60 protein-coding genes are annotated in these 55389 nt (G+C 69.2%); 41 read left to right on the forward strand and 19 right to left on the reverse strand.

Annotation, left to right across the window (positions count from 1 at the left end):
- From C8D81_RS16730 to C8D81_RS16770, 9 genes are all read left to right on the forward strand, one after another.
- The coding region (locus C8D81_RS16730; RefSeq protein WP_133626489.1) for an ABC transporter substrate-binding protein at positions 1-1103 on the forward strand (1103 nt) is incomplete at its 5' end.
- 195 nt (positions 1104-1298) lie between these two features.
- Positions 1299-2507, forward strand: coding sequence for an ABC transporter substrate-binding protein (locus C8D81_RS16735; protein ID WP_166646860.1), 1209 nt, complete (start codon positions 1299-1301; stop codon positions 2505-2507).
- Between the two features lie 4 nt (positions 2508-2511).
- The gene (locus C8D81_RS16740; protein WP_094429973.1) at positions 2512-3393 is read left to right on the forward strand and encodes a branched-chain amino acid ABC transporter permease; all 882 of its coding nucleotides are present in this window, start codon (positions 2512-2514) and stop codon (positions 3391-3393) included.
- Positions 3393-4451 carry a branched-chain amino acid ABC transporter permease gene (locus C8D81_RS16745; RefSeq protein WP_094427399.1) on the forward strand — a complete coding sequence of 353 codons (1059 nt, stop codon included), beginning with the start codon at positions 3393-3395 and terminating at the stop codon, positions 4449-4451. Before C8D81_RS16740 ends, C8D81_RS16745 begins: the two co-directional genes overlap by 1 nt.
- Complete coding sequence (locus C8D81_RS16750) at positions 4451-5221, forward strand: ABC transporter ATP-binding protein (protein WP_094429974.1); 771 nt, start codon at positions 4451-4453, stop codon at positions 5219-5221. Before C8D81_RS16745 ends, C8D81_RS16750 begins: the two co-directional genes overlap by 1 nt.
- 43 nt (positions 5222-5264) lie before the next feature.
- The gene (locus C8D81_RS16755) at positions 5265-5945 is read left to right on the forward strand and encodes an ABC transporter ATP-binding protein (protein ID WP_208109360.1); all 681 of its coding nucleotides are present in this window, start codon (positions 5265-5267) and stop codon (positions 5943-5945) included.
- 117 nt (positions 5946-6062) lie between these two features.
- A complete protein-coding gene (locus tag C8D81_RS16760) occupies positions 6063-6443 on the forward strand; it encodes a DUF1707 SHOCT-like domain-containing protein (protein WP_094359773.1) in 381 nt (126 codons plus the stop codon).
- Positions 6444-6491: 48 nt separating this feature from the next.
- Positions 6492-7367: a GTP-binding protein LepA gene (locus tag C8D81_RS16765; RefSeq protein ID WP_094400052.1), complete on the forward strand. Its 876-nt coding sequence runs from the start codon at positions 6492-6494 to the stop codon at positions 7365-7367.
- Positions 7368-7398: 31 nt separating this feature from the next.
- Positions 7399-8277 carry a hypothetical protein gene (locus C8D81_RS16770; RefSeq protein WP_094429975.1) on the forward strand — a complete coding sequence of 293 codons (879 nt, stop codon included), beginning with the start codon at positions 7399-7401 and terminating at the stop codon, positions 8275-8277.
- Between the two features lie 13 nt (positions 8278-8290).
- Here C8D81_RS16770 and C8D81_RS16775 read toward each other — a convergent pair whose 3' ends face one another.
- Both C8D81_RS16775 and C8D81_RS16780 read right to left on the reverse strand, forming a co-directional pair.
- On the reverse strand, positions 8291-8980 hold the full coding sequence (locus C8D81_RS16775; protein WP_166646861.1) for an HNH endonuclease: 690 nt from the start codon (positions 8978-8980) through the stop codon (positions 8291-8293).
- Positions 8973-9419, reverse strand: coding sequence for an SMI1/KNR4 family protein (locus tag C8D81_RS16780; protein ID WP_166646862.1), 447 nt, complete (start codon positions 9417-9419; stop codon positions 8973-8975). The genes C8D81_RS16775 and C8D81_RS16780 overlap by 8 nt, the downstream gene beginning before the upstream one ends.
- 194 nt (positions 9420-9613) lie before the next feature.
- Here C8D81_RS16780 and infA point away from each other — a divergent pair, with 194 nt between their 5' ends.
- The 9 genes from infA (at position 9614) to C8D81_RS16825 (ending at position 15644) form a co-directional block, all read left to right on the forward strand.
- Positions 9614-9835: a translation initiation factor IF-1 gene (infA, locus tag C8D81_RS16785; protein ID WP_094359779.1), complete on the forward strand. Its 222-nt coding sequence runs from the start codon at positions 9614-9616 to the stop codon at positions 9833-9835.
- Positions 9836-9941: 106 nt separating this feature from the next.
- A complete protein-coding gene (rpmJ, locus tag C8D81_RS16790; protein WP_013862061.1) occupies positions 9942-10055 on the forward strand; it encodes a 50S ribosomal protein L36 in 114 nt (37 codons plus the stop codon).
- Positions 10056-10355: 300 nt separating this feature from the next.
- Positions 10356-10727 carry a 30S ribosomal protein S13 gene (gene rpsM, locus C8D81_RS16795; RefSeq protein WP_094359781.1) on the forward strand — a complete coding sequence of 124 codons (372 nt, stop codon included), beginning with the start codon at positions 10356-10358 and terminating at the stop codon, positions 10725-10727.
- 28 nt (positions 10728-10755) lie between these two features.
- Positions 10756-11157: a 30S ribosomal protein S11 gene (gene rpsK, locus C8D81_RS16800; RefSeq protein WP_094359783.1), complete on the forward strand. Its 402-nt coding sequence runs from the start codon at positions 10756-10758 to the stop codon at positions 11155-11157.
- A 24-nt stretch (positions 11158-11181) separates the two neighbouring features.
- Entirely contained in the window at positions 11182-11787 is a 606-nt protein-coding gene (rpsD, locus tag C8D81_RS16805; protein ID WP_094359785.1) for a 30S ribosomal protein S4, read from the forward strand.
- A 109-nt stretch (positions 11788-11896) separates the two neighbouring features.
- Positions 11897-12922: a DNA-directed RNA polymerase subunit alpha gene (locus tag C8D81_RS16810; RefSeq protein WP_094359787.1), complete on the forward strand. Its 1026-nt coding sequence runs from the start codon at positions 11897-11899 to the stop codon at positions 12920-12922.
- Positions 12923-12956: 34 nt separating this feature from the next.
- Entirely contained in the window at positions 12957-13646 is a 690-nt protein-coding gene (gene rplQ, locus C8D81_RS16815; protein ID WP_094429976.1) for a 50S ribosomal protein L17, sunset domain variant, read from the forward strand.
- A gap of 250 nt (positions 13647-13896) precedes the next feature.
- On the forward strand, positions 13897-15015 hold the full coding sequence (locus C8D81_RS16820; protein ID WP_094429997.1) for a glycosyltransferase: 1119 nt from the start codon (positions 13897-13899) through the stop codon (positions 15013-15015).
- Positions 15012-15644 carry a hypothetical protein gene (locus C8D81_RS16825; protein WP_094429977.1) on the forward strand — a complete coding sequence of 211 codons (633 nt, stop codon included), beginning with the start codon at positions 15012-15014 and terminating at the stop codon, positions 15642-15644. The genes C8D81_RS16820 and C8D81_RS16825 overlap by 4 nt, the downstream gene beginning before the upstream one ends.
- A gap of 157 nt (positions 15645-15801) precedes the next feature.
- Here the strand turns inward: C8D81_RS16825 and C8D81_RS16830 are convergent, their stop codons facing one another.
- The 6 genes from C8D81_RS16830 to trmB all read right to left on the reverse strand — a co-directional run bounded on the left by C8D81_RS16830 (position 15802) and on the right by trmB (position 21745).
- Positions 15802-18480, reverse strand: coding sequence for a PEP/pyruvate-binding domain-containing protein (locus C8D81_RS16830; RefSeq protein WP_133626434.1), 2679 nt, complete (start codon positions 18478-18480; stop codon positions 15802-15804).
- 100 nt (positions 18481-18580) lie between these two features.
- Positions 18581-19195 (reverse strand): superoxide dismutase, encoded by a 615-nt coding sequence (locus tag C8D81_RS16835; RefSeq protein ID WP_094359795.1) that lies wholly within the window; start codon positions 19193-19195, stop codon positions 18581-18583.
- Between the two features lie 148 nt (positions 19196-19343).
- Complete coding sequence (locus C8D81_RS16840) at positions 19344-19526, reverse strand: CsbD family protein (RefSeq protein WP_094359797.1); 183 nt, start codon at positions 19524-19526, stop codon at positions 19344-19346.
- Positions 19527-19635: 109 nt separating this feature from the next.
- Positions 19636-20235 (reverse strand): class I SAM-dependent methyltransferase, encoded by a 600-nt coding sequence (locus C8D81_RS16845; protein ID WP_133626435.1) that lies wholly within the window; start codon positions 20233-20235, stop codon positions 19636-19638.
- Positions 20232-21035 (reverse strand): tRNA pseudouridine(38-40) synthase TruA, encoded by an 804-nt coding sequence (gene truA / locus C8D81_RS16850; protein ID WP_094359801.1) that lies wholly within the window; start codon positions 21033-21035, stop codon positions 20232-20234. The genes C8D81_RS16845 and truA overlap by 4 nt, the downstream gene beginning before the upstream one ends.
- Entirely contained in the window at positions 21032-21745 is a 714-nt protein-coding gene (gene trmB / locus C8D81_RS16855) for a tRNA (guanosine(46)-N7)-methyltransferase TrmB (protein ID WP_133626436.1), read from the reverse strand. Before trmB ends, truA begins: the two co-directional genes overlap by 4 nt.
- 63 nt (positions 21746-21808) lie before the next feature.
- Between trmB and C8D81_RS16860 the strand changes: the two genes are divergently transcribed.
- From C8D81_RS16860 to C8D81_RS16885, 6 genes are all read left to right on the forward strand, one after another.
- A complete protein-coding gene (locus C8D81_RS16860) occupies positions 21809-22219 on the forward strand; it encodes a YccF domain-containing protein (protein WP_133626437.1) in 411 nt (136 codons plus the stop codon).
- Between the two features lie 129 nt (positions 22220-22348).
- On the forward strand, positions 22349-23614 hold the full coding sequence (locus C8D81_RS16865; RefSeq protein WP_133626438.1) for a citrate synthase: 1266 nt from the start codon (positions 22349-22351) through the stop codon (positions 23612-23614).
- 278 nt (positions 23615-23892) lie between these two features.
- Positions 23893-24336, forward strand: coding sequence for a 50S ribosomal protein L13 (rplM, locus tag C8D81_RS16870; protein ID WP_094359809.1), 444 nt, complete (start codon positions 23893-23895; stop codon positions 24334-24336).
- A 17-nt stretch (positions 24337-24353) separates the two neighbouring features.
- Positions 24354-24875 carry a 30S ribosomal protein S9 gene (gene rpsI / locus C8D81_RS16875; protein WP_094359811.1) on the forward strand — a complete coding sequence of 174 codons (522 nt, stop codon included), beginning with the start codon at positions 24354-24356 and terminating at the stop codon, positions 24873-24875.
- Positions 24876-24891: 16 nt separating this feature from the next.
- Entirely contained in the window at positions 24892-26241 is a 1350-nt protein-coding gene (glmM, locus tag C8D81_RS16880; RefSeq protein WP_094359813.1) for a phosphoglucosamine mutase, read from the forward strand.
- Positions 26242-26337: 96 nt separating this feature from the next.
- Positions 26338-27222: a type IV toxin-antitoxin system AbiEi family antitoxin domain-containing protein gene (locus C8D81_RS16885; protein ID WP_094400035.1), complete on the forward strand. Its 885-nt coding sequence runs from the start codon at positions 26338-26340 to the stop codon at positions 27220-27222.
- Between the two features lie 129 nt (positions 27223-27351).
- On the opposite strand, the gene C8D81_RS16890 is transcribed toward C8D81_RS16885, so the two are convergent.
- The 4 genes from C8D81_RS16890 to coaA all read right to left on the reverse strand — a co-directional run bounded on the left by C8D81_RS16890 (position 27352) and on the right by coaA (position 30012).
- A complete protein-coding gene (locus C8D81_RS16890) occupies positions 27352-27801 on the reverse strand; it encodes a tetratricopeptide repeat protein (RefSeq protein WP_208109361.1) in 450 nt (149 codons plus the stop codon).
- Positions 27798-28223, reverse strand: coding sequence for a hypothetical protein (locus C8D81_RS16895; RefSeq protein ID WP_133626439.1), 426 nt, complete (start codon positions 28221-28223; stop codon positions 27798-27800). The genes C8D81_RS16890 and C8D81_RS16895 overlap by 4 nt, the downstream gene beginning before the upstream one ends.
- Positions 28224-28295: 72 nt before the next feature.
- Positions 28296-28883 carry a GH-E family nuclease gene (locus C8D81_RS16900; protein ID WP_133626440.1) on the reverse strand — a complete coding sequence of 196 codons (588 nt, stop codon included), beginning with the start codon at positions 28881-28883 and terminating at the stop codon, positions 28296-28298.
- 148 nt (positions 28884-29031) lie between these two features.
- A complete protein-coding gene (gene coaA / locus C8D81_RS16905) occupies positions 29032-30012 on the reverse strand; it encodes a type I pantothenate kinase (RefSeq protein ID WP_094360101.1) in 981 nt (326 codons plus the stop codon).
- A gap of 46 nt (positions 30013-30058) precedes the next feature.
- Here coaA and glmS point away from each other — a divergent pair, with 46 nt between their 5' ends.
- Complete coding sequence (gene glmS, locus C8D81_RS16910) at positions 30059-31903, forward strand: glutamine--fructose-6-phosphate transaminase (isomerizing) (RefSeq protein ID WP_094359823.1); 1845 nt, start codon at positions 30059-30061, stop codon at positions 31901-31903.
- 51 nt (positions 31904-31954) lie between these two features.
- Positions 31955-32593, forward strand: a complete 639-nt coding sequence (locus C8D81_RS16915; RefSeq protein WP_094429990.1) for an IMPACT family protein — start codon at positions 31955-31957, stop codon at positions 32591-32593.
- Here C8D81_RS16915 and C8D81_RS16920 read toward each other — a convergent pair.
- The 3 genes from C8D81_RS16920 to C8D81_RS16930 are packed head-to-tail and all read right to left on the reverse strand — an operon-like array spanning position 32583 to position 35382.
- Positions 32583-34118, reverse strand: a complete 1536-nt coding sequence (locus C8D81_RS16920; RefSeq protein WP_133626441.1) for a flavin-containing monooxygenase — start codon at positions 34116-34118, stop codon at positions 32583-32585. The two genes, C8D81_RS16915 and C8D81_RS16920, sit on opposite strands and share 11 nt — an antisense overlap.
- A gap of 6 nt (positions 34119-34124) precedes the next feature.
- A complete protein-coding gene (locus C8D81_RS16925; RefSeq protein ID WP_133626442.1) occupies positions 34125-34889 on the reverse strand; it encodes a 2-keto-4-pentenoate hydratase in 765 nt (254 codons plus the stop codon).
- Positions 34890-34899: 10 nt separating this feature from the next.
- Complete coding sequence (locus C8D81_RS16930; RefSeq protein ID WP_094432407.1) at positions 34900-35382, reverse strand: DUF4188 domain-containing protein; 483 nt, start codon at positions 35380-35382, stop codon at positions 34900-34902.
- 58 nt (positions 35383-35440) lie between these two features.
- Between C8D81_RS16930 and C8D81_RS16935 the strand changes: the two genes are divergently transcribed.
- Genes C8D81_RS16935 through C8D81_RS16960 form a run of 6 tightly spaced genes read left to right on the forward strand, consistent with a single transcriptional unit; the run spans position 35441 to position 40332 of the window.
- The gene (locus tag C8D81_RS16935) at positions 35441-36031 is read left to right on the forward strand and encodes a TetR/AcrR family transcriptional regulator (protein ID WP_133626443.1); all 591 of its coding nucleotides are present in this window, start codon (positions 35441-35443) and stop codon (positions 36029-36031) included.
- A gap of 9 nt (positions 36032-36040) precedes the next feature.
- Positions 36041-36391 (forward strand): holo-ACP synthase, encoded by a 351-nt coding sequence (locus C8D81_RS16940; RefSeq protein WP_094400022.1) that lies wholly within the window; start codon positions 36041-36043, stop codon positions 36389-36391.
- Positions 36392-36424: 33 nt separating this feature from the next.
- Positions 36425-36628, forward strand: coding sequence for a hypothetical protein (locus C8D81_RS16945; protein ID WP_094359844.1), 204 nt, complete (start codon positions 36425-36427; stop codon positions 36626-36628).
- A 31-nt stretch (positions 36629-36659) separates the two neighbouring features.
- Positions 36660-38096 (forward strand): NAD(P)H-hydrate epimerase, encoded by a 1437-nt coding sequence (locus C8D81_RS16950; RefSeq protein ID WP_133626444.1) that lies wholly within the window; start codon positions 36660-36662, stop codon positions 38094-38096.
- Positions 38093-39244 carry an alanine racemase gene (gene alr, locus C8D81_RS16955; protein ID WP_133626445.1) on the forward strand — a complete coding sequence of 384 codons (1152 nt, stop codon included), beginning with the start codon at positions 38093-38095 and terminating at the stop codon, positions 39242-39244. The genes C8D81_RS16950 and alr overlap by 4 nt, the downstream gene beginning before the upstream one ends.
- Before the next feature lie 5 nt (positions 39245-39249).
- Positions 39250-40332, forward strand: coding sequence for an alpha/beta fold hydrolase (locus C8D81_RS16960; protein ID WP_166646863.1), 1083 nt, complete (start codon positions 39250-39252; stop codon positions 40330-40332).
- Between the two features lie 132 nt (positions 40333-40464).
- Here C8D81_RS16960 and C8D81_RS16965 read toward each other — a convergent pair whose 3' ends face one another.
- Entirely contained in the window at positions 40465-41592 is a 1128-nt protein-coding gene (locus tag C8D81_RS16965; protein ID WP_094400016.1) for a glycosyltransferase family 4 protein, read from the reverse strand.
- Positions 41593-41935: 343 nt separating this feature from the next.
- On the opposite strand from C8D81_RS16965, the gene C8D81_RS16970 reads away from it, so the two are divergent.
- Genes C8D81_RS16970 through C8D81_RS17000 form a run of 7 tightly spaced genes read left to right on the forward strand, consistent with a single transcriptional unit; the run spans position 41936 to position 49561 of the window.
- Positions 41936-44143 carry a DEAD/DEAH box helicase gene (locus tag C8D81_RS16970; RefSeq protein ID WP_133626446.1) on the forward strand — a complete coding sequence of 736 codons (2208 nt, stop codon included), beginning with the start codon at positions 41936-41938 and terminating at the stop codon, positions 44141-44143.
- Positions 44144-44145: 2 nt separating this feature from the next.
- The gene (gene tsaE, locus C8D81_RS16975; protein ID WP_229237978.1) at positions 44146-45108 is read left to right on the forward strand and encodes a tRNA (adenosine(37)-N6)-threonylcarbamoyltransferase complex ATPase subunit type 1 TsaE; all 963 of its coding nucleotides are present in this window, start codon (positions 44146-44148) and stop codon (positions 45106-45108) included.
- A complete protein-coding gene (tsaB, locus tag C8D81_RS16980) occupies positions 45101-45847 on the forward strand; it encodes a tRNA (adenosine(37)-N6)-threonylcarbamoyltransferase complex dimerization subunit type 1 TsaB (protein WP_133626447.1) in 747 nt (248 codons plus the stop codon). Before tsaE ends, tsaB begins: the two co-directional genes overlap by 8 nt.
- A complete protein-coding gene (locus C8D81_RS16985) occupies positions 45844-46302 on the forward strand; it encodes a GNAT family N-acetyltransferase (protein ID WP_133626448.1) in 459 nt (152 codons plus the stop codon). Before tsaB ends, C8D81_RS16985 begins: the two co-directional genes overlap by 4 nt.
- Positions 46299-47339, forward strand: coding sequence for a tRNA (adenosine(37)-N6)-threonylcarbamoyltransferase complex transferase subunit TsaD (gene tsaD, locus C8D81_RS16990; RefSeq protein ID WP_094400010.1), 1041 nt, complete (start codon positions 46299-46301; stop codon positions 47337-47339). The genes C8D81_RS16985 and tsaD overlap by 4 nt, the downstream gene beginning before the upstream one ends.
- A 17-nt stretch (positions 47340-47356) precedes the next feature.
- On the forward strand, positions 47357-48508 hold the full coding sequence (locus C8D81_RS21040; RefSeq protein WP_166646864.1) for a class I SAM-dependent methyltransferase: 1152 nt from the start codon (positions 47357-47359) through the stop codon (positions 48506-48508).
- 24 nt (positions 48509-48532) lie between these two features.
- Positions 48533-49561 carry an NAD(P)-dependent alcohol dehydrogenase gene (locus C8D81_RS17000; protein WP_208109362.1) on the forward strand — a complete coding sequence of 343 codons (1029 nt, stop codon included), beginning with the start codon at positions 48533-48535 and terminating at the stop codon, positions 49559-49561.
- Positions 49562-49727: 166 nt separating this feature from the next.
- Here the strand turns inward: C8D81_RS17000 and C8D81_RS17005 are convergent, their stop codons facing one another.
- From C8D81_RS17005 to C8D81_RS17015, 3 genes are read right to left on the reverse strand one after another with little or no spacing between them, the layout of a single operon-like run.
- Complete coding sequence (locus C8D81_RS17005; RefSeq protein WP_094432437.1) at positions 49728-50750, reverse strand: glycine betaine ABC transporter substrate-binding protein; 1023 nt, start codon at positions 50748-50750, stop codon at positions 49728-49730.
- On the reverse strand, positions 50747-51715 hold the full coding sequence (locus C8D81_RS17010) for an ABC transporter permease (RefSeq protein ID WP_094432440.1): 969 nt from the start codon (positions 51713-51715) through the stop codon (positions 50747-50749). The genes C8D81_RS17005 and C8D81_RS17010 overlap by 4 nt, the downstream gene beginning before the upstream one ends.
- Positions 51712-53010, reverse strand: coding sequence for a quaternary amine ABC transporter ATP-binding protein (locus C8D81_RS17015; protein WP_229119674.1), 1299 nt, complete (start codon positions 53008-53010; stop codon positions 51712-51714). Before C8D81_RS17015 ends, C8D81_RS17010 begins: the two co-directional genes overlap by 4 nt.
- Before the next feature lie 416 nt (positions 53011-53426).
- Here C8D81_RS17015 and groES point away from each other — a divergent pair, with 416 nt between their 5' ends.
- Both groES and groL read left to right on the forward strand, forming a co-directional pair.
- Entirely contained in the window at positions 53427-53723 is a 297-nt protein-coding gene (groES, locus tag C8D81_RS17020; RefSeq protein ID WP_094359870.1) for a co-chaperone GroES, read from the forward strand.
- 14 nt (positions 53724-53737) lie between these two features.
- Entirely contained in the window at positions 53738-55339 is a 1602-nt protein-coding gene (gene groL / locus C8D81_RS17025; protein ID WP_094432442.1) for a chaperonin GroEL, read from the forward strand.
- The last annotated feature ends 50 nt before the right edge of the window (positions 55340-55389 follow it).

Genomic DNA, 55389 nt, shown 5'->3' on the forward strand with positions numbered 1-55389 from the left:
CCGGCGGCGGGGGAGGTGCCGCGTCGGGGCCGGTGAAGATCGGGCTGTCGGTGCCGAAGTCGGGGGTGTACGCCTCCCTGGGTCGGGACATGGAGCAGGGTTTCAAGCTCTATCTGAACCAGAAGGGCAACAAGCTCGGTGGCAAGGACATCACCCTGGTCGAGACCGATGAGGGTTCTGGTCCGCAGACCGGCGTACCCGCGACGGAGAAGCTGATCACCCAGGACCAGGTCTCCGCGGTCGCCGGGATCGTGAACTCCGCGACCGCGGCGGGGTTGAAGAAGACCTTCGTCGAATCCAAGGTGCCGCTGGTGGTCACCAACGCCGGCTCGGACGGGCTGACCACGCCGCCCTCGGACTACATCTGGCGCTCCAGCTTCACCAACGCCGACACCGCCCGCGCCTACGGCAAGCGGGCCAAGGAGCAGCTCGGCGACGGGTCGGTCTATCTGCTCGCCGCCGACTATGCGGCCGGCAAGGAGCACCTCGAGGGCTTCAAGAAGGAGTTCACCGCGGTCGGTGGCAAGATCGCCGGCGAGGAGTACACCCCGTTCGGCACCACCACCGACTGGCAGCCCTACCTGAACAAGGTCCGCACCTCCGGTGCCAAGGCGATCTTCGTCTTCTACGCCGGCGCCGAGGCGGTCAATTTCGTCAAGCAGTACAAGCAATTCCTGGCCAATGACGGGATCGCGCTCTACAGCTCCGGTGACCTCACCGAGGGGTCGGTGCTCGATGCCCAGGGTGCCGCCGCCGACGGGCTGGAGACCTCGCTGCACTACTCCGACCAGATCGACAGCCCGCGCAACAAGGAGTTCGTGCAGGCGTACAAGGACGCCTATGGCGGTGCCTCACCGACCTCCTACTCGGTGCAGGCCTACGATGCCGCGGCGGTGTTGGACAAGGCGCTCGCGGTCGCCGACGGCACCTCGGGCGAGGCGATCGGCAAGGCACTCGGTCAGGTCGGCGACATCGACAGCCCCCGCGGCACCTGGAAGTTCAACGCCAACCACGATCCCGACCAGACCTACTACCTGCGCAAGGTCGTGATGAAGGACGGGAAGTACGTCAACTCCGTCACCGGCAGCGTGAAGCTGAGCTGAGTGGGGAGGGATGCTCATCTCGACACGCGAGCCATTGCTCCGCTCCGCTGCGCATGGCTCGCTACTCGATGGGCGTCAGAACCGCGGAACAAGAACCGTTATGCAACGCCCATTGACGCCCGCTGAGTCACGACGATTCACTCAGTGGAGATGTCGCTCAAGGGTGAGCGGCCGGGACCGGGGAGATGTAGCAACATGAGTGCATCCAGGATGGCTTCGCTGCGCCGCAGGGCGTGGGTGATTCCGGTGCTGTCGGCCGTGCTGGCCCTCAGCGCCTGTGGCGGGGGAAGCCTCGGCGGCAGCGGCGGCGGGGGAGGTGCCGCGTCGGGGCCGGTGAAGATCGGGCTGTCGGTGCCGAAGTCGGGGGTGTACGCCTCCCTGGGTCGGGACATGGAGCAGGGTTTCAAGCTCTATCTGAACCAGAAGGGCAACAAGCTCGGTGGCAAGGACATCACCCTGGTCGAGACCGATGAGGGTTCTGGTCCGCAGACCGGCGTACCCGCCACCGAGAAGCTGATCACCCAGGACCAGGTCTCCGCGGTCGCCGGCATCGTCAACTCGGCCACCGCGGCGGGGTTGAAGAAGACCTTCGTCGAATCCAAGGTGCCGCTGGTCGTCGCGAACGCCGGGGCCGATGGGCTGACCACCCCGCCCTCGGACTACATCTGGCGGACCAGCTTCAAGAACAGCGATCCGGGCCGGGCGTACGGGAAGAAGGTGAAGGAGGAACTGGGTGACGGGTCGGTCTATCTGCTCGGCGCCGACTACGCCTCCGGCAAGGAGCACCTGGCCGGATTCAAGGAATCCTTCACCGCGGCGGGCGGGCAGATCGTCGGTGAGGACTACACGCCGTTCGGCACCACCACCGACTGGCAGCCCTATCTGAACAAGGTCCGCACCTCCGGGGCGAAGGCGGTGTTCGTCTTCTACGCCGGTGCCGAGGCGGTCAATTTCGTCAAGCAGTACAAGCAATTCCTGGCTGGTGACGGCATCCAGCTGCTCAGCTTCGGTGACCTCACCGAGGGCACCGCACTGGAGGCCGAGGGGGCGGCCGCGGACGGTCTGAAGACCGTGCTGCACTACTCCGACCAGCTGGACAACCCCGCCAACCAGGCCTTCGTGAAGGCGTACGCCGACGCCTATGGCGGGGCCACCCCGACGGCGTTCTCGGTGCAGGCCTACGATGCCGCCGCCGTGCTGGACAAGGCACTGGCCGCCGCCGACGGCACCTCGGGCGAGGCGATCGGCAAGGCGCTCGGCACCGTCAGCCAGGTCGACAGCCCGCGCGGAACCTGGAAGTTCACCGCCAACCACGACCCGGACCAGACGTTCTACGAGCGGCAGGTGGTCACCAGGAACGGCAAGTTCGTGAACACCGTCCTCGGCACCGTGTCAGCGAGTTGAGCCGATGGAACTCTTCTCCGCCTATGCCGTCACCGCGGTGAACGGCCTCGCCCTCGGGGCGGTGCTGTTCATCGTGGCCATCGGCCTCTCCCTGGTCTTCGGCACGATGGACGTGCTCAACCTGGCGCACGGGTCGGTGTCGTTGATCGGCGCCTATGTCGGGGTCGCCCTGCTCGGCGGCGGCGCCTCCAGTGCGATGTCGCTGGTGGCGGTGCTGGTGGCCGCGGTGATCGGCCTGCTGGCCGGCATCCTGCTCGCCGTGCTCACCCAGTCGGTGACCAACCATCTGCGCCAGGCGATGCTCACCCTGGGTGTCGCGATGATCGTCGCCGACCTGCTGCTGATCGTCTTCGGTGCCGACGTGAAATCGGTACCGCCGCCGCCCTTCCTGAGCGGCGAGGTGCCGGTGTTCGGCGCCCCGTACCCGATCTATCGGTTGGTGATGATCGCGATCGGTCTGGTCGTCGGGATCGGGCTCTGGCTGATCCTGGAGAAGACCCGGATCGGTGCGGTGGTCCGCGCCACCGTGGCCGACCGGGCGATGGTCGAGGCCACCGGGATCCGCACCCGGCTGGTGCTGGCCGGGATCTTCGGCGGCGGCGCCGCGCTGGCCGCCGTCGGCGGTCTGATCGCGGCCCCGTTGCTCGGTGCCCAGCCCGGCAACGACGACCTGGTGCTGCTCTACGCGCTGGTGATCGTCGTCATCGGCGGTCTCGGCTCCTTCAAGGGCGCCGCGGTCGGTGCGCTGCTGGTCGGCCAGGTGCAGACCGTCGGCGTCTCGGTGCTGGCCAGCTACGCGAGCTTCCTGATGTTCGCGGTGATGGCCCTGGTGCTGCTGCTCAAGCCGGCCGGGCTGCTGCCCGCCCGACATGGGGGAGGGCACTGATGTCGACCGTCACCCGCCCCGGTGATTCCGCCCCCGCGTCGTCTCCGACCACCACGGCACCGAAACCCCGGCGGCCGCGCTGGCTGGCGCTCCCGCTGATCGTCGTCGGCATCCTGCTGCTGGTCTCGGTGCCGTTCTGGGTGGCGCCCTATCCGGTGCTGCTGCTGTCGCGGATCCTGTCCTTCGCGCTGCTGGTGATCAGCGTCGACCTGCTCACCGGTTACACCGGGCTGCCGACGCTCGGCCAGGTCGCCTACTTCGGTGCGGGCGCCTACACCGCGGGGCTCGTCGGGATCCACCTGTCCACGAACGCTTTCCTGCAACTGCTGCTCGGCACCCTGGTCGCCGCCGCGCTCGCCCTGGTCACCGGCGCCGTCGCGGTCCGCACCAACGGATTCGTCTTCTTGATGGTCACCCTGGCGATCACCGAGCTGGCCAACCGGCAGGCCGATTCGATGACCGCGGTGACCGGCGGCTCCAACGGCCTGTCCGGGATCCCGGCGGTCACCCTGACCCCCGGCGGCGAACCGCTGCGGCTGGCCGGACTGGTCTACTTCTGGGTGCTGTTCGTCTTCCTGATCGGCCTGGCGCTGGCCATCGTGCTGGTCCGTTCCCCGCTCGGCCGCTCGATGCGCGGGGTCCGCGATGCCGAATCCCGGCTGCACGCGCTCGGCCAGCGCAGCTACCCGGTGAAGCTGATGGCGTACACCTTCGCCGGTGCGATCGCCGGCATGGCCGGTACCGCCTGGACCGCACAGGCCCGCTTCTTCTCCCCCGGGGACATGGCCTTCTCGCTCGCCGCGATCGCGCTGCTCTCGGTGGTGCTCGGCGGCGCCGGCACCCTGTGGGGCCCGATCCTGGCGGCGGCGATCGTGATCTTCATCCGCGACTACGTCGGCGCGATGGTGAACGGGCACGGCGCCACCATCCTCGGCCTGCTGTTCGTGGTCGCGGTGTTCGCACTGCCGCGCGGCATCGCCGGATTGGTACGCCGACGGCGCGGGCCGACGCTCGCCGTGGCCGGTGAGGGAGACGCCGGCGTGGAAGGGGCCAAGTGATGGGCGAGACACTGCTCGAGCTGAACGGGGTGAGCCGGCACTACGGGTCGTTGAAGGCCGTCGATGACGTCAGCTTCACCGTCGAGCGCGGCGCCCGGCACGCCCTGATCGGGCCGAACGGCGCCGGCAAATCGACGCTGTTCTCGGTGATCGGCGGCGCCACCCCGGCCAGTGCCGGCACCATCGGCTTCGCCGGCCGCGACATCACCGGCCTCGACGAACCGGCCCGCGCCAGGGCCGGGCTGGTGCGCACCTTCCAGCACTCCAGCCTGTTCCTTGGCATCAGCGTGCTGGACAACGTGGTGCTCGCGGTCGAGGGCGTCGAGGGCAGCCCGAAGCGGTTCTTCCCGGTACCCGGGCGGGACGGGCGGATCAGGGAGCTGGCGGCCGAGCAATTGGCCGCGGTCGGACTGTCCGGGCGGGAGGAGCTGATCTGCGGCACCCTCTCGCACGGTGAGCGCCGCCAGCTCGAGGTGGCGATGGTGCTGGCCTGCGAGCCGACCATGGTGCTCTTCGACGAACCGGCCGCGGGCATGTCGGCGGCCGAGACGAAACGGTTCATGGAGCTGATCGAGGGGCTGCCGGAGTCCGTCACGGTGCTCATCGTCGAACACGATCTGGAAGTGGTGTTCCGGCTCGCACGGACCGTCAGCGTGCTGGCCGCCGGCCGGTTGATCGCCCACGGCAGCCCCGCCGAGATCCGCGACAACGACGAGGTCAAGGTGGCGTACCTGGGTGAATCCGAGGGTGCCGAACCGCTCTTCTACTGATGCTTTTTCTTTCCTGGAAGGGGACGCGCCGATGCTGCTCGAGGTGAGCGACCTGGTTGCGGGTTACGACGGATCGCGGGTGCTGGACGGGGTCAGCCTGTCCGTCGATGCCGGTGAGTCGGTGGCGGTGCTCGGCCGCAACGGCGTCGGCAAGACCACGCTGATCAACTCCATCATGGGTCTGGTACGCCCCAGCTCCGGCTCGGTGCGGGTCGATGGCACCGAGCTGGCCCGCCGGCTGCCGCATGCGATGGCCCGGGCCGGGGTGTCGATCGTGCCGCAGGGCCGGCGGGTCTTCTCCTCGCTGACCGTCGACGAGCATCTGGCGATCTCGGCGCGGAAGGGGGAGTGGACCCCGGCCTCGGTGCTGGCGTTGATGCCGCGGCTCGGTGAACGCCGTGGCCATCTCGGCTCCCAGCTCTCCGGCGGTGAGCAGGAGATGCTGGCGATCGGGCGTGCCCTGGTCGGCAATCCGCGGCTGCTGCTGCTCGACGAACCCTCCGACGGACTCGCCCCGACCATCGTCGCCCAGGTGGGGGAGGTGCTCACCGAGCTGGCCAGTACCGGGGTGGCGGTGCTGCTGGTGGAACAGGATCTGCGGCTCGCCTTCAAGGTCGCCCAGCGGGTGCTGGTGATGCAGAAGGGCGAGATCGTGCACCGCTCCACGGTCGCCGACTTCCGCGCCGACGGCCAACGGGCCCAGGCCCTGCTGGGTGTCGGTTGACCCGCGCGGTTCGTACGCCGGTTGAGCGACGAGGAACGAGGAGTCGAAGCCTGCGTACGGCAGGCATCGACGTCGACTCGCTGGCGCTCGCTCAGTCGACGTTCATAGACTCCTCCCATGAGCAGCAACCTGCCGATCTCCTCGCGCTACCGGACCCAGCCCGATGCGCCGGTCACCGAGGAGGAGCGCAACCAGCTCTCCACCCAGCTCAACGAGGCCTTCACCGCCGGGCAGCTGGATCAGCAGGGTTACGACGAGTTGCTGGACCGGATCTTCGGCGCCACGAAGCTGGGTGACCTGGCGCCGGTGGTGGAGCGGCTCGGCAAGCCGGCCACCCACAACGAACCGGCGATCGTGCAGCAGACACCCGGTGGGCGACCCGGTGAGTTGAGCGAGGCCCGGACACCGAGCAACCGGGCCAGCCTGGCGCTGGTCGGCGGCGTCGCCGGCGGGCTGATCCTGATCGTGCTGATCGTGCTGCTGGCCGTGCTTCTCTGAGTTGCACATCACCCAGCGGCACACCGCTCTACTGGGTAGTATGGCGCCGTGCCAAGGGACCTGATCACGTCGGCCAAGATCCGCGACCACGTGCAGCGGCTGGCCGACCTCCACCCGCCCATCCGTCTTGGTTCGGTCGATCGCACCATCCGCAACCCCCGCCTGGTGCGCGAACGCTTCGGTCACGTGCTGGAATACCTGGCCCGGGTCGAGCTCGAGGTCGACCGCAATGTGCTCGAGCTGCTCACCCTGCTGCCGCACACCCGGGAGCTGGACCGCTTCTTCTATGAGGACGTCTGGCAGCCGCAGGAGATCCAGCACGGGTTGATCATCGACCAACTCGGTCAGGATCTCGGCATGGAGCCCTCCGAGCCGATGCTGGAGGTGGAGCTGTCGATGAAGATCCTCGGCGCCCTCTCCCACCTGCCCGCCATCGGTGAGGTGACCCGGTTGCTCTACTACCTGACCGGCGCGAGCACCGAACGCCAGGCGGTGCTGGCGTACAACACCCTCAACAAGTCGCTCACCGAGATGGGCGAGGACGCCATCGCGCAGACCGTGATCGGCCCGATCAAGCAGCAGGAACCGGGCCACTTCGCCTTCTACCAGATGAGTTCCACCGAGATGATCCAGAGCGGCCGGTTGAAGCCGTGGCAGCTCTGGCTGGCCCGTCAGCTGCGGTCCATCTCCTACGGCCTGGTCGGCACCAACGGCAAGAAGGCCTACACCGCCGACATGGGCGGGGTGATGGAGAATCTCGGCATCACCCGCGACCTGGAGGCGTACGCCAAGCAGGTCGGCCGGCTGGAGGCCCGGTTGCTCTGGGCCCACCGGCAGGGGATGGAGTTCCCGCCCTACGTGCTCCGCGCGCTGCGGGAGAGCCTGGAACTGCATCGCCAGCGGGAGCAGGCGCTGGCCGCCTGATCCGGGCCCGTCCGCTGTTAGGTTTGGGCGCATGAAGCGCAAGGAGTTGCTGGGTGACGCCAGCGCCGCAGTCTATGTGCCCGCCGACGAGGCCGCCGAACTCTGGGGCAGCGACCCGGAGCGGGCCGCCGAACTCGCCGAGCGTGCCTGGCAGGCGATTCCCGAACCGCGCGACCAGTGGGTGCAGACCGGGGCCGAGGTCGCCCGTCAGTCGGCCGAGGGCGAGTTGGCCGCCGGGCATCATGAGGCTGCCGCGACGTGGCTGGAGCGCTATCGCGAGGTCGCCGACCCGGACGACCGCGGCGAACAGGCAGGGTACTGGGCCCTGGTGGGCCGGCTGTCATTGGCGATGGGCCTGCGGGAGCGGGCAGTCGAGGCGCTGGATCGCGCCGTCGCACTGAGCGGCTACTTCTACGAATTCGCCGAGCATCCGAAGCTGCTGGCGCAGTACCGGGAGTTGAAGGGATTGCCGGTCGTGCGGATGCCGGTGCCCTGGGTGACCACCGACCGCCGCGCCCCCGAGGAACTCAGCGAGAGCGCGCTTGCGCAGTTGCAGACGATCTATGACGAGGCCGCCGGCCTTGATGACCAGGAGCAGCACCGGGAGGCGCTCAAGGTCTGGGAGCGAGCCTGGGACGTGATCCCCGCCCCGACCCAGGAATGGTCCTGGTCGGCGACGATCTATGGCGGGATGGGGGAATCGCTTTACTGGCTGGCGGACTATCCGATGGCCGAGCTGGCATTCCGGTTCGCCATGCGTTGTCCCGGCGGGGATCAGCCGGTCGGTCTCGCCCGGATCGCGCAATCCATCGAGCGGGGCCGTGGGGACGCCGAGATGGCCGAGACCTACTGGTCCCGGGCCGAGGCCGATCAGCCCGGGATCCGCGAACTCGCGGCCCAGGAGGACTGAACTTCCCCGCGGGTCAGAGGTGCGGATTCTGGGAACGTCCACCGGTGTGCCGGACCGCCCCGTGCAGCTGCGTCGGCACCAACTGCATCCGCACCGGCGGGCCACCCTCGACGTGGTGCCAGGTGAAACCGGGTGGCTGCTTGAACCCCGGTTCGACCAGTCGGTTCGCGGCCGCCATGTCACCCCCGGAGGTCTTCGCCAACGGGGTCGGCAACTCCACCTCGTGCAGCGCATAACGGCCGAACTGTGGATAACCCTCGGGGGAGAACCGAACGCCCTCCGGGTACTGCTTCGCCAGTTCCGGATAGTCCTTCTCCAGCGGGAATCGCTGGCCGGCGTACTGCGAGTTGATCGGTGCCTGGCCCCCGTTCATGGAGCGGCCCCGACGCTGGGCGCGGGCCAGTTCCCGCGGGTCGAGATCCTCGGCCCGCTGGGGCTCCCGGAAGTTGGGATTGCGGTGCCCGGCGTTCTTGGGGTCCGGCGGCTTGAAGCGCGTCAGCCGTTGCTCCTTCGCGCTCCTCGACGCGGCGAGCGGGTCGGCGGCACTCTTCTTCGCCGTCTTCTTCGCGCCCTGTTCCGCGGCCTCCTTGCCGCCCTTCTTCGCCCCCTGTTTGGCGGACGCGCCGGCGGCGTCGTCGACGGTGCGCAGCAGCGGATCGACCAGGGGTTTGACGAACCCCTTGAGTGCGGTGCCCTTACCCATCGAGTTCCTCCGTCGCCAGGGTGCGCTGCCAGAACTCGGTCCAGGTGGCGGCGATCGGGGTGAGTACGCCGGGGGCGGCGGGCCCCTGGGCATCGGCGATGGTGTCGTCGCACCACCAGATCGAGCCGGCGTCGGGGCCGGTGAGCAGCAGGCATGCCGAGCCGCCGTTGCCGGAACTGGCGATCCCGAGAAACTCGGGACCGTAGTTGCGGTCGTCGCGGGCCCGGTTCTGCTGGGTGCGGATCGCCTCGATCGCGGTGTAGACGTGGTTGAAGCAGCCGGTGCCGATCGCCGGTGGCATGTCCACCCAGCTGGAGAGGTCGGCGCCGCCGACGGTGCCCAGCCAGTCCAGATAGTCCGGCGGCAGGGCGGCGCCCGCGACCTGTGGCAGCGCGGCCAACTCCTCAGTGGTGGCCGGCCCGAGCGCGACGAACTGCATGCCGACGAGCGTAGAGGCAGTGGCGGTCGTCTCGGTCGTCTCGCAGGGAGGAACCATCCGCGCGCCCGGCCGACGCAAGATTTGGGCGTACGCCAAGGGTGACGTAGTATTGCACGTCGGTCACCCACGCCGGGTGATCGGTCGTGCGATTCGTCGAATTCGTCCATCCGGACTTCCCGACAGATTGAGAGTACATGTCGAAGAAAGAGGGCTTCCTCGAGATGGAGGGCACCGTGGTCGAGGCGCTGCCCAACGCGATGTTCCGCGTTGAGCTGGCCAATGGTCACAAGGTGCTCGCCCAGATCAGTGGCAAGATGCGGCAGCACTACATCCGCATCCTTCCGAGCGACCGAGTGGTCGTGGAGATCTCTGCCTACGACCTGAACCGCGGCCGAATCGTCTACCGGCACAAGTGACCGACAGTCCGGCCGATCCCATGCCCTTCGTGGTCGGGGTCGGTCAATCACCACTCACAGGTGTGTCCGACCTCGGGCATGCCCAGAATCGATAGGAAGCTCAGCAATGAAGGTTCAGCCGAGCGTCAAGAGGATCTGCGACAAGTGCAAGGTGATCCGCCGGCACGGTCGCGTGATGGTGATCTGCGAGAACCCGCGGCACAAGCAGCGCCAGGGCTGAGTCCCTGGCGTGAGCCCGAAAGGCCCGGCGTACGCCGAGTCGACAGGTTTACGCTTTCGCGCTGGGGGCGGACGGCCCGCAGAGCACCCTTGACAACTCAATAGCAACGACAACTCAATAACCACCAACGTGGTGCCAATCCCGGGGGAGCGATCCCCCGGGGCCCACGCCCGGACGGAGGCCGGGCCCGGCGTACGAATCAGAAGGTACGCCGGACGCACCACGCCAGAGACCTCCGCGGCTCGTGGATCAGCGCCCTTGGAACCGGCGCCACGAACCGGACCCGAAGGGACTGCTGAAATGGCACGCCTCATGGGTGTCGACCTCCCGCGCGAGAAGCGCCTCGAGGTCGCACTTACCTACATCTTCGGCGTGGGTCGCACCCGCGCCCTGGAGACCCTGGACGCCACGGGGATCAGTGGCGACACCCGCGTCCGCGACCTGAGCGACGACCAGCTCGTCCAGCTGCGTGACCACATCGACGCGAACTACCAGACCGAGGGTGACCTCCGTCGTGAGGTCGCCGCCGATATCCGCCGCAAGATCGAGATCGGCTCGTACCAGGGCCGTCGGCACCGCGCCGGGCTCCCGGTGCACGGTCAGCGCACCCGGACCAACGCCCGCTCCCGCAAGGGCAAGCGCAAGGCCGTGGCCGGCAAGAAGAAGAAGTAACGGACGCACCAGGGAGATCTGAACAGATATGGCTACCGCAGGACGCGGCGCCGCCAAGAAGGTGCGCCGCAAGGAGAAGAAGAACGTCGTGGCCGGACAGGCCCACATCAAGTCGACGTTCAACAACACGATCATCTCGATCACCGACCCCAACGGGCACGTGATCTCATGGGCCTCCGCCGGCACCGTCGGCTTCAAGGGCTCGCGCAAGTCGACCCCGTTCGCCGCCCAGATGGCCGCCGAGGCCGCCGGGCGTCGTGCCATGGAGCACGGCATGAAGAAGGTCGACGTGTTCGTCAAGGGCCCCGGTTCCGGCCGGGAGACCGCCATCCGCTCGCTCGGCGCCATCGGCCTCGAGGTGGGTGCCATCGCCGATGTCACCCCCGTGCCGCACAACGGCTGCCGTCCGCCCAAGCGCCGTCGCGTCTGATCGCGGAGAACAGGAGAAACTGACATGGCTCGTTACACCGGTCCCATGACCAAGAAGTCGCGTCGCCTGGGCTCCGACCTGGTCGGCAACGACAAGGCCTTCGAGCGCCGCCCCTACCCGCCCGGCATGCACGGCCGGGGTCGCACCAAGGACTCCGAGTACGCCCTGCAGTTGCGCGAGAAGCAGAAGGCTCGCTACACCTACGGCGTGCTGGAGAAGCAGTTCCGCCGCTACTACGAGGAAGCACACCGCGTCACCGGCAAGACCGGTGACATCCTGCTGCAGATCCTCGAGTCGCGACTGGACAACGTCATCTACCGCGCCGGTTTCGCGGCCACCCGCCGCCAGGCCCGCCAGATGGTGGTCCACGGTCACTTCCTGGTCAACGGCCAGAAGGTGAACATCCCCTCGTTCCGCGTCTCCGCCCACGACATCATCGATGTCAAGGACAAGTCGCTGAACCTGCACCCGCTGGTCGTCGCCCGCGAGACCCACGGCGAGCGCGAGGTACCGGCCTGGCTCGAGGCCCGGCCGAACCAGATGCGGATCCTGGTGCACCAGCTGCCCACCCGGCAGCAGATCACCGTCGACGTTCAGGAACAGCTGATCGTCGAGCTCTACTCCAAGTGAGTCGAGGGCGGGGGCCGGTTGGTCCCCGCCACCCGCCGGGGGCTTCTCGCCCCCGGCGGATCCACCTCTTGCCATCAAATAGCGGTTGGCACGAAAGGAAGAACAACACATGCTCATTGCCCAGCGGCCCACGCTGTCCGAAGAGGTCGTCGACGACAACCGGTCCCGGTTCGTCATCGAGCCCCTCGAGCCCGGTTTCGGCTACACCCTCGGCAACTCGCTGCGTCGCACCCTGCTGTCGTCCATCCCGGGCGCCGCGGTGACCAGCATCAAGATCGACGGCAACCTGCACGAGTTCTCGACCATCGAGGGCGTCGTGGAGGATGTCACCGAGATCATCCTCAACCTCAAGGCCCTGGTCGTCTCCTCCGAGGAGGACGAGCCGGTGGTCATGTACCTCCGCAAGGCCGGTGCCGGTGCGGTCACCGCCGCCGACATCGCCCCGCCCGCCGGGGTCGAGGTGCACAACCCCGAGCTGCACATCGCCACCCTCAACGACAACGGCAAGCTCGAGATGGAGCTCGTCGTCGAGCGTGGCCGTGGCTACGTCTCCGCGGTGCAGAACAAGTCCGGCGACCACGAGATCGGCCGGATCCCGGTCGACTCGATCTACTCGCCGGTGCTCAAGGTCACCTACAAGGTCGAGGCCACCCGTGTCGAGCAGCGCACCGACTTCGACAAGCTCGTCGTCGACGTCGAGACCAAGCCCGCGATCCGTCCCCGGGACGCCGTCGCGAGCGCCGGGCGTACCCTCGTCGAGCTCTTCGGCCTGGCCCGTGAGCTCAACCTGGAGGCCGAGGGCATCGAGATCGGCCCGTCCCCGGTGGACGAGCAGCTCGCTGCCGACCTGGCCCTGCCGGTCGAGGACCTGAACCTCACCGTCCGGTCCTACAACTGCCTCAAGCGCGAGGGCATCCACACCGTCTCCGAGCTGGTGTCCCGCTCCGAGCAGGACCTGCTCGACATCCGCAACTTCGGCTCCAAGTCGATCGACGAGGTCAAGCTGAAGCTGCACGAGATGGGTCTGTCGCTCAAGGACTCCGCCCCCGGCTTCGACCCGCTCGGTGCGGTGGGTCGCTACGACGAGGACGACGAGGACGGCGACCAGGACTTCGCCGAGACCGAGCAGTACTGAGCCTCCCGGCCCGAAACAGATTTGGAGATAGAGAATGCCGAAGCCAACCAAGGGTCCGCGGCTGGGCGGTTCGCCCGCGCACGAGCGGATCATCCTGGACAACCTGGCCAGCCAGCTCTTCGAGCACGGCCGGATCACCACCACCGAGGCACGGGCCAAGCGGGTCCGTCCGCTGGCGGAGAAGCTGATCACCAAGGCCAAGCGCGGTGACCTGCACGCCCGCCGGCTGGCCGCCACCCACATCCGGGACAAGGGTGTGCTGCACATCCTGTTCGCCGAGATCGCGCCGGCCGTCGCCGACCGCGAGGGCGGTTACACCCGGATCACCAAGGTCGGTCCCCGCAAGGGCGACAACGCCCCGATGGCGATCATCGAGGTGATCACCGACCCGGTCAGCGCCAAGGCGCCGAAGAAGGCCGCGGCGAAGCCGGCCAAGGTCGCCGACACCAAGGCCGAGGAGAAGGCCGCCGTCGACACCGAGGCCGGTGAGGCCCAGGCCGACGGTTCGTACAAGGGCGACAACCCGCCCGCCGGTTACGACATCAAGGGCAATGAGGACTCGATGAAGTTCCACACCCCCGAGTCGCCGTGGTACGACCGCACCGTCGCCGAGGTCTGGTTCAACTCCGCCGAGGCCGCCGAGAAGGCCGGCTTCGTCAACGCGGTGAAGGACAAGGACGCCGACGAGGACAAGGCCGAGGCCAAGGACTCCGACGAGGCCTGAGTCTCAGCAGACCGACGGCGCCCGTCCCCAGCAGGGGGCGGGCGCCGTTCGTTTTCCCGATCGCCGCGAATGATCATGGAATATCCGGGCCTTCACCTGCAAACATACGTATGCCAGTACGAATATTCCATGATCATTCCTTGGCGCGGATCTCGGTTCGCTGGGGCCGACTACCCTTGGCCGGGTGAGTGAACCTGACCGCCTGCGGATCGCCCAGCTGGCGAACTTCGTGGGTCCGGTCTCCGGTGGCATGCGCCAGGCCATCGAGAGCCTCGGTGCCGGCTATGTGGACGCCGGGCACGAGCGGATCCTGGTGGTCCCCGGTGAGAAGGACCGCACCACCGAGACCGAACGCGGGATCGTGGTCGAGGTCGCCTCCCCCCATCTGCCCAACTCGGCGTACCGGATGATCGCCCAACCGTGGCGCGCGCTGGCGGTGTTGGATCGCTTCGCGCCGACCAGCGTCGAGGTCTCCGACAAGTGGACGCTGTCGCCGGTCGCCGGCTGGGCGCGGCGCCGCGGTGTCGGTTCGATCCTGTTCAGCCACGAACGCCTGGACGCCATGCTCGGGCTCTGGCTGCGCCGTCAGTTCGGCGTCGAGACCGCCGTCGGCGCACTGAACCGCAGGCTGGCGCAATCCTTCGACGCGGTGGTGGTCACCAGCCAGTACGCGGCCGATGAGTTCCACAACACCGGCGCCAACCTGGTCAAGGTCCCGCTCGGTGTCGATCTGCGGACCTTCAACCCCGACAAGGGATCCCCGGCCGACGACGACACTCTCAAGCTCTGCTATGTGGGTCGGTTGAGCCGGGAGAAGAGCCCGCACCTGGCGGTCGCCGGGGCGGTCGAGGTGCATCGTCGCGGTCTGCCGGTACGCCTCGACGTCTACGGTGACGGGCCCCATCTGGACGAGCTGCGCGAGATCGCCGGCGATGCCCCGGTTTCCTTCCACGGTTACCTTTCCGGCCGGGAGGCCGTGGCCGAGGCGTACGCCGACGCCGACGTCTCGCTGTCGGTCTGCCCGGCCGAGACCTTCGGGTTGGCGGTGCTGGAGGCGCTGGCGACCGGTACGCCGGTGGTCACCTCCGACCGTGGTGGCGCGCGGGAACTGGTCGATGAGAGCTGCGGTGAGTGGGGAGCGCCGGACCCGATGGGCATCGCCGACGCGATCGAGCGGATGGCCGGCCGGCCCCGTGCCGCGACCCGGCACAGCGCCCGGCAGCGGGCCGAGAGCTACGACTGGAACACATCGGTGCAGCGGATGCTGCAGCTGCACCAGGAGCTGGCCCGACGGGCGCCGTACCAGTCCCTGTGGCGGGACCGGGTACGCGGCCGACTGGCCAGGCGGGAACGAGGGGATCGATCATGAGTTGGAAGAAGTGGGCGCTGGCCGCGGGTGCGGCCGGGGCGGCGGTGGCGCCACTGGTGCTCCAGGCCCCGCGCGCATTGCGCGCCCAACCCGATGGCGTGCACACCATCCGGGATGCGATCTGGGTCAGCCGGAACAGCGGGTTGTCCGGCTGGGAGCTGGTCGAGTTCGCCCGCTCGCTGGTGCACCGCAAGTTCACCCGCTACTCGATCCTGAACCTCTGGGAGACCCCCGGGCTCGCCTTCCGGAACTCCCGCGGTTATGCCAACCAGTACAACGGCGCGCTCGCTGAAATCCTGGAGGCATTGGGATTCCAGGTCGAACGGGTCTTCGCCACCCGGGTCCGCCAGGACATCAACCCCTGGTGGCGGATGGGGCACAGCTGGCTGCGGGTGACCATCGACGGCCGCACCCTGGACGTCTGTGCCTCCCGGGCCAACGCCGGGCCGGGTGAGGTCGAGTTCATCCCGGTCACCGAGGTGCTGCCGTTCCGGACGATGACCTACTGGAACACCAACAACGGGATGATCCTGTTCACGGTGTTCGCCTGCTGGAAGGCGACCCTCACCCGCAAACCCCTCCCGCGCTGGATGTACCGCGAGTTCGGCAGCAAGGTCGAGGACGACTAGTACGCACCTCGAGTAGGTCGCGTAGCGACCGTGTCGAGAGGTGCTGGTGTCGTGGGTTCATCTCGACACGCTGCCCCGGCTCCGCTTCGCTGCGCCGGGCCAGCTACTCGATGAACGTGGTGGGGGTCGCTGCGCCGGGTCAGCTACTCGATGAGCGTCAGCGCTGGCGGCGGGCCAGGCGGATGCCGATCAGCAGGGCAGTGACCGCGCCGGCGGCGAGGGCGACCTTCCTGATCGTTCCGCGTTTTCCCTGCACCGGTGCGGATTCCGGCTGCTGTTCGTCCAACAGGGTCACCGTACCGGCCTCACCGTCGAGGGCGAGCCGGTCGCCGGTCTTGATCCGTGCGGTGGCCACCGTGGTACCGAGCACGGCCGGGATGGCGTATTCGCGGGCCACGATCGAGGAGTGACTCAGCGGGCCGCCGATATCGGTGACCACGCCGGCGGCGAGCGCGAAGAGCGGCGTCCAGGCCGGGGTGGTGATCGCCGCGACCAGGATCTCCCCGGGCTGCATTCCGGAGAAGTCCTCCGGCCCGTGCACCACCCGGGCGGTGCCGGTCACCCGGCCGCCGCTCGCCCCGGTGCCGCGCAGCACCGCACCGGACTGGTCACCCATCACCGAGGGCATGAAGTTGTCCCAGACGTGCCACAGCGAGCGATCCGGCACGATCGCCGGTGGCGTCACCCGGCGCCGGCCGCGCCACTCCCGACGACGCTCGGCCACCTCCTGCTGGGCCGGCCGGGGCGTACGCCCGGCGTCCAGCTCGGCGGCGGCCCGCTCCAACTCGGCCAGCCGCAACCAGTGGACGTCCTCGGCCCCCTCCAGCACCCCGGCGGCGACCAACCGCCGCCCGAGCTCGGCGGCGTACGCCCGTGCGGTCGGCCAGCCCAGTCCGATGTCGGCCAGTGAGTCCTCGCGTACCGGGCCCATCTCGTTGGCGTTCTGCAACAGGCGTTGGAAGAGCGTGCGCCGGGTGCCCCGCAGCCGGCCCAGGACCTGGTCGATGGCCGCCTTCCGGTTCGTCGCGAGTCGATTCCGGCGTTGCACCGGTGACGCATCGGTCCCGGACAGATAGAAGCGCAGCGCATCGAGCACCGGTGCGGGATTGTCGGCGGCCACCGGATTCATCAGATCCAGGTTGTAGACGGCGTGCCCGAAGCGATCCAGATGCGCATCGAACAGTCGCCGGAACTCCGCCCAGTCGGCCTCGTCGACGCCGGCGGGCGCCGCGTCCCCCAGCTCCACCTCGGTGCGCCCCAGCGCTGCCGCCAGTGCCGGGCGCCCGGCCGCCCAACGGGCCAGCTCGTAGACCGACTGATCGGCGCGCAACGGCGCGGAATCCAGTCCCAGCAGGAAATCCTCGGCCCGCGGATCACCCGGCCGCTTCACCACCCGGTCATAGAAACCGGTGAACAGCAACTCGCTGGTGACCGCCTCGGGGATGATCGTCTGCACCGAGGTGTAGTAGGCGAAACCGGCGCCGACGAGCTCCTCGATCCCGGCAAGCAAGGCGGCCGCCGTCAGCCCGGCCGGATCCTGCGTGCGCCGTCGCCGCACCACCTCCGCGTAGCGCGGCTGGAAGACCTGCTCCCACCGCTGGCGGCCGAGCTGGCTGAAGATGAGCCTGCCGGCCAACGGCAGCACCGGCAGCGCCTTCAGGAACAGCGAATTCCCGTAACCGTAGTAGCCGAATCCGTTGATGGTGACGAACGAGATGTCCTTGGCGGTGAAGAACTTCTGCGGGCCGAAGAAGTCGTTGATGGTGCCGATCATCCCCGGCACGACGAGCTTCTCCGCGAGGTCGGCGAACAAGGTGGACAGCGGGTTCGGCAGCTGCTCGGTGATGCTGGCACGCATGAACACGTCGTGCCGTGCGGGCGCGGGCCACTCGGTCGGCGCGTCACCGGTCTCCTCCGGCAGTGCGGTGATCGGCCGCGACTGCACCAGCCACGGTGTTCCGTCCGTGTCGATCACCCATTCCAGGTCCTGCGGGGTGCCGAAGTGTTCGGCGGCCCGTCGGCCGAGGGCGGCCAGCGCGCCAGCGGCCCCATCGTCCAGCACCGCCGCATCCCGTTGCGCGGCCGGGGTCGCCTCGGTGCGCACGCCGGCCGCGGTCGGCACGGTGCGGGTCTGCTTGCTGGCGATGCGGCGCTCGATCACCCGGCCAGCACGCAGCACCAGGTAGTCGGTGCTGACGCTGCCGGAGACGACCGATTCACCGAGGCCCCAGGCGGCCGAGATCACCGTCTCATCGGTGCGCCCGGTGGTCGGGTTCGCGGTGAACATCACCCCGGCCGAACGGGCCTCGACCAACCGCTGCACGACCACCGCCAGGGCCAGCTCACCGGTCACCCGATGCGCCGCGCGATAGGCGATCGCCCGTGGGCTCCACAACGAGGCCCAGCAGTCACGGACCGCCTGCAGCAGCGCGGAATCGGTGCGTACATTGAGAAAGGTCTCCTGCTGCCCGGCGAAGGACGCCTCGGCCAGGTCCTCGGCGGTGGCCGAGGAGCGCACCGCGACGGCGACATCGGCACCGAGCCGGGCGTACGCCCCGCGCAGCGAGGTCTGCAGCGCCGAGGACAGTTCGCCCTCGCGGAACATGCTGGCGATCGCGTCGGCCGCGGCCTCGGGATCGCCGGCGGCGACCAGCTCCTCGATCCGGGGCTGGAACCCGTTGCTGGTCACGAATTCGGTGTAGGCGGCGGTGGTGAGGACGAAGCCGTCCGGCACCGGGAGCCCGGCCGCGACCAGTTCGCCGAGGTTGGCACCCTTGCCACCGGCCTGGTCCAGATCGTCTCGATCCAGGGTGCTCAGATCACGGGTGTAGAGCATTTCTGCACTCTAGACCCGCAGAACGCGAAACGGGACCGGCCCGAAAGGGCCGGCCCCGTCAACAGCGTCCTGGCTGCGGCGTACGCCTCAGGCGGTCGACTCAGTAGTCGATCTGCGCGGCCTTGGCCTGCGAGAGGCGGTCGGCGGCGTCGGACCAGTTGACCACGTTCCACCAGGCGGTGACGTAGTCGGCCTTGACGTTCTTGTACTGCAGGTAGAAGGCGTGCTCCCACATGTCGATCTGCACGATCGGCAGCTGGCCGGCCGGCAGGTTGCCCTGCTGGTCGAAGAGCTGCTGGATGTTCAGCCGCTTGCCCAGGGTGTCCCAGACCAGCATGGACCAGCCGGAGCCCTGGATGCCCAGCGCATTGGCCTGGAACTGGCCCTTGAAGCCCTCGAAGGAGCCGAAGAACTCGTTGATCGCGTCGCCCAGCTCGCCGTCGGGCTCGCCGCCGCCGTCGGGAGACATGTTCTTCCAGAAGACGGAGTGGTTGATGTGGCCGCCCAGGTTGAAGGCGAGATCCTTCTCGAACTGGTTGATGGTGGCGAAGTCACCCTTGCTGCGGGCCTCCTCCAGCTTCTCCAGTGCGGTGTTCGCGCCCTTGACGTAGGTGGCGTGGTGCTTGTCGTGGTGCAGCTCCATGATCTCCGGAGCGATGTGCGGCGCCAGTGCGCCGTAGTCGTAGGGGAGATCCGGAAGTGTGTAGGTCATGATGCTCCTTGTCCTTTCGCAGGGCTTGCTCGACCCACTCTAGGCGGCCGGTGCCGCCGGCCGGTTGGGGGGTCCACCCCGTCGGGACGGGGAATGAAGAAGGGCCCGCCAGCGTTCTGGCGGGCCCTTCGAGTCGTTGGTGTACGGCGGATCAGCGGGTGACGTCCTTGCCGGCGTCCTTGATGTTCTCGCCGGCCTGCTTCATGCCGCCCTTGGCCTGGTCGGCCTTGCCCTCGGCCTCGAGACGCTCGTTGCCGGTCGCCTTGCCAGCGCCTTCCTTGATCTTGCCGCCGGCCTTGTCAGCCGCATTCTGCATCTTGTCGCCCAGTCCCATGTGGTACCTCCTAGATCGGGCCAGCGGCGCGGTTCGCCGGTGGTATGCACCAATTATGCCCGAATGTCGATATAAGCAAGTGAGGGGGTACGCGCGCGCCGGCGAGTGGTCAGGCGGCCCGGGTGACCGCGAAGACGCGGAAGCCCTTCGCCGAGGCGAGCCGCTCGCAGGCGTACCCCTGCTCGGTCAGCCAGCGCTGCAGCGAGTCCGCGCCGAGGTTGCGACCCACCACCAGGTACGCCGTCCCCTCCGGGCTCAGCCTGGGCAACCAGGTGAGCAGCAGGTCGTGCAGGGCGCCCTTGCCGATCCGGATCGGCGGATTCGACCAGATCTCGTCGTAGCGGGCCGCGGGATCGGCCTGCTCGGGCAGCAGCGGCCGGACCCGGTCCCCGACCCCGACGGCAGCGGCGTTCTCGGCGCACAGGGCGAGCGCGCGCTCGTTGGTGTCGACCGCGTCCACGATCGCCGCGGGGGAGTGGTCGGCCAGCGCCACCGCGATCGGACCCCAGCCGCAGCCGAGGTCGAGCAACCGGGTCGCGGCACTGGGCGGGGCGACGGTACGCAGCAGCACCGCGGTCCCCAGGTCGAGCCCGTCGGCGGAGAACACCCCGTTGGCGGTGTGGAACTCGTAATCGGTATCGAAGATCCGGGCGCTGACGGTGCGCCGCTTCTCCGGTCCGTCAGGGGTGCGGAAATAGTGCTCGGTCACCGGATCTCCCGTCTCGATCGGGCCTGGTCGGCCCGCTCGGCCAACTGGTCGTCGGCGGGGTAGCCGACCTCCTCCAGGCACAACCCGTGCGCCGGCAGCACCGGCACGCTGCTCTCCCGGTGCGGGGTGGCCAGCACCTGCCGTAGCCAGTCCAGATCCCGGCGGCCACTGCCGACACTGGTCAGCGCACCCATCAGGGAGCGGACCATGGAATGGCAGAAGGCGTCCGCGCGCACCGTGTACGCCACCCGCGGCCCCTCGCGCACGGCGTCGAGCCCGAGCAGCGTGCGGATCGTGGTCGCCCCCTCGCGCCGCTTGCAGAAGGCGGCGAAGTCGTGCAGCCCCAGCAGCAGCCCACCGGCCTCGTTCATCGCGTCCACATCCAGCCGGTCGCGGACCGCCAGCACGTGATCGGCGAGCAACGGATCGGGGCTGCCGGAGTCGTCGAAGCGGTAGACGTAGCGACGCCAGACGGCCGCGAATCGGGCATCGAAACCGGGCGGAGCCATCGAGACCCGGCGCACCACCAGATCCGCGGGCAGCACCCGGGAAAGCCTGTGCTGCAAGGAATCCGTCGCGACCTCTGCCGGCAGGTCGAGATGCGCGACCTGACCCCGGGCGTGCACCCCGGCATCGGTACGCCCGGCGACCACCAGCTCCACCGGTTCGGTCAGCCGCAGCACCCGCGGGATCCACTCCTGCAACACCCCCTGCACGGTGCGCAGCCCGGGTTGCGCCGCCCAACCCGAGAAATCCCTGCCGTGGTAGGAGATGTCGAGTCGGATTCGATTCGTGCTCACGGCATGCTCCGATACGCCAACTCGATCACCGCGCGCCCGGCGGCCACCCCACGCCGTTCATACTTGGTCTCCGGGCGGGGGATCAGATCGCTGGAATCGGCGTCCACGTTGACAAGACGGGGATGCGGATCGAGCACCTCACGGCAGTGCTCGGCGTAGTCCGCCCAGTCGGTGGCGATCCGCCAGAGCCCGCCGGGTACCAACCGGTCGGCGACCAGGTCGGCGAACTCGGTCGACACCAGGCGCCGCTTGTGGTGCCGCGACTTGTGCCACGGATCGGGGAAGAAGGTCCACAGCTCGGTGACCGAGCCGGTGCCGAAGAGCCGGTTCAGGCCCTCGACGCCGTTCGCGTCGACCAGGCGTACGTTCTCGATCCCCGCCTGCTGCAGCTTGATCATCGTCGAGGCGAGCGCGGGCCGGAACACCTCGAAGGCGACGTGGTCGCGGTCCGGGGCGGCACCGGCCATCGCCACCAGGGAATCGCCGCTGCCCGAGCCGATCTCCACCACCAGCTCGGCCCGGCGGCCGAAGACCGCCGGCCAGCCCACCGCCGCCGTCTCGGCGATCGAGGTGCTCGTCGCGGCCCGGGGGACCTCGATCAGATACCGCTCCCGATTCGCCCAGGCGCGCTCCTGGCTGGGGTTCATCCGGGTGCTCCGGCGCACGAAGGACACCACCTCGCGGTGGGTGCGCTGATCGGGGCCGGTCATGGGGGCAGACTCTAGCGACCCGCGGGGGTGGCCCGGATTGGTACCGATCACCACAATGGAGGCATGAAGACACTGCTGAATCTGATCTGGCTGATCACCGGGGGCATCTGGCTGTCGCTGAGCTACTTCCTGTTCGGTCTGATCGCCTGTGTGTTCATCATCACCATCCCGATGGGCATCGCCTCCTTCCGGATGGCGTCCTATGCGCTCTGGCCGTTCGGGCGGACCGTGGTGATCAAGCGGGGCGCGGGAACCGGTTCCGCGATCGCGAACCTGATCTGGTTCGTCGTGGCCGGCCTCTGGATCGCGGCCACCCACATCACCACCGCCATCGCGCAGGCGGTGACGATCATCGGCATCCCGCTGGCCATCGCGAACGTGAAGATGATCCCGATCACCTGCTTCCCGTTCGGCAAGGACATCGTCGACTCGCGCAGCGTGCCGCCGGGGAGTGTGCCGCTCATCTCAATCTGACCAGTCGGTCACCCGGTGGGTGGCCGGTCTGCGAGGCTTCCTGGCGATCCATCGCCCGGCACGTGGTCACGAGCAGGTCTCGGGGGACGTTAGGGTAAGCCGCGAAGAGCCATACACCAAGGGAGAAATATGTCGAACGACGACGTTGCGGTGCTCCAGGACGGCGAGTTCCGTGTCGAGCTGCCGGTCACCCCGGCCACCGAGGGCAACAGCGGCTATGGCATCGCCGCTCTGATGAAGACCACCGGGAACACCACCCTCGATCCCGGCTTCACCAACACGGCGTCCTGCCGTTCGGCGATCACCTACATCGACGGCGACGCGGGCATCCTGCGCTACCGCGGCTACCCGATCGACCAGCTGGCCGAGCAGTCCAACTTCCTCGAGGTGGCCTGGCTGGTCATCAAGGGCGAGTTGCCGACCTCCGCCGAGCTGAAGGACTTCACCGACAAGATCCTGGCCCAGCGCGAGATCGACCCGGAGGTGAAGAACCTTTTCAAGGCCTTCCCGCGGGACACCCACCCGATGGCGATCCTGTCCGCCGGCATCATGGTGCTCGAGTCCTACAACCAGGACGCCGTCGCGGTGCGCGACGAGCAGCAGGTCGAGGAGGCGACGGTACGCCTGATGGCGCAGGTGCCGACGCTGGCGGCGTACATCTTCCGCTATGTCACCAACCAGGACTTCATCGAGGTCGACCCGAAGCTCGGCTACGTCGAGAACTTCCTGCACATGTGCTTCGGCGACGCGGTCGATGAGAAGCAGGTCAAGGCGATGGACACCCTGCTGGTGCTGCACGCCGAGCACGAGCAGAACTGTTCCACCTCCACCGTGCGGCTGGTCGGCTCCGCGGACACCAACGTCTTCGCCTCGATCGCGGCCGGTGTGAACGCGCTCTGGGGCCCGCGGCACGGCGGCGCCAACCAGGCGGTGCTGGAGATGCTCAGTGCCATCCACGAGTCGGACAACGACACCGCGACCTTCATGGAGAAGGTGAAGAACAAGGAGGACGGGGTCAAGCTGATGGGCTTCGGCCACCGGGTCTACAAGAACTACGACCCGCGTGCGGCCATCGTCAAGAAACACACCGACGAGATCCTCGCCGACACCGACAACGAGCTGCTGGACATCGCCAAGGGCCTGGAGGAGGTCGCCCTCAACGACGACTACTTCAAGTCCCGCAAGCTCTACCCGAACGTCGACTTCTACACCGGTCTGATCTATGCCGCGTTCGGCTTCCCGATGAACTACTTCACCGTGCTCTTCGCGCTCGGCCGGCTGCCCGGCTGGATCGCGCAGTGGCGCGAGATGATGGTCGACCCCGACAACAAGATCGGCCGCCCGCGGCAGGTCTACATCGGCGAGACCGAACGGGACTACGCCAAGAAGGACTGACCTCGGCTGTCCGAGCGAGAAGGGCCGTCTCCCGGCAGGGAGGCGGCCCGTCTGCGTACCCGGTCGATTTGCCCGAAGCGCCCTCGGGGGCGTACATTCATCTGCTGTTGCGCTCGGTCGCAAACGGGAGGGATTCGCCGCGAATCCCTTCGTCTGTCCGAAACTCTGGTTTCGAGATGCGGTGCCGTCTCCGGCGCGATCTCGTGCCGTCGAGGCCAGGGCACCGGGTGCTGAACAGCCAGCCGCTGAGAAATCAGCCCGAACGAAGAAGGTTCTACGTGTCCACGTACAGCCCCAAGCCCGGCGAGGTCGACCGCAACTGGGTCGTCATCGACGCCTCCGACGTGGTGCTGGGTCGCCTCGCCACCACCGCCGCCACCCTGCTGCGCGGCAAGCACAAGCCGACCTTCGCCCCGCATGTCGACGGTGGCGATTTCGTGGTCGTCGTCAACGCCTCCAAGATCTCGCTGTCGGGCCACAAGCGCACCGACAAGATGGCCTACCGGCACTCCGGTCGCCCGGGTGGCCTCAAGCAGACCCCCTACGGCGAACTGCTGGATCACGATCCGCGCAAGGCCGTCGAGCTCGCGGTCTGGGGCATGATGCCCAAGAACAAGCTGAGCCGGAAGCTGATGAAGAAGCTCAAGGTGTACGCCGGTCCGGAGCACCCGCACACCGCCCAGCAGCCGCAGCCGTACCAGATCACCCAGATCGCCCAGTGAACCCGGGAGAACCGCAGATGTCTGAGAACACCACCGAGAACGAGACCCTCGACGGCGTCACCCCGTTCACCGAGGGCGAGCGCGAGATCAGCTACCGCTCCGAGGCCGGCGCCGCGTCCGCCGCGCAGGCCACCGAGCGCCCCGCCGTGGTCGCCCCCGGCCAGGCCACCGGCCGCCGCAAGGAGGCCATCGCCCGTGTCCGGATCGTCCCCGGGTCGGGCCAGTGGACCATCAACGGCCGCGCGCTGGATGACTACTTCCCGAACAAGGTGCACCAGCAGATCGTCTCCGAGCCCTTCGCGACCGCCCAGGTCGACGGCTCCTACGACGTGATCGCCCGCATCCACGGCGGCGGCATCACCGGCCAGGCCGGTGCGCTGCGGCTCGGCGTGGCCCGCGCCCTGAACGCGGTGGACGCCGAGGCGTCCCGCCCGTCGCTGAAGAAGGCTGGCATGCTGACCCGCGATGCGCGGATCAAGGAACGCAAGAAGGCTGGCCTGAAGAAGGCCCGCAAGGCGCCGCAGTACAGCAAGCGCTGATCGGCGGAGCGCTGCCTTGGGCCGCCTGTTTGGTACCGATGGAGTCCGCGGTCGGGCGAATGTCGACCTGACCGCGGAACTCGCGCTGGACCTGTCCGTCGCCGCTGCCCACGTGCTGGGCGAGGCCGGGGTCTTCCGCGCCGCTCGACCGATCGCACTGGTGGGCCGCGACCCGCGCGCCTCCGGGGAATTCCTGGAGGCCGCGGTGATCGCCGGCCTGGCCAGCGCCGGGGTCGATGTGGTGCGCCTCGGCGTCGTCCCCACGCCGGGGGTGGCGTACCTGGTCAACAGCACCCGCGCCGAGCTCGGCGTGATGCTGTCGGCCAGTCACAACCCGATGCCCGACAACGGGATCAAGTTCTTCTCCCGTGGTGGGGCGAAGCTCGATGATGTCGTCGAGGATGCGATCGAGTCCCGGATGCGGGAGCAGTGGCAGCGTCCGGTGGGGGCCGATGTGGGCCGGGTACGCCCGGACTACGACCTGGTCGAGCGGTATGTCGAGCATCTGGTCGGCAGCCTGGCCGGGGTACGCCTGGACGGCATCCATGTGGTCGTCGACTGCGCCAACGGTGCGGCCTTCCACACCGCCGTGGCGGCGTTCGAGAACGCCGGTGCGCAGGTGACCGCGATCCACGCGGCACCGGACGGTACGAACATCAACAAGGATTCCGGCTCCACCCATCTGGGTGACCTGCAGGCCGCGGTGGTGGAACACGGTGCCGACCTCGGGATCGGCCTGGACGGCGACGCCGATCGCTGCCTGGCGGTGGATGCCGCCGGCAACATCGTCGACGGCGACCAGGTGCTGGCGATCCTCGCGGTGGCGATGAAGCAGGCCGGCAAGCTGGTCAACGACACCGTGGTGGCCACCGTGATGAGCAACCTCGGCTTCGTCCGGGCGATGCGCGAGCACGGCATCACCGTCGACCAGACCAAGGTCGGCGACCGCTACGTGCTCGAGTCAATGAAGGCCAACGGCTTCACCCTCGGCGGTGAGCAGTCCGGGCACGTGGTGATGAGCGAGTTCGCCACCACCGGTGACGGGGTGCTCACCGGGCTGCACCTGATGGCCCAGATGGCGGTCGCCGGGCAGTCGCTGGCCGAGCTGGCGTCGGTGATGACCCGGATGCCGCAGGTGCTGGTGAACGTGTCCGGGGTGGACAAGTCCCGTGCCGGCATCCACCCCGACCTGGTCCAGGCCGTGCAGGCCGCCTCCCGCGATCTGGGGGACTCCGGGCGGGTGCTGCTGCGTCCGTCGGGCACGGAACAGTTGGTCCGGGTGATGGTCGAGGCCGACAGCCACGACCGGGCCCAGCAGGTCGCCGACCATCTCGCCGGGAAGGTACGCGAGTACCTGACGCTCTGAGCGCGGAGTTGTGCACAGGCGTTCGCCGGGCTCGGGTTCTCCACAGGGCGGGCCGCGAGCCCGAACGATTCGGCGCCTCGGTCCCCATGGTGCTGCATGGGGCAGCGGGCGCAGGTGCAGCAACTTCTGGCCGACCACGGCGGCGTGATCACGCTTCGGGATGCCGGTGGGCTTCGCGAGGCGGTGCGCTGGTTGGTACGCGCCGGCGATCTGGTCCCGCTCCTGCCCGGTTGCTATGCCGCGGCCGGGTTGGCCGATGAGCCCCTGATCCGCGCGGTCGCGATGCGCAGGTACGCACCGGATGCGGTCCTGATCGGTCGCTCGGCGGCGATGTTCACGGGCTGGCCTGAACTGGCGCCGACGATGCTGACGGTCGCTGCGCCCCGACGGCGGGTGCCCTCACGTCATCCTGGTTATGTGTGGACCCGGCGCCCGATCGATCCCGAATGGGTTCAACAGTCCGGTGGGATCAGCTGCACGAACCAGTTCCTCACCGCAGTGGATCTGATTCCGGAGCTGGGTGGGCAACCGGTGGACGATGTGCTGCGCCGACACCGGGAGAACGGGGCCTGGGCGCTGGGGCAACTGTGGCGGGCCTTCCATGCGCATCCGAACCGGCCGGGCAACACGGTGCGCCGCCAGATCCTTGAGGACTCCCGCGATCGGCCGTGGTCGGAGGCCGAGCGATTGGCACACCGGTTGCTCCGGGAAGCCGGACTTGACGGATTCCGGACCAACTTCCCGGTGAGTGTCGATGGCTCGCTGTTCTATCTGGATGTGGCATTCCCAGAGTTGAAGCTCGCGATCGAGATCAACGGCTTCGAGCGGCACGGTCAGCGCCAGGTGTTCGAGGACGACCATCCGCGGCGGAACTCGGTGACGCTCGACGGCTGGTTGGTCCTCGAGTTCACCTGGCGGATGATCACCGAGCACCCGGATCTCTTCGTGGCCACTGTGTTGCGCGGCATCGAGCAGCGCTGACCAATCGGTAGAACCACATTTCTCGACCCCAGTCCGTGAGTGGTGACGAGCGGATGCGGGTTTGCGGGCCGCCCCCAGAAACGAGGGGCCAATTATGGGGTTTTACCGATAGGTAAGGCGGATCGCGACCTAGTCGGTCGAGGGGAGCAGCCCGGCCTCGCGCAGGAACACGAGGTACTTCGGATCCTCGTCCTCGAAGATCTCGCGGCCCTCCTGCATGTAGGCCCCGATCAGGGCGTTGGCGGCCGCATCGGTATGACCGAGTTCGAGTTCGGTCTCGCCCAATCGCAGCTGCACATAGGGATTCCCGAGGCCGCCGGGGCACTGGGATGCCTCGTAGAACGCATCGCGCGCCTCGGCATACCGGCCCGCGAAGAAGTGTGCGTCACCGATCGAGGCGTTCAACCAGGTCGAGGCCTCCCACTCCCGCTTGGGCTCGGGGATCAGTGCCAGACCGGCGCGGAAGCGGGCGAGTGCGCCGTCCCAGTCCTCCTCGTCGAGCAGATCGGTACCGGCCTCGGCCACCTCGTCCAGTTCATCGGCGATGTGCTGGGGCAGTTCCGCCGGGGCCTCGCTCATTGCGGTCGCCCTCTCCTGGCCACGTCGAGATATTCCTTGCGTCCTTCGAAGACCGTCGGCCCGAACTCGTCGAGTACGCCGGCGAGGATGCGTTGGGCTTCTTCCTTCTTGCCGGTGTTGTAGTCGAGGATGCCGACGAGGATGCGGGTGGAGGGATCATCGGGGCCGTACTGCTCGGTGTAGCGGGGGATCCACACGCGGAGCGCATCCCACTCACCGATTTCCTCGAGGGAGTCGGTGCACCACCCGACCAGTCCCTGGGTCTCCCATTCCAACACCGGCCGAGGCAGGATCTTCCAGGTTTCCTCCGCAGCCTGTGCGAGCGCTTCACCGTCGCCGTCATCGATGGCCTTGTCCATCCGGGCTTCGAGCTCGTCGAGTTTGGGATCGAGCTCGTCAGGAAGAGGCTTGCGCTGATTCACGGTGTTCCTCCTTGTCGTTGCATCGCCACACTAGCGCCCGCAATTCGGACCTGCCGAAGCCTGCTCGCACCGTCACGGGATCTCAGCCGTGTCGTGCGAGGGCGCGGCATTGCGATACCGATTGGAGTTGGTGCGGCCCCTTGCCATGTTGTCGGGACCATACTCGAACTCGTAGTTGGCCGGATCGTTCATCCAATCGCGGTTCTGCTGCGGGCTCATTCGACTGCCACGAGTGGTCCAGTGATCCACGGCATCGACAGGGTTGTGGCCCATGTGAGCCTGCTTGAGCGGGCGAAGTGTGCCGTTCGCGTCCCGGATTCGCAGCTTGTTCAGGTCTCTGGGCGTCAAACCGCTGGGGTAGTTGTCTGGATTGATGGGCCGACCGCGGGCATCGAAAATCTTGCCCTTCTCCGCCATCCGCTTGAAGACCTTCTGACCCGTGTCCGAGAGCTTGCCCGGGGTCTTCCCGAGGAACTTCTCCCGCAGTCGCTTGGCCTTCTTGAAGGTGTTCGGATCCACCCCGCTCTTCGCGATCCGCCGGGCCACCTCATCGGCGCTCTTCGCGCCCTTGGTGAAGGTTCGCGGGATGCGCAGATAGTCATCCGCGTACTTCAGGATGAAGCCACCAGCGGTCTTGGCGACCGTGCCCTTGCCGCTCATCGATGCCCTCTCACGGTGTCACGGTAGGCAGCGCAGGGGTCACCCGCTGGCTTCGACTCGCTGCGCTCGCTCAGCCGGCGTACCAGGGCGGCTGCGCTCGCTCAGCCGGCGTACCGGGGCGGCTGCGCTCGCTCAGCCGGCGTACCCTTCACACCTTGCGGATGCGTACCCACTTCACCTCGTGGTTCTCACCCTTGCGCAGGATCGCGGTGGCGCGGGAGCGGGTGGTGCGGATGTTCAGCGCCAGGTTGGGGCCATTGATGGTGTCCCAGATGTCACCGGCCAGCTGGACCGCCTGCTCGTCGCTGAGCTCGGCGTACTTGCGGAAGTAGGAGCGCGGATCGCGGAAGGCGGTCTCCCGCAGCCGCATGAACCGCTGCAGGTACCAGCGTTTGATGTCGGCATCGGCGGCGTCCACATAGACCGAGAAGTCGAAGAAGTCGCTGACCGCCAATCCGGTCCTGCCGTCGGAGCGCTGCCGTGCCGGTTGCAGCACGTTCAGCCCCTCGACGATCAGGATGTCGGGGGAGCGGACGGTCACCTGCGCACCCGGGACGATGTCGTAGACCAGGTGTGAGTAGACCGGCGCGCTGACCTCCGGACGCCCGGACTTCACCTCCATCACGAAGCGTTGCAGCGCCCGCTGGTCATAGGACTCGGGGAAGCCCTTGCGGTTCATCAGCCCGCGGCGCTGCAGTTCGGCATTCGGGTGCAGGAAGCCGTCGGTGGTGATCAGCTCGACCCGCGGGTGCTCCGGCCAGCGCGACAACAGGGCCTGCAGCAGCCGGGCGGTGGTCGACTTGCCGACCGCGACCGAGCCGGCGACGCCGATCACGAAGGGGGTACGCCGGCTGCTGATCCCCAGGAACTCGTTGGTGGAGGCGTACAACTCACCGGTGTGCTGCTCGTAGAGGGAGAGCAACCGGGTGAGTGGCAGGTAGACCTCCGCGACCTCCTGCAGGCTGATCGGATCGCCCAGGCCGCGGAGCGCGTCGAGCATTCCCTGGTCGACGGTCATCGGCACCCGGGGGGCCATCTCGGTCCAATCGGCCCGGGCTATCTGCACGTAGGGACTTGATACCTCCTCGCGCACCCCGCCGTCGGATCTGCCCTCTTCGTCGGACGCCATGCTCCGCATTCTGCCGTACGTGGACCGGGCAAGTACGCTCGTGCCCATGTGTGGAATTGTGGGTTACGTCGGTCACCGGTCGGCCACCGAGGTGGTCGTCGAGGGGCTGCGCCGACTGGAATACCGGGGCTATGACTCCGCCGGGATCGCGCTGGTCGCCGAGGACAAGATCGTCTCGGCGAAGAAGGCCGGCAAGCTGACCAATCTCGAGACCGCGCTGGCCGCCGAGCCGCTGCCGGAATCCGGTACCGGTATCGGGCACACCCGCTGGGCCACCCACGGCGCCCCCAACGACATCAACGCCCATCCGCACCTGTCCGCCTCCGGCCGGGTCGCGCTGATCCACAACGGGATCATCGAGAACTTCGCCGCGCTGCGTGCCGAACTGCTGGCCGAGGACATCGAACTGGTCTCCGAGACCGATACAGAGGTGGTCGCCCAGCTGCTCGGCCGCGAGGTCGACGGCGGTACCGATCTGCCGACCGCGATGCGCCGCGTCTGCCACCGGCTGGAGGGTGCATTCACCCTGGTCGCGGTCGATGCCAGCGACCCCTCCCGGGTGGTCGCCGCCCGCCGCAACTCCCCGCTGGTGGTCGGCGTCGGCGAGGGTGAGAACTTCGTCGCCTCCGATGTCGCCGCCTTCATCGAGTTCACCCGCGAGGCGATCGAGCTAGGCCAGGACCAGATGGTGGTGATCACCGCCGACGACTGGACCGTCACCGACTTCGACGGCAATCCGGCCGAGGTACGCCCCTTCCACGTCGACTGGGATCTGTCGGCCGCCGAGAAGGACGGCTACGACTGGTTCATGCGCAAGGAGATCCACGAGCAGCCCAAGGCGCTCGCGGACACCCTCCTCGGCCGGTACGCCCCCGATGGTGCGTTGGCGCTCGACGAGCTGCGGATCTCCCAGGCCGACCTGCGCAGCATCCGCCGGATCGTCATCATCGGCTGCGGCACCGCGCACTACGCCGGGATGGTGGCCAAGTACGCCATCGAACACTGGACCCGGGTGCCCTGCGAGGTCGAGCTGGCCAGCGAGTTCCGTTACCGCGACCCGATCGTCGGCCCGGACACCCTGGTCGTGGCGATCTCCCAGTCCGGGGAGACCGCCGACACGCTGATGGCGATCCGGCACGCCCGCGAACAGGGCTCGAAGGTGCTGGCGATCTGCAACACCAACGGTTCCACCATCCCGCGCGAGTCGGATGCGGTGATCTACACCCACGCCGGGCCGGAGATCGGGGTCGCCTCCACCAAGGGCTTCCTCACCCAGGTGCTGGCCTGCTATCTGCTGGGGCTCTACCTCGCCCAGGTGAAGGGCACCAAGTTCGGCGACGAGATCGCCCAGGTGATGGGTGAACTGGAGCAGATGCCGGAGCTGATCCAGCAGGTGCTGGACGAGCAGCAGCCGGTGCTCGACCTGGCCGAGGCACTCACCGGTCAGCCGTCGGTGCTCTTCCTCGGCCGACATGCCGGCTTCCCCGTGGCCCTGGAGGGTGCGCTGAAGCTGAAGGAGCTCGCCTACATCCACGCCGAGGGATTCGCCGCCGGTGAGCTGAAGCACGGCCCGATCGCGGTCATCGACAAGGACCTGCCGGTGTTCGTGGTCGTCCCGCCGCGCGGCCGGGACATGCTGCACGACAAGGTCGTCTCCAACATCCAGGAGATCCGCGCCCGCGGCGCCCGGACCATCGTGCTCGCCGAGGCCGAGGACGACGAGGTGGCCCCGTACGCCGACGTGCTGATCGGGTTGCCCAAGGTGCAGACCCTGCTGCAGCCGCTGGTCGCCACCGTGCCGCTGCAGATCTTCGCCTGCGAGCTCGCCACCCGGCTCGGCCACGACGTCGACCAGCCGCGCAACCTGGCCAAGTCCGTCACGGTGGAGTGAGATTCGCGCCACGCCGGTTGAGCGAGCGAGGCACGAGCGAGTCGAAACCAGGTGACCTATCTGACGCTGGCGGCCGGTACCGCCCCCGCCGCGGAGATCGAGGTGAAGCGATCGCGGTTCCTCGCGGTCGTGCGGCGAGTCGATGACGAGGCCGCGGCCCGTGCGGTGATCGAGGAGCAACGGCGTACCCATCGCGATGCGCGGCATCACTGCACCGCGTTCATCCTCGGACCGGCGCCGGCGATCATGCGCTCCAACGACGACGGCGAACCCAGCGGTACCGCGGGTGCGCCGATGCTGGAAATCCTGCGTGGCAAGGAACTCTCCGATGTGGTGGCGGTGGTGACCCGTTGGTTCGGCGGCACCCTGCTCGGTACCGGTGGGCTGACCCGGGCGTACGGTGACGCCGTCCGGGCGGCGCTCGAGGGTGCGCGGCTGGTACGCCGGGTCGAGTGGGTCCGGTTGGACCTCGACCTGCCGCACGCCGACGCCGGCCGCGTCGAGGCCGAGCTGCGCGATGCCGGGGTGGCCGTCCTCGGCGCCGATTACGGCGCGTCGGTCCGGCTGCGGCTGACCGCCGATGACCCCGATGCGCTGACCGCGCGGATCGCCGAACTCACCGCCGGAGCGAGTGCGCCGATCCCCGCCGGTTCGGTCTGGGTCGACCTGCCCGTCACGGTCATCGAGTAGGCCGCCATGCGCAGCGGAGCGGAGCGATGGCGGCCGTGTCGAGATGTGCGGCTCGGGCCGGTTCGAAACGCAGCGAGCCGTCCTGCACCGGCGCATGGCGCAACAGCTTCACATCGTCGCGGTAGTCGGTCGAGGTCCGCCACGGGCCGCGATCGCCCTGCCGTGGCAGGGATGCCAGGGATCGCCGCACGTATCCGGCGCCGAAGTCGAGCAGCGGCAGCGTACGCACCCCCTCGGTGGGCAGCTCGGCCCGGCAGACCGCCCAGCCCTCGGCATCCATGTGTGCGAGCAGCCGGGTGAAGTACTCCCCGAGCAACCCGATCTTGAGCGTCCAGCTCGCATTCGTGTAGCCCACCGCGTAGGCGAAGTTCGGGATGTCGTTCAGCATCAGGCCGCGGTAGGCGACGTGTTCGCTGAAATCGACCGGGTTGCCGTCGACGCGCACCCGGATGCCGCCGAAGAGCTGCAGATCGAGTCCGGTCGCGGTGATGATGAGGTCCGCGCCCAGCTCCCGGCCGCTCTCCAATTGCACCCCGCGCTCGGTGAACGTGCGGACCCGGTCGGTCACGATCGACGCACTGCCGGCCCGGATCGCGCGGAACAGGTCGCCGTCGGGCGCGATGCACAGCCGCTGGTCCCACGGGTCGTAGGGCGGGTTGAAGTCCACCTCGACCGGATACCCCTCGGGCAGCAGGCGCCGGTTCACCCGCCGGATGAATCGGCGGACCAGGCCGGGAAACCGACGGGACAGCGACCAGATGACCCGCTGCCGGCGGATGTTGCGGGCGCGGTTGATCGCATGCGCCCGATCCGGGGCGTACCGGCGGCGGGTGCGCACCGCGGCACGGTCCACCGACGGCAGCGGCAGCACATAGGTGGGGGTCCGCTGCACCATCGTCACGTGCCCCGCGGTCTCGGCCAGTGCCGGAACCAGGGTCATCGCGGTGGCCCCGCTGCCGATCACCACGATCTGCTTGCCGGCGTACTCGAGATCCTCCGGCCAGAACTGCGGGTGCACGATCGTGCCCTCGAACCGCTCGGTGCCCTCGAAGCTCGGCGTGTACGCCTGGTCGTAGCGGTAGTAGCCGCCGGCGCAGAACACCCAGCTCGCGGTCAGCTCGGACCAGTCACCGGTGTCGGTGTGCTGGACCCGCGCGGTCCAGCATCCCTCGGCGCTGGACCAGGAGAGCTCCGTCACCCGGCGGGAACAGCGGATGCGGGCATCGATCCCTTCCTCGGCGGCGGTCTCGCGCAGATAGTCGAGGATCATCCCGGCCGGGGCGATGGTCTGATCGGACTGCCAGGGGCGGAACTCGTAGCTGAAGGTGCTCAGGTCGGAGTCGGAGCGGATCCCCGGATAGCGGAACAGGTCCCAGGTGCCGCCGAGGGTGTCGCGGGCCTCGAGGATCAGATATTCCTTGTGGGGCAGGCGATCCTGCAGATAGTGCGCGACGCCGATGCCCGAGAGTCCGGCGCCGACGATGAGCACGTCCACCCGATCACGGCCGGTACCGGTGTTCTCCACGCCCGGTCACTCCACGAACGACAGCTCGAAGCTGCCGAAGCGGCCCCAGTCGCCGGTGATGGTCTCACCGCCGGCGATCGGCAGGGGATCGGTGCAGACCCCGGTGGTCACGAATTGTCCTGCCTGCACGGTGATTCCGGCCGCCGAGAGTTCGTTGACCAGCCAGGTCAGTGCGATCCGCGGGTCGCCGAGGGCGTTGCTGCTGCGACCGGGATGCACGATGCCGTTGCTGTTGCTCGCGCGGACCTCGACGGCGCTCAGGTCGGCGTTCTTCCAGTCCTGCTCGGTGGCGGGTCGCAGCGCCAGCCGATGCCCGCAGGCGTTGTCCAGGATCAGCGGCAGGGTGCCGACCGCGGCCACGTCGGCGTACCGGGTGCTGGGCAGCTCCCAGGAGAGCAGCAGTTCGCCGGCGGCGTCGACCACTTCCTCGACGGTGTACGCCGCAGCGCGCGGCGCGAGCTCCCGGTCGAGCCGGAACGCGAACTCCAGCTCCGCCAGCCGCATTCTGTTCCCGGCAAGGGAAATGGGTCGATCGGGGTCCACCAGCATCGCCTCGCTGGTCAAACCGCCGAGCGGCCCGTCCACCTGCAGGTGCCGCTGCCCGGCGAGCGAGGTCGCGGCGATCTTCCACCCGGCGATCCGCTCGCCGCGCGCCCAGGCCGCCTGGGCGGCGTACGCCTCGGGGCGCGAGCTGGGCACCGCACCCGTCGGGAGCTCGCCGACCGGCTCACCGGATCGCTCGGCATCGATCAGCAACTGCACAGCATCCATGCGGGGCACTCTAGGTCGTCGGCTGGGACCGGCCGAGGCGTCTCGCGGCGCTGGCCGTCTCCTTGGTCACCTGCTCCACGCCGAGCGCACTGCCCAGCCCGAAGTCCGGCATGTTCACATAGACGCCCTCGACCGCTCCGGGCTGCACCTGGTACGTCTCGTGCCAGATGCCGACATCCCCGCTGGTGCCGATCAGCCGGTTGAAACCGCTCCAGGCCGGACGATGGTTCGCATCCGGGCGCGCGGCATAGCGCAACAGGTGCTCGGGGCTGCGCCAGTAGCTGAGCAGCAGGGTGGTCCGGCCGAACCAGTTGTGGAAACCGAGCAGACCGGACTCGGGATCGCGGGCGAGCTCGCGCAGCATCGGCGGCATCTGGCTGATCGTCCAGATGGTGCTGCCGAGCTTCCACCAGCGATTGACGCGCATTCCGATCAGGAAGACGGTGATCGGTTCGGTGACGGGTTCGTGGGTGAAGCGGCCGGTATTGAGCATCAGGCTCTCCAAGGTTTGGTAACGCTGTTACGAAACAGTGTTATGCAAGACTGGGTGAATGGCAAGACCCAGGACCCACGACGCCGGACTGGCCGATCGGCTGCTCGCCGAGGCCGCGGTCCTGGTGGCCGCCGACGGCCCGGACGGGCTCAGCCTGCGCCGGCTGGCCGACAACGCGCAGACCTCGACGACCGCGATCTACTCGCTGTTCGGCGGCAAGGACCAACTGCTGCTGGCACTCTTCGAACGGGCCTTCCGCAGCTTCGGCGCCAGCCAGCACGGGGTCGCCGCGGGTGACGACCCGGCCGCGGAACTGCTCGCCCTGGGCCGCGGTTACCGGCGCTGGGCGCTGGCCAATCCGCACCTGTTCCAGCTGATGTTCGGCCCCGGCGTGCAGCGCACCACCCCGGAGACCGAGCGGCTGGCCGAGCAGACCAAGGAACCCCTGCTCGCGGCGGTACGCCGGGCCCAGGCGGCCGGCCAGCTCGCCCCCGGCCACGACCCCGAGGTGGTCGCGCTCGGGCTGTGGGGGCAGGTGCACGGGCTGGTCACCCTGGAACTCACACTGGGGGACCGTGCCGCCGCCGGCCAGCAGGCTGAGCAGACCTTCGATGCCTGCCTTTCTGCCGCCCAGCGCGGTTGGGCGTAGGGTCGGCGCGTGATCATCGGAATCGGCGTCGACGTGTGCGCGGTCGACCGCTTCGCCGGCGCCTGCGAACGGCGGCCCGGGTTCGCCCGCCGCTTCCTGACCGCGGCCGAGGCGGAGCTGTCGATGGCCTCGATGGCCGGCCGGTACGCCGCCAAGGAGGCGCTCGCGAAGGCGCTGCGGATCGAACGCGGCCTCGGCTGGCAGGACGCCGAGGTGCTCGTCGACGAGTTCGGCCGGCCGTCGTTCGCCGTCACCGGCACCGTCGCGGCCCGTGCCGCCGAACTCGGCGTCGGTGCCATCCACCTCTCCCTGTCCCACGACGCCGGAATTGCGACCGCCTTCGTGGTCTGTGAGGCTTGATCCGTGCCCGAAGCGCCCGGAAAGAACCAGCGAATGCCGCAGCAGAGCGCGCCCAGCGTGGGACTGCTGGTGCTGCTGACCTTCAGCTTCGGCTTCCTGATCCTCAACGGCGCGCTGACCCTGACCGGCGGGCGGTCCATCGGCGGGCTGATCCTGCTCGGTGTCGGCGTCGTCGGCCTGATCCTGGCCCACATCCTCTACTGGCGGGCCCGGGCGCTGCAGCGGCGGCGGTCCTGAACCAGCCAGGTCTCCTTCTAGGCTTGCCGGCATGAGGTACGCCTACTCGACGCCCGCGATCCGCGCCGCGGAGGAACGCGCGATGGCCGAGGTCGGCGACGGCGCCCTGATGCAGCGGGCCGCCGCCGGACTGGCCGCCGTCTGCGGTGACCGATTGCGGCGCCGGCGCGGGCGCGTCACTGGCGCCCGGGTGCTGGTGGTCACCGGACCCGGCAACAACGGCGGCGATGGCCTGTACGCGGCCAGCCGGCTCGCCCGGCGTGGCGCGCAGGTCTTCGCGTGGCTGGTCACCGAGCAGGTGCACGGCGCAGCGTGGCGGGCCTTCGAGCGCGTCGGCGGGCGCCGGCTGAACACCGAGCAGACGTTGCGCCGGATCGCGGCGGGGGACTTCGACCAGGTGATCGACGCCGGCTTCGGCATCGGTGGCCGGGCCGGACTTTCGGGCGACCTCGCCCGGATCGCCGACGCCACCCGCGGCGGACCCGCCGACGTGGTCGCGGTCGACCTGCCCTCGGGCCTGGATGCCGACAGTGCGCGCGCCGGTGAGACCTGTTTCCCGGCCGATGCCACCGTCACCTTCGGCGCCCGGAAACCCTGCCTGCTCAGCGAACCCGCGCGATCGCTCGCCGGTGCGGTGACCCTGGTCGACATCGGCCTGCCACTCGACCCGGGGGAGGCCGAGCTGGCCCAGTGGGAGCTGCCCGAGCTGGCCGCGGCCTGGCCGTATCCGGGCCCGACCAGCGACAAGTACGCCCGCGGTGTGGTGGGCATCGACGCCGGATCCGCGCACTATCCCGGTGCCGGGCTGCTGGCCGTCGGCGGCGCCGTGCACGCCGGCCCGGGCATGGTCCGCTTCCTCGGTGACGAACGCGCGGGATCGATTGTGGTGCAGCGATTCCCGAACGTGGTCACCGCCGCGGGCCGCTGCCAGGCCTACCTGCTCGGACCCGGCTGGGGGGCCCGCGACGACGCCCGCACCACCATTGACTCGGTGCTCGCCACCGGCCTGCCGGTGGTCCTCGACGCCGACGCCCTGCGGCACCTGCCGCAGCGCCGGCTCGAGCACGCGCTGCTCACCCCGCACGCCGGCGAACTGGCGCGGTTGCTCGAGGTCGACCGGGACCGGGTGGAGGCCGATCCACGGTGGGCGGTGCGGACCGCGGCCGAACGCACCGGCGCCACCGTGCTGCTCAAGGGTGCCACCCAATATGTCGCCCGAGCCGGTGAAAACCTCGTGCACACAGCGATTCCGGGCCCTGCCTGGACGGCCCAGGCCGGCTCCGGTGACACCCTCGCCGGGGTCTGCGCGACCCTCCTCGCGGCCGGGTTGGCGCCCCGCGACGCCGCCCTGGCCGCGGCCAGCCTGCAGGCGTACACCGCCGCCCAGCACCCCGGCCCGTGGCCGCCGCAGGAACTCGCCGAACGGTTCCCCGCGGTGATCGCCTCACTGTCGAAGGAGCGGCCATGATCGACCCCGACACCGCCAGCGCGGAGATCGACCTGGTGGCGTACGCCGCGAACCTGCGCGCGATCGCCGACCTGGTCGCCCCGGCCCAGGTGATGGCGGTGCTGAAAGCCGACGCCTACGGCCACGGCATGCTCACCTGCGCCGCCGCGGCCCGGGACGCGGGAGTGCCCTGGCTCGGGGTGGTCACCCTCGGTGAGGCGCTCGCCGTGCGGGCGACGGGGGACCGCGGCCGGCTGCTCGCCTGGATGTATGGCCCGGCGGAGGAGCTGGCGCCCGCGATCGCCGCCGACGTCGACCTCGGCGTACACCGACTCGACCAGTTGGACCGAGTGGTCGCCGCCGCCGCCAGCGCCGGCCGACCCGCCCGGGTGCACCTGAAGATCGACACCGGGCTGTCCCGCAACGGCGCCCCGGTGGGTCTCTGGTCGGAACTGACCGCCGCCGCAGCGGCAGCCGAACGGGCCGGAAACCTCACGGTGGTGGCGATCTGGTCGCACTTCATCGCCTCCGACGACCTGTCGCTGCCCGCCACCAAGCGGCAGGTGGCGGTGTTCGAGGAGGCGGTGGCCACCGCCCGGGAGGCCGGACTGGACCCCGAACTGCTGCACCTGGCGAACTCGGCGGGTGCGCTGCAGGTGCCCGAATCCCGTTACGACCTGGTCCGCGTGGGGATCGCCTCCTATGGCGTCGACCCGGGGGAGGGGGTCGCCGCCGGCGCCGGGGTCGAGCTGCGCCCGGTGCTGCGGCTGCGGGCCCGGCTGGTGAACGTGAAACGGGTCCGCGCCGGGGCCACCGTCTCCTACGGGGCGACCTGGACCGCCGAGCAGGACACGGTGCTCGGGCTGGTTCCGCTCGGGTACGCCGACGGCATCCCGCGGCATGCCAGCAATGTGGCCGAGGTTGAGGTGGGCGGCCGCCGGGTACCGGTCCGGGGACGGATCTGCATGGACCAGTTCGTGGTGGATCTGGGGCCGGACGCCACCGAGGAGCCGGGTGCTGAGGTCACCCTTTTCGGCGGACCCGCCAGCCCCAGCGCCGAGGACTGGGCGGAGGTCTGTGGCACCATCGGCTACGAGATCGTGACCAGGATCGGTGCCCGGGTACCCCGGGTGACCGCCGGGTCGGACACCCCCGTCCAAGGAGGCTGACCAGAGTGAGTCCCGCGCGTGGTTCGCGGTTGGCGCAGGGTATCGGTCTGGTGACCGGGATCGCCGCCCTCACCGCGGGTGCGGTGGCCACCGGCTGGGAACTGGAGCGCCGGGTCGTCGGGCAGAAGCTGGCGAAGCGCCGCGAACTGCCCGCCGAGGCGTTCTTCACCCTGCGCGCCCCCGGACCGGAGGTGGTGACCCCCGACGGCGTACGCCTGCACGTCGAGGTCGACGAACCGGGCCCCGACGCCGACCCCGAGGCGGTGACGGTGGTGTTGGTGCACGGCTACGTGCTCTCGCTGCACTGCTGGCACTTCCAGCGCAAACACTTCCGCGGCAGTCGCAAGGTCGTCCTCTACGACCAGCGCAGCCACGGCCGCTCCAGCCGCTCCAAGCCGCGGTTCTGCCGGATCAGCCAGCTCGCCAAGGACCTCAAGCGGGTGCTCGATGCGACCACCGAACCCGATGAGAAGGTGGTGCTGATCGGCCATTCGATGGGTGGCATGACCATCCAGCAGTTCGCCCGGCAGTATCCGAAGCTGATCGGCACCAAGGTGGTCGGCGCCGGACTGCTCGCGACCTCCTCGGGGAATCTGGCCCAGCACTCGATCGTGCCCGGCATCTCCGGTGAGCTGTTCCCGCGGCTGGCCGAACCGATCCTGTCGGTCACCAACCGCATCCCGGCGCTGATCGAACGCTCCCGCCGGGTCTCCACCGATGTGTCGTTCGTGATCACCCGGCGGATGGGTTACGGATCGCAGGTGCCGGCGGAATACGTCGACTTCCTCAGCGAGATGGTCGCCAGCACCCCGATGGAGGTGGTGGCCGACTTCTATCCGGCCTTCGCCGAGTTCGACGGTCGGCGGTCGATGCCGGTGCTGTCGCGGATCGAGACCGCGGTGATCGGCGGCGAGAAGGACTCGATCGTGCCGGTGGAGCACACCGACCGGATCATCGAACAGTTGCCGGGGGCCGACTCGTTGATCGTCCCCGATTCGGGCCACATGGGCATCGTCGAGCACCACCAGGCCTACAACGAGGTCCTCGACCATCTCGTCGAACGAGCCGAACGCAAGCACGCCGGCTGAGCGCCCTTCGTCTCGTCGCTGGCGCTCCTCGCTCAGGAACCGCGAGGAACGAGCGAGTCGAAGCCACTTGCCCGGCGTACACACCCGGTGAATCGGACAGCTTCCCGAGCCGCGGGCCGGAAGGCGGTGGGATCAGGCGGCGGCGTAGCTGACCGCGTCGATCGCTTCCTGGTAGTGCATCACCAGCTGCGCGCAGGTGGTCTCCCAGGTGCGGTGCTCGACGGCCTCGCGCGCCTTGCGGGCGAAGGTGGCGCGCTTGAAGTCGTCGCCGAGCAGGTCACGGACGTGGGCGCGCATCCCGGCCAGGTTGCCGGGCTCGTAGAGCCAGCCGGTGTGCGAGGGGTCGATCAGGTCGATCGGGCCGCCGCGGGCCGGTGCGATGGTCGGTACGCCGGAGGCCTGGGCCTCCTGGATGGTCTGGCAGAAGGTCTCCAACTCACCCGGCGCCACGAACAGGTCGAACGAGGCCATCGCCCGCGGCAACTCGTCACCGGTGAGCTGACCGAGGAAGACCGCATGCGGCAGGATCCGCCGCAGTTCGTCCATCCGCGGGCCCTTGCCGACGATCACGGTCCGGGTGCCCGGCAGATCGGCCAGCACCTCCAGGTCGTCGACCTGCTTCTCCGGCGCCAGTCGCCCGACATAGCCGATGATCTTCTCGCCGTTCGGCGCCCAGGACCGGCGCAGCGCCTCGTCCCGTTTGCCCGGCTGGAACCGCACCGAGTCGACACCGCGGCCCCACAGTCCGACGCGCTGCACGCCGAGCCCGACCAGCTGCTGGCGGGCATAGGTCGAGGGCGCCAGGGTCATGGTGGCCAGCTGGTGCACGTTGCGGACCCACTTCCAGAGCAGCTGCTCGGCCTGCGGGATGCCGTAACGGGTCACATAGGTGGGGATCTCGGTCTGGTAGATCGCGACGCTCGGCAGGCCCATCCGGTGCGCGGCCAGTCCGGCGCGCTGGCCCAGCGCGAAGGGCGCGGCCAGGTGCACCACATCGGGGTTGAAGTCGGCGAAGATGCGCTCGAAGCGCCACTGGGGGGTGGTCGACAGCTGCACGTCGGCGTACCCGGGCAGCGCCACCGAGGTCACCGGCACCACCGGGAAACCGGCGTACTCCTTCGGCGCCCGTCCGCTGTGGGAGGGCGCGATCACCATCGCCTCGTGCCCGGTCGCGCGGAGGTGCTCGAGCACCCGCATCACCGAGTGCGTCACTCCGTTGATCTGGGGCAGGAAGGATTCGGTCACAATGGCTACCCGCACATCCCCAACGTAGCCCGCCGCAGGCAAAGACCCCCCACCGTGGAGTCGTCGTGTCCGCCAACAGCAGGTGACGAGTTGGTTGCGATCTCCTCGACTGGGTGATAACGGTCCGGGCTGCTAGACTGTTCGCTTGCGATCGGGCGGTACGCCGACCCGGTCCCCGACTGCGCAGCGCAGCTCGGGACAGAATTAGTTTCGAATCAGACATGGGTGACTCCCTGACGGGGGGCCCGAGGTTCGTCTTCCGCCACCAACTCTGCATCGCAGCACGCCGGGCCTGCCCGGCGTTCGGGGCCGCTGACGTACCTACCAGCGGACCGATGCGTCCAGAGATGAGTGAGTTGTGTCCAAACGCCCCACGACCAAGGTGCGGAGCAAGACGGCCCCGGGCAAGAGCCGTCCCAAGAGTTTCAAGGCCGACGGTACGCCGAAGAAGCGCTGGAGCGCTTCCGAGCGTTCCGAGCGCGGCCATGCCCCGCGCCGCAGCGGCGGCAAGCCCCGTGTCGAGCGGGATCGTTTCGAGCGGTCGAGTGAGGAGCGGCGTACGCCGGATCGCCGCGGTCGGTCGTTTGCGAAGGTCGAGCCCCGCCAGGACCGGGATTTCCGTGATCGTGACGATCGTCGGGATTTCCGCAGCCGTGACGACCGGCGGGATTTCCGGGACCGGGATGATCGACGTACCGACCGCCGGGACTTCCGCGATCGTGATGACCGCCGGAACTTCCGCGACCGGGATGACCGGCGTACCGACCGTCGCGACTTCCGCGACCGTGATGATCGTCGGGATTTCCGCAGCCGTGACGACCGCCGGGACTTCCGGGACCGGGACGACCGGCGTACCGACCGTCGCGACTTCCGCGATCGCGATGACCGCCGCGATTTCCGCAGCCGTGACGATCGCCGCGATTTCCGCGACCGCGACGACCGACGGGACAACCGCCGGGACTTCCGCGGCCAGGATGATCGGCGTCCGCGCAGCAAGGAACGCTTCACCGGTGAGAAGTTCGGTGCCGGCCACCACCGCGACGACCGTCGCCGCACCGAGCGCCGCGAGCAGTTCCGTGACGAGCCGCGCCACGACCAGCTCGAGGAGCTGGAGCACGCCGACACGATGTCCTGGGAGCCGACCGAGGCGACCGTGACCGCGGCCGCGCCGGTCGCCGATCAGCCCGAGGTCGACGCCGACGCCCCCGGTTTCGGCGACCTCGGCCTGCCCGAGCAGCTGGTCTCCTCGCTGACCCGGCAGGGCATCACCACCCCGTTCCCGATCCAGGCGGCCACCATCCCCGATGCCCTCGAGGGCAAGGATGTGCTGGGCCGCGGCCGGACCGGCTCGGGCAAGACCCTCGGCTTCGGCCTGCCGCTGCTCACCCGGCTCGCGAACACCGATGCCGACCCGAACGGCCGCCCCGGTGCGGTCGTGCTGGTACCGACCCGCGAGCTCGCCCTGCAGGTCGCCGACGTGCTCGCCCCGCTGGGCAAGGAGCTCGGCCTGAGCGTCACCCTGGTCGCCGGTGGGATGGCCTTCGGCCCGCAGATCAAGGCCTTCGACCGCGGTGTCGACGTCGTCGTCGCCACCCCGGGCCGGCTGATCGACCTGATGGACCAGGGCGTCGCCGACCTCACCCAGGTCAAGATCACCGTGCTCGACGAGGCCGACCACATGGCCGACCTGGGCTTCCTGCCCGATGTCACCACGATCCTCGACGCCATCCCCACCGATGGGCAGCGACTGCTGTTCTCGGCCACCCTGGATCGCGGCATCGACCGGCTCGTCCGGGCGTATCTGCACGATCCGGTGACCCATGAGGTGGATGCCGCCAAGGCCGCGGTGAACACGATGGAGCATCGGGTGCTGCACGTGCTGCCGCACGACAAGAACGCCGCCACCGCAGCGATCGCCAACCGCGAGGGCCGCACGGTGATCTTCGTCCGCACCCAGCTCGGCGCGGACCGGGTCGCCGAGCAGCTGCGCAGCGCCGGCGTCACCGCCGGCGCCCTGCACGGCGGGCTGACCCAGGGCGCCCGCGCCCGGATCCTGGCCGCCTTCAAGGACGGCACCCTGCCGGTGCTGGTCGCCACCGATGTCGCGGCCCGCGGCATCCACGTCGACGAGGTCTCCCTGGTGCTCCAGGTCGATCCGCCGATGGGTCCCAAGGACTACCTGCACCGCGCCGGCCGCACGGCTCGCGCCGGCGGTACCGGGATCGTCGCCTCGATCGTGCTGCCGCACCAGCGCAAGCAGATGCGTCGGATCACCGGTCAGGCCGGAGTGAAGGTCGAACCGGTCGAGGTGCGCCCCGAGGGTGACCTGCTGACCGAGTTGACCGGTGCCCGGACGCCGAGCGGCGCGCCGGTCACCGAGGAGGAGTACGCCAAGCTGGTCGCCCCGCGGCGTGAGGCGCGCGGGCCGAAGAAGCGCCGGCCGGCCTGGGGCCGGGATTCCGGTGATCGCCAGGGTGGCCGCGGGCGCGGCCAGGATCGCCGTTCCGGCGGTCCGCGCGGTCGCGCCGGACATGGTTCCCGCGGCCCGCGGAGCCGGGAGGGCTGACCGTGGAGCATGCGGCAACCGAACCGGATGGACCGATCCTGGATCTCGCCGTGGTCGAGGTCGCCGACGCCGCGGGCGTGGTCCAGGTGATCCATGCCGCGTTCGGGGCCCGGGCCCAGGTCGATCCGCCGCCGCCCGCGCTCTCGGAGACCGCCGAATCGGTGGCCGCCGAGATCGCCCGCGGTACCGGTGTGGTGGCCCGGGTCGACGGCCAGTTGGCCGGGGTGATCCTGCTGCCGCCGCCGGATCCCGGACAGCCCGGGGTGACCCGGTTGCAGCGGGTCTCGGTGCATCCGGCGTACCAGCGGCACGGTGTCGCCACCGCGATGGTCGAGGCGGTCTGCGAACTCGCCACCGAGCTGGGCTACGTCCGCGCGGAACTCTTTGCCCGCAAGGAGTTCCCGCAGGTCGTCGGCTGGTGGCGGCACCGCGGATTCGAGATCGCCCGCGAGCTGGAGCACGGTTACGACTTCGCCCGGGAGCTGCCGCTGCGGGTCGTCGTGCCCGATGCCGAGGCGATGCGTGCGTTGGGGGTACGCCTGGCCGCGATCCTGCGTCCGGGTGACCTGCTGATCGCCACCGGTGACCTGGGGGCGGGCAAGACCACCCTGACCCAGGGCATCGGTGCCGGGCTCGGAGTCACCGAACCGGTGATCTCGCCGACCTTCGTGCTCTCCCGGGTCTATCCGACCACCGACGGACGGCCCGAGCTGGTGCATGTGGACGCCTACCGTCTCGGGGATGCCGCCGAACTGGACGACATCGACCTGGACGCCGACACCGATCACTCGGTGACCGTCGTCGAGTGGGGCGCCGGGCTCGCCGAACAACTCGCCGACGAGCGGCTGGAGATCGAGATCCGCCGCGGCGACGACCCCGCCGACGAGACCCGCGAGGTCTGGCTCACCGGCATCGGCCCGCGCTGGGTCGAACTGCGCGAATCCCTGGGAGGGCAGGATGACTGAGGTCACTCCCACGTCGGTTGAGCGAGCGAGGGACGAGCGAGTCGAAACCACCCCAGCCCGCGTCCTCGGTATCGACACCGCCACCGACGTCCGCGTCGGGGTCGCGGTCGATGGTGAGATCGTCGCCCGCGCCGAGCTCGCCGACAGCCGCCAGCACGTCGAGCAGCTCACCCCGCTGATCGCCGCCGCCCTCGCCGAGGCGGGGTTGCGACCCGCCGAGCTGGACCTGGTCTGTATCGGCCTCGGCCCGGGTCCCTTCACCGGCCTGCGCGTCGGGATCGCCGCGGCGCAGGTGCTGGCCGCGGTCAATGACATCGGCCTGCACGGTGTCTGCAGTCTCGACGTGCTCGCCGCCCAGGCCGTGCGTACGCCCGGGTTCTCTGCCCCTGAAGGATTCCTGGCCGTCACCGATGCGCGCCGCAAGGAGGTCTACTGGGCGGCGTACGCCCCGGACGGCACCCGTCGCGAGGGCCCGTCGGTCAACGCGCCCACCGACCTGCCCGCGCTGCCGGTGGTCGGGCCGGGTGCGGTGCTGGTGACCGGCGAGCCCGGTCCGATCGACCACCTGGACGCCGGCCTGCTCGCCGCACTCAACACCGGACTGCCCGCCGCGGGGACCGAGCCGCTCTATCTGCGCCGCCCCGACGCCGCCGTCGCCACCCGCCGGAAGTCCGCGCTGCCCACCAACCGGCCGCGCCTGCGAGGTAGGCGCCCCGAGGGCCAGCAGGCGCCGCGATGACCACCCGACCCGCCGAGCCGGCCGACCTGGCCGCCATCACCGCCCTCGAGGAATCCGGTTTCGAGGTGAAGGAACGCTGGAGCGAGCGTGCCTGGGCCGAGGAACTCGCCGCGGACAACCGGATCGTGCTCGTCGTCGGCGATCCGGTGCACGCCGTCGCCACGGTGCAGCACGTCGGTGAGGTGGCCGAGCTGAATCGGATCGTGGTCGCCCCTGCCGCGCGCGGCCGGGGAGTGGCGAGCGCACTGCTGAGCGCCGGGATCGTGGCCGCGACCGAACTCGACTGCACCGAGTTGCTGCTGGAGGTCCGCCACGACAACGTGCCGGCGCTGCGGCTCTATCGCGGCCATCGGTTCACCGAGATCGCCCGGCGGGCCGGATACTACGGTCAGGGCGTGGATGCGGTGATCATGCGCCGCGAACTGGATACCGCCGAGCTGGAGGAGGCGTCGTGAGCGAACCCCTGATCCTGGGCATCGAGTCCTCCTGCGACGAGACCGGGGTGGCCCTGGTCCGGGGTCGCGAGCTGCTCGCCAACGAGGTGGCCTCCTCGGTCGACCAGCACGTCCGCTTCGGCGGCGTGGTGCCCGAGGTGGCCAGCCGGGCGCACCTGGAGGCGATGCTGCCGACCCTGCGCCGTGCCGCGGACAGCGCCGGGGTGAAACTCTCCGACATCGACGGGGTGGCGGTCACCGCCGGGCCCGGGTTGATGGGTGCGCTGGTGGTCGGCATCTCCGCCGCCAAGGCGCTGGCGTACGCCCTGGACAAGCCGCTCTACGGGGTGAATCACCTGGCGGCGCACTGTGCGGTCGACCTGCTCGATCACGGCCCGCTGCCGGCCCAGACGGTCGCGCTGCTGGTGTCCGGTGGGCACACCTCGCTGCTCAAGGTGGACGGTATCGACCAGATCACTCAGCTCGGCGCCACCATCGACGACGCCGCGGGGGAGGCGTACGACAAGGTGGCCCGGTTGCTCGGCCTGGCCTATCCCGGTGGTCCGGTGATCGATGCCCGCGCCAAGAACGGCGATCCGACCGCGATCCGCTTCCCGCGCGGGCTCACCGCCCGGCACGATCTGGCCAAGCACCGTTACGATTTTTCCTTCTCCGGTTTGAAAACCGCCGTCGCGCGCTGGGTCGAGACGGCCGAACGCGACGGCCGCGAGGTGCCGGTCGACGATGTCTGCGCCAGCTTCCAGGAGGCCGTCTGCGATGTGTTGTCGGCCAAGGCGGTCGCCGCCTGCACCGACCACGGCATCGACGACCTGCTGATCGGCGGCGGGGTGGCCGCCAACTCGCGGCTGCGGGCCCTGCTGGAGGAGCGCTGCGCGGCCGCCGGGATCACCCTGCGCCGGCCCCGACCGGCGCTGTGCACCGACAACGGCGCGATGATCGCCGCCCTGGCCGCGGAGCTGATCGAGCGGGGCGGGCAGCCGTCCGGGCTGGAGTTCGGGGCGGACTCCGGGCTGCCGGTCTCCCGCGTCCTGGTCTGAGCCCCGGAGCGATGGGCATGGACGCCGCGCTGGCCCACCGGCTGGTCGCCGAACCGTCGGCCCTGACCGCCGCGATGGGCCAACCCGATCCGGACTCGCTGGCCGCCGCGACCGCGCTGCGCCGCGACTTCGACCCGGAGCTGGCGACCGCCGCGCTCGGTCAGGCCGCCCTGCGGCACCGGGCCCGCACCAAATTCGGCGCCGCCGCGGAGCAGATGTTCCTCACCCCGGTCGGCCTGGAGCAGGCCACCCGCCCCGAGGTCGCCCGCTGGCGGGCCGCGCGGCTGGTGGCGGCCGGGGTACGCCGGGTCGCCGATCTGGGCTGTGGACTGGGCAGCGATGCCCGAGCGTTCGCCGAAGCCGGGCTCGAGGTGCTGGCGGTGGAGGCCGATGAGGCGACCGCGGTGCTGGCGGAGGCCAACCTCGCCGACCTGCCCGGGGTCACCGTCCGGCACGCCCGCGCCGAGGAGATCGAGCTGGCCGCCGACCAGGTCGCCTTCGGCGATCCGGCCCGCCGCCGCGGCGCCGAGCGCAGCTGGCGGATCGAGGATTTCCAACCAGCGTGGGATTTCGTGACCGGACTGTTGCAGCGCAGCGCGGGCGCGATGCTGAAGCTGGGCCCGGGTCTGCCGCACCGACTCATCCCCGACGGGGTCGGTGCCGAGTGGATCTCCCACGACGGCAGCGCGGTCGAGGTGACCCTCACCTCCGCGGTGCTCGCGGATCCGGTCCGTGCGGCGGTGCTGCTGCCGGCGGGGGAGCGGATCGTCGCCAGCGAGGTGCCGCTGCCGGTGACCGGGGTGGGGGCGTACCTGCTGGAACCCGACCCGGCGGTGATCCGCAGCGGTGCGGTGCCGGCGCTGGCCGCCGAGCTGGGTGCGACCCGGCTGGCGGACCAGATCGCCTATCTGAGTGCCGAGGAGCCGATCAACAGCCCGTTCGCGACGGCCTTCGAGGTGCTGGAGGTGCTGCCGTACAAGGAGAAGACGCTGCGTTCCTGGGTCCGCGAGCACCGGATCGGCACCCTGGAGATCAAGAAGCGCGGCCTCGAGCTGGACCCGGCCGTGCTGCGCCGCCGGTTGCGGCCCAGCGGGCCCGAACGGGCCACCCTGGTGCTCACCCCGACCCCCGAAGGGGCGCGGGCACTGGTGGTGCGCCGCGCTGGGTAGGCTGGCACCGATTCGAGGAGGGCCATGACTATCCCCAGCACGATGCGCGCCAGCGTGCTCACCGCGCCCCGCCGACTCATCATCGAGGAACGCCAGGTGCCCGAACCCGGTCCCGGTGAGGTGCTGCTCCGGGTCGAGTCCGCCGCCGTCTCCGGATCCGATGTGAACCTCTGGTCCCGCGGCCGCGGCACCAACACCACCCTCAGCGGACCGGTGGTGCTGGGGCGTACCGCCTCGGGACGGGTGGTCGCCGTGGGCGAAGGGGTCTCGCCGGATCGGATCGGGGAACTGGTCGCGATCGAGCCACTGCTGTGCTGCCGCCGCTGCGCGATGTGCCACGCCGGGCGGTACAACCTGTGCGAACAGATCTGCTTCCTCGGTACGCCCGGGCACGACGGGGTCTTCCGGGAATATCTGACGCTGGCCGCGGACTTCGCCCACCCGGTCCCCGAACAGCTTTCGGCCGACGCGGCCGCGCTGATCGAACCGATGTCGGTCGGGTTGGCCGCGCTGCGCAAGGCCCATGTCGGGGCCGGCTCCCGGGTGCTGATCACCGGCGCCGGCCCGATCGGGCTGACCACGGTCGCGGTCGCCAAGGCGCTCGGCGCCACCGACATCACCGTCACCGACCTGTCCGCGGGGCGGCTGGAGCAGGCCGCCGCGGTCGGTGCCACCAGTGTCCTGGACATGACCTCGATGCGGTCCCGGATGCCGGAGACCCACTTCGACGCGTTCATCGAATGCTCCGGCTCACCGGCGGCGCTGCGTCGCGGTTTCCCCGCGATCCGCCCCGCCGGCCGAGTGGTGCTGGTCGGTCGCGGCCCGGAGGAGGTGGCGATCCCGATGGGCCTGATGCAGAACCACGAGCTGACCGTGATCGGTTCGTTCCGGTACGCCAACACCTTCGCCACGGCGATCGACCTGGCCGCCGCCGGCATGGTCGATCTGGACGGCCTGGTGGGGGAGCACTACGGGCTCGACCAGGTGGAGGAATCCCTGGACAGCACCCGGCACGCCGCCGGGCTCAAGTCGATGGTGCACCCGGGCCGCTGAGACCCGTCGGCTGAGCGAGCATCGGGACGAAGCCACCTCCCGGGCATCGGTAGGCGTACCAACGACAACGCCGGCCGATCTCCGAGGAGACCGACCGGCGTTCCGGCGTACATCTTGACCCGCTTCCCCCGGCTTCGCTGCGCCGGGGTCCGCTACTCGAGGTAGGTCAGGCGGCGCCGAGCTGGCCCGACTTCAGCTTCTCGGCGAAGTCGGGGTTCTGCTCGAGCCACTTGGCCACGGCGGCGTCGTTGTCCTTGCCGTCGAACTCGTCGGGGCTCATCATGAAGTTCTCCAGATCGGAGAGCTGCTTGTCGTTCAGCTGCAGGTTCTTGATGATCTGAGCGGCCTTCGGGTTGTCCTGGGCGAACTTCTTGCTGCTCGCCGAGTTGATCACCTCGGTGCCACCCATGGCACCCTTCGGATCCTCCAGGTCACGCATCGGGTAGGCGCTGTAGGCCCAGTGCGGGCGCCACAGGGTGACCGCGACGTTCTCGTTGGCGGAGGTGGCCTTCTTGACCTGGGCCAGCATCGCCGGGGTGGAGGAGACGACGAACTGCATCTTGTCCAGCCCGTATTCCGGGATCGCCTTCTCCTTTGTCTGCTTGGTCAGACCCGCACCCGGCTCGATGCCGTAGAGCTTGCCGCCGTACTGGTCCGACATCGTCGCCAGGTCCTCGATCGACTTGGCCGGCGAGCTGTCATTGACCGCCATGGTGAGCTTGGCGTTGTCGTACCAGCAGCCGAGCTGCTCCAGCTGGTCGCCGAACTGCTGCAGGTACTGCGGGTGGGTGACCGGCATCCAGACATCGGTGATCACATCGATATCGCCCTTGGCGGTGCCGGCGAAGGCCGGGGCCGCCTCGTAGGCGTCGACCTTGACGTTGTAACCCTCCTTGGTCAGCACCGCCTTGAGCAGGTGCGCGGTGGCGAAGGACTCGTCCCAGCCGTTGAAGGCACCGATGGTGATGTCCTTGTCCTTGTCCTCGCCCTGGATGTCGGCGACGTTCTTCGCCGAGCTGCCGGGCTTGCACTCGCCCCAGGTCTTGGCGTAGTCGGCCGTCGCGGCATTGGAGGCGCCGGAGCCGCCGGGGGCGGCGGTGCCGCCGCCACTGTTCGAGGCGCCGCAGCCGGCCAGCAGCAGGGAGCCGGCGAGGACGGCCGCGGGGGCCACGAGGTGCTTCTTCTTCATCGGAGTTCCTTTCCTTCGAGGTGGGGTTCGGCGACATTGCCGGAGGTCTTCTCGGTAGCGGGGTTGTCGGCGTCGGCCTCGGTGACCTGCGCCGGGTCCCCGGTGGTGCGGCGGCGGGAGCGCCGCTTGGTGCTGGTGACGGCCGCGGACACCCGGTCCAGATAGATCGCGATGATCACCACCGCGATGCCGGCGTCGATGCCGAGCGGCACGTTCAGCGAGCTCAGCGAACCGACGACATCGCCACCCAGTCCGCCGGCGCCGGCCATGCCGGCCAGCACGACCATCGACAGGGCGAGCATGATCACCTGGTTGACGCCGGCCATGATCGTCGGCAGCGCGACCGGGATCTGGATCCGGCGCAGGATCCGGCCGGGGGTGTCGCCGAACGACTGGCCGGCCTCGACGAGCTCCTTGTCGACCCCGCGGATGGCGAGTTCGGTCAGGCGTACGCCGGGCGGCATGGCGAAGATCAGGGTCGCGATCGCACCCGGGGTGGGGCCGATGCCGAAGATGGTGATCGCCGGGATCAGATAGACCATCGCCGGCATCGTCTGCATCAGGTCCAGGATCGGCTTCACGATCCGGGAGACGGTGTCGTTGCGGGCCGCCCAGATCCCCAACGGGATGGACAGCAGCAGCGCGAGCACCACCGCCAGCAGGACCAGCGAGATCGTCTGCATCGCGTGCTCCCACAGGTCGAACCCGCGGATCACGTAGAAGCCGATCGCGGTGAACAGCGGGAGCTTCCAGGACAGCGTCGCGAACCCGGCGAGCGCGGCCAGCACGATGATGACCACCCAGTAGGGCAGGCTGTTCAGACCCTCGGAGAGGCTGGTGTAGAGGAAGCCCAGCACTCCCTGGATCACGTCGAAGACGACCGCCAGATTCGTCTGCAACCACTCGATCGCGTCGGCGACGGCGTCCCCGACCGGGAAGCTCGGGTTGAGCGGATCGAAGTTCACTGCGCAGCTCCCTTCGTGGCGGCGGGGCTCGGGGTGGCCGGTTCGACAGGTTGTGCCGGTCGGGCCGGGGTGGGTGCGGGCGGGGCCGTCGGCGCCTCGGCCGGTGTGGCCAGCGAATCGAGCATCCGGTCCCGGCTGAGCAGCCCGACCCGTTCGCCGCGGCGGTTGAAGATGAGCAGCGGTTGCTCCTGGGTCGCGGCCACCCCGAACAGCTCACCGATCGGCGTACCGCGCTTCACCGGTGCATGCTGCGGGGTGATCAGATCGGCGGCGGTGCCGTCGGCGTCCACCGCGTCGCGGAGCAGCACGACCCCCAGGAACTGGCCGTCGCGGCGTACCGAACCCGCGGTGTGACCGAGCCGGACCAGTTCGGTGGCGACCTGGCTGGCCGGGGTGTCGGCCGCGAAATCGGGGGCGGTGTCGTCGGCGACCATGCCGGCGGTGAGGACCCGGCTGCGGTCCACATCGGCGGTGAAGCGGGACACGTAGTCGTTGGCCGGGTTGGTCAGGATCTGGGTCGCGGTGCCGATCTGGACGATCTCACCGCGGCGCATGATCGCCACCCGGTCGCCCAGGCGCATCGCCTCGTTGAGGTCGTGGGTGATGAACACGATCGTCTTGCCGAGCTCCTCCTGCAGCTCCAGCAGCTGGCTCTGCAGGTCGGCGCGGATCACCGGGTCGAGGGCGGAGAAGGCCTCGTCCATCAGCAGGATGTCGGTCTCGGCGGCCAGCGCGCGGGCCAGACCGACCCGCTGCTGCATCCCGCCGGACAGCTCGCTCGGCAGCTTGGTCTCCACACCCTGCAGACCGACCCGGGAGATCCAGTACGCCGCCCGCTCCTCGCGCTCGGCGCGGGGGACCTTGCGCACCTCGAGGCCGTAGCCGACGTTGGCGAGCACGTTGCGGTTGGGCAGCAGGCCGAAATGCTGGAAGACCATCGAGATCTCATCGCGCCGGATCCGCCGCAGTTCGGCCGGATCGGCGGTGGTCAGATTGGCGCCGTTGATCAGCACGGTGCCGGCGGTCGGGGTGTTCAGCCCGTTCAGCATCCGGATCAGCGTGGACTTGCCGGAGCCGGACAGTCCCATCACCACGAAGGTCTCCCCGCGGGCGACCTCGAAGCTCGCGTCGAGGACGGCGGCCGTCCCGGCGACACCGGTCGGGTCGAAGTCACCGGCCCTGATCCGGCGGGCGACGGTGGCCTCATCGCGACCGAAGTACTTGTAGAGGTTTTGGGCGACGATGGACGGGGTAAATGGTTCGTCGGTGGGGTGTGATCCATCTGGTGCGGTCACGGTCACGCGGGCTCCTTCCGGGCAGGCGGGCTGTGCGGTACGCCAAGCCGGGCGGCCGCCGGATGGGGCGAGGCGCCACGGGGGGTGCGGCGTACTCCGGCGGACCGATCCACCTTAGGACGCCGAATCGGTCGGTCCGAGCCATGAGGACCCGTTCAGGTACACCGCCAGGTGCTCAGTCGGCGGCTGACTAGGAGTAATACCGTTATCAGACGTTACCAACGTGTTATATCGCTGCGGCGTGGTCGGCGTACTCGGAACCGGTTTTGGCACTCGGGTTGCCCGAGTGCCAGCGCGACGGTAGATTCAGAGTTGGCACTCTCGAGGCGAGGGTGCCAGCAGCTTGGGACGGCACCCGCGACGACGCCCCGGGACTGTGGACAACCAGAAATCCCCAAACATGAAAGGGGCCTGACGTGGCAGTCACGATCAAGCCGCTCGAGGACCGCGTCCTCGTCCAGCCGCTCGAGGCCGAGCAGACCACCGCTTCCGGTCTGGTCATCCCGGACACCGCCAAGGAGAAGCCGCAGGAGGGCAAGGTGCTCAGCATCGGCCCGGGTCGCGTCGATGACAAGGGTCAGCGCGTACCGATGGACGTCGCCGAGGGCGATGTCGTGATCTTCTCCAAGTACGGCGGCACCGAGGTCAAGTACGACGGGCAGGAGCTGCTGCTCCTCAATGCCCGCGACATCCTCGCCGTCGTTTCCAAGTGAGCCAGGAGTAATACATGCCCAAGATCCTTCAGTTCGACGAGGAGGCGCGGCGCTCGCTCGAGCGTGGCGTCGACGTCCTCGCCAACACCGTGAAGGTGACCCTCGGTCCCAAGGGCCGGTACGTCGTGCTCGACAAGAAGTGGGGCGCCCCCACGATCACCAACGACGGCGTGACCGTCGCTCGTGACGTCGAGCTCGACGATCCCTACGAGAACCTTGGCGCCCAGCTCGCCAAGGAGGTCGCCACCAAGACCAACGACATCGCCGGCGATGGCACCACCACCGCCACCGTGCTGGCCCAGGCCCTGGTGCACGAGGGCCTGCGGGCCGTCGCCTCGGGTGCCAACCCGGTCGGCCTGAAGCGCGGTATCGACGCCGCCGTGGCGAAGGTCGTCGAGCAGCTGCACGCCGACTCGCGCGAGGTGCAGTCCACCGACGACATGGCCAAGGTGGCCACCATCTCCTCCCGCGATGAGGAGATCGGCAAGCTGATCGCCGACGCCTTCGACAAGGTCGGCAAGGACGGCGTGATCACCGTCGACGAGTCGCAGACCTTCGGCACCGAGCTCGAGTTCACCGAGGGCATGCAGTTCGACAAGGGTTACCTGTCGCCCTACTTCGTCACCGATGCCGACCGCATGGAGGCCGTGCTCGAGGATCCCTACATCCTCATCAACAGCGGCAAGATCTCCTCGATGAACGAGCTGCTGCCGCTGCTGGAGAAGGTCATCGGCGCCGGCAAGAGCCTGTTCATCGTCGCCGAGGACGTCGAGGGTGAGGCGCTGTCCACCCTGGTCGTCAACAAGATCCGCGGCACCTTCACCTCGGTCGCGGTCAAGGCCCCGGCCTTCGGTGATCGCCGCAAGGCCATGCTCGAGGACATCGCGATCCTCACCGGCGGCCAGGTCATCTCTCCCGAGGTGGGCCTCAAGCTCGACCAGGTCGGGCTCGAGGTGCTCGGCCGCGCTCGTCGCGTGGTCGTCACCAAGGACAACACCACGATCGTCGACGGTGCGGGGGAGTCCTCCGAGGTCGAGGCGCGCGTTTCGCAGCTCCGTCAGGAGATCGAGCGCACCGACTCCGACTGGGACCGCGAGAAGCTGCAGGAGCGGGTCGCCAAGCTCGCCGGCGGCGTCTGCGTGATCAAGGTCGGCGCCGCCACCGAGGTGGAGCTCAAGGAGAAGAAGCACCGTATCGAGGACGCCGTCTCGGCGACCCGGGCGGCCATCGAGGAGGGCATCGTGGCCGGCGGCGGTTCCGCGCTGATCCACGCCGCCAAGGTCCTCGACGGCGATCTGGGTCTCTCCGGTGACGACGCGATCGGTGCCCGGATCGTGGCCAAGTCGGTCGTCGAGCCGCTGCGCTGGATCGCCGAGAACGGTGGCGAGCAGGGTTACGTCGTCTGCGCCAAGGTCGCCGAGCTGCCGACCAACGATGGCTGGAACGGCGCCACCGGCGAATACGGGAACCTGATCGACGCCGGTGTCATCGACCCGGTCAAGGTCACCCGCTCCGCGCTGGCCAACGCCGCCTCGATCGCCTCGCTGCTGCTCACCACCGAGACCCTGGTGGTGGAGAAGCCCGAGGACGACGAGGAAGAGGACCACAGCCACTGAGCTGAGCCTTCCGGTTCTCACGTGGGGCCGCCCCGGTTCGTACCGGGGCG

Source organism: Enemella evansiae (assembly GCF_004362375.1).
GTDB classification, from domain to species: Bacteria; Actinomycetota; Actinomycetes; order Propionibacteriales; family Propionibacteriaceae; genus Enemella; species Enemella evansiae.

Coding starts and splice junctions, on each gene's coding strand:
- C8D81_RS16735 (WP_166646860.1), top strand. CDS start 1,299: ATGAGTGCATCCAGGATGGCTTCGCTGCGCCGCAGGGCGTGGGTGATT.
- C8D81_RS16740 (WP_094429973.1), top strand. CDS start 2,512: ATGGAACTCTTCTCCGCCTATGCCGTCACCGCGGTGAACGGCCTCGCC.
- C8D81_RS16745 (WP_094427399.1), top strand. CDS start 3,393: ATGTCGACCGTCACCCGCCCCGGTGATTCCGCCCCCGCGTCGTCTCCG.
- C8D81_RS16750 (WP_094429974.1), top strand. CDS start 4,451: ATGGGCGAGACACTGCTCGAGCTGAACGGGGTGAGCCGGCACTACGGG.
- C8D81_RS16760 (WP_094359773.1), top strand. CDS start 6,063: ATGAGCAGCAACCTGCCGATCTCCTCGCGCTACCGGACCCAGCCCGAT.
- C8D81_RS16770 (WP_094429975.1), top strand. CDS start 7,399: ATGAAGCGCAAGGAGTTGCTGGGTGACGCCAGCGCCGCAGTCTATGTG.
- C8D81_RS16775 (WP_166646861.1), bottom strand. CDS start 8,980: ATGGGTAAGGGCACCGCACTCAAGGGGTTCGTCAAACCCCTGGTCGAT.
- C8D81_RS16780 (WP_166646862.1), bottom strand. CDS start 9,419: ATGCAGTTCGTCGCGCTCGGGCCGGCCACCACTGAGGAGTTGGCCGCG.
- infA (WP_094359779.1), top strand. CDS start 9,614: ATGTCGAAGAAAGAGGGCTTCCTCGAGATGGAGGGCACCGTGGTCGAG.
- rpmJ (WP_013862061.1), top strand. CDS start 9,942: ATGAAGGTTCAGCCGAGCGTCAAGAGGATCTGCGACAAGTGCAAGGTG.
- rpsM (WP_094359781.1), top strand. CDS start 10,356: ATGGCACGCCTCATGGGTGTCGACCTCCCGCGCGAGAAGCGCCTCGAG.
- rpsK (WP_094359783.1), top strand. CDS start 10,756: ATGGCTACCGCAGGACGCGGCGCCGCCAAGAAGGTGCGCCGCAAGGAG.
- rpsD (WP_094359785.1), top strand. CDS start 11,182: ATGGCTCGTTACACCGGTCCCATGACCAAGAAGTCGCGTCGCCTGGGC.
- C8D81_RS16810 (WP_094359787.1), top strand. CDS start 11,897: ATGCTCATTGCCCAGCGGCCCACGCTGTCCGAAGAGGTCGTCGACGAC.
- rplQ (WP_094429976.1), top strand. CDS start 12,957: ATGCCGAAGCCAACCAAGGGTCCGCGGCTGGGCGGTTCGCCCGCGCAC.
- C8D81_RS16820 (WP_094429997.1), top strand. CDS start 13,897: ATGCGCCAGGCCATCGAGAGCCTCGGTGCCGGCTATGTGGACGCCGGG.
- C8D81_RS16825 (WP_094429977.1), top strand. CDS start 15,012: ATGAGTTGGAAGAAGTGGGCGCTGGCCGCGGGTGCGGCCGGGGCGGCG.
- C8D81_RS16830 (WP_133626434.1), bottom strand. CDS start 18,480: ATGCTCTACACCCGTGATCTGAGCACCCTGGATCGAGACGATCTGGAC.
- C8D81_RS16840 (WP_094359797.1), bottom strand. CDS start 19,526: ATGGGACTGGGCGACAAGATGCAGAATGCGGCTGACAAGGCCGGCGGC.
- trmB (WP_133626436.1), bottom strand. CDS start 21,745: ATGACCGGCCCCGATCAGCGCACCCACCGCGAGGTGGTGTCCTTCGTG.
- C8D81_RS16860 (WP_133626437.1), top strand. CDS start 21,809: ATGAAGACACTGCTGAATCTGATCTGGCTGATCACCGGGGGCATCTGG.
- C8D81_RS16865 (WP_133626438.1), top strand. CDS start 22,349: ATGTCGAACGACGACGTTGCGGTGCTCCAGGACGGCGAGTTCCGTGTC.
- rpsI (WP_094359811.1), top strand. CDS start 24,354: ATGTCTGAGAACACCACCGAGAACGAGACCCTCGACGGCGTCACCCCG.
- C8D81_RS16885 (WP_094400035.1), top strand. CDS start 26,338: ATGGGGCAGCGGGCGCAGGTGCAGCAACTTCTGGCCGACCACGGCGGC.
- C8D81_RS16890 (WP_208109361.1), bottom strand. CDS start 27,801: ATGAGCGAGGCCCCGGCGGAACTGCCCCAGCACATCGCCGATGAACTG.
- C8D81_RS16900 (WP_133626440.1), bottom strand. CDS start 28,883: ATGAGCGGCAAGGGCACGGTCGCCAAGACCGCTGGTGGCTTCATCCTG.
- coaA (WP_094360101.1), bottom strand. CDS start 30,012: ATGGCGTCCGACGAAGAGGGCAGATCCGACGGCGGGGTGCGCGAGGAG.
- glmS (WP_094359823.1), top strand. CDS start 30,059: ATGTGTGGAATTGTGGGTTACGTCGGTCACCGGTCGGCCACCGAGGTG.
- C8D81_RS16925 (WP_133626442.1), bottom strand. CDS start 34,889: ATGGATGCTGTGCAGTTGCTGATCGATGCCGAGCGATCCGGTGAGCCG.
- C8D81_RS16930 (WP_094432407.1), bottom strand. CDS start 35,382: ATGCTCAATACCGGCCGCTTCACCCACGAACCCGTCACCGAACCGATC.
- C8D81_RS16935 (WP_133626443.1), top strand. CDS start 35,441: ATGGCAAGACCCAGGACCCACGACGCCGGACTGGCCGATCGGCTGCTC.
- C8D81_RS16945 (WP_094359844.1), top strand. CDS start 36,425: ATGCCGCAGCAGAGCGCGCCCAGCGTGGGACTGCTGGTGCTGCTGACC.
- C8D81_RS16950 (WP_133626444.1), top strand. CDS start 36,660: ATGAGGTACGCCTACTCGACGCCCGCGATCCGCGCCGCGGAGGAACGC.
- alr (WP_133626445.1), top strand. CDS start 38,093: ATGATCGACCCCGACACCGCCAGCGCGGAGATCGACCTGGTGGCGTAC.
- tsaB (WP_133626447.1), top strand. CDS start 45,101: ATGACTGAGGTCACTCCCACGTCGGTTGAGCGAGCGAGGGACGAGCGA.
- C8D81_RS16985 (WP_133626448.1), top strand. CDS start 45,844: ATGACCACCCGACCCGCCGAGCCGGCCGACCTGGCCGCCATCACCGCC.
- C8D81_RS21040 (WP_166646864.1), top strand. CDS start 47,357: ATGGACGCCGCGCTGGCCCACCGGCTGGTCGCCGAACCGTCGGCCCTG.
- C8D81_RS17000 (WP_208109362.1), top strand. CDS start 48,533: ATGACTATCCCCAGCACGATGCGCGCCAGCGTGCTCACCGCGCCCCGC.
- C8D81_RS17005 (WP_094432437.1), bottom strand. CDS start 50,750: ATGAAGAAGAAGCACCTCGTGGCCCCCGCGGCCGTCCTCGCCGGCTCC.
- groL (WP_094432442.1), top strand. CDS start 53,738: ATGCCCAAGATCCTTCAGTTCGACGAGGAGGCGCGGCGCTCGCTCGAG.